50 protein-coding genes (2 of these 50 running past the window's edge) are annotated in these 57,671 nt (G+C 69.5%); 21 read left to right on the forward strand and 29 right to left on the reverse strand.

The annotated features are described in order from the left end of the window. Both rpoC and rpoB read right to left on the reverse strand, forming a co-directional pair. Positions 1-2,608, reverse strand: partial view of a DNA-directed RNA polymerase subunit beta' gene (gene rpoC / locus MIAR_RS10035; RefSeq protein ID WP_285634956.1) — the 5' portion only. 1,259 nt of this gene lie to the left of the window's left edge; only the first 2,608 of its 3,867 coding nucleotides appear in the window; the start codon lies at positions 2,606-2,608; its stop codon lies off the left edge, out of view. A 47-nt stretch (positions 2,609-2,655) separates the two neighbouring features. Beyond that, positions 2,656-6,156, reverse strand: a complete 3,501-nt coding sequence (rpoB, locus tag MIAR_RS10040; RefSeq protein ID WP_285634957.1) for a DNA-directed RNA polymerase subunit beta — start codon at positions 6,154-6,156, stop codon at positions 2,656-2,658. A 316-nt stretch (positions 6,157-6,472) separates the two neighbouring features. On the opposite strand from rpoB, the gene MIAR_RS10045 reads away from it, so the two are divergent. From MIAR_RS10045 to MIAR_RS10060, 4 genes are all read left to right on the forward strand, one after another. Further along, entirely contained in the window at positions 6,473-7,699 is a 1,227-nt protein-coding gene (locus tag MIAR_RS10045; protein WP_285634960.1) for an LCP family protein, read from the forward strand. 22 nt (positions 7,700-7,721) lie between these two features. Then, positions 7,722-8,591 carry a spermidine synthase gene (locus tag MIAR_RS10050; protein ID WP_285634963.1) on the forward strand — a complete coding sequence of 290 codons (870 nt, stop codon included), beginning with the start codon at positions 7,722-7,724 and terminating at the stop codon, positions 8,589-8,591. 95 nt (positions 8,592-8,686) lie between these two features. Then, positions 8,687-9,217, forward strand: coding sequence for a hypothetical protein (locus MIAR_RS10055; RefSeq protein WP_285634966.1), 531 nt, complete (start codon positions 8,687-8,689; stop codon positions 9,215-9,217). 87 nt (positions 9,218-9,304) lie between these two features. Next, positions 9,305-9,793: a SprT-like domain-containing protein gene (locus MIAR_RS10060; protein WP_285634968.1), complete on the forward strand. Its 489-nt coding sequence runs from the start codon at positions 9,305-9,307 to the stop codon at positions 9,791-9,793. Between the two features lie 259 nt (positions 9,794-10,052). Here MIAR_RS10060 and MIAR_RS10065 read toward each other — a convergent pair whose 3' ends face one another. The 5 genes from MIAR_RS10065 to MIAR_RS10085 all read right to left on the reverse strand — a co-directional run bounded on the left by MIAR_RS10065 (position 10,053) and on the right by MIAR_RS10085 (position 14,246). Beyond that, entirely contained in the window at positions 10,053-10,427 is a 375-nt protein-coding gene (locus MIAR_RS10065; RefSeq protein ID WP_285634971.1) for a DUF3054 domain-containing protein, read from the reverse strand. Positions 10,428-10,500: 73 nt separating this feature from the next. Further along, positions 10,501-11,163 carry a 2-phosphosulfolactate phosphatase gene (locus MIAR_RS10070; protein WP_285634975.1) on the reverse strand — a complete coding sequence of 221 codons (663 nt, stop codon included), beginning with the start codon at positions 11,161-11,163 and terminating at the stop codon, positions 10,501-10,503. A gap of 281 nt (positions 11,164-11,444) precedes the next feature. Beyond that, positions 11,445-12,920, reverse strand: coding sequence for an ABC transporter permease (locus MIAR_RS10075; RefSeq protein WP_285634979.1), 1,476 nt, complete (start codon positions 12,918-12,920; stop codon positions 11,445-11,447). Further along, entirely contained in the window at positions 12,917-13,678 is a 762-nt protein-coding gene (locus MIAR_RS10080) for an ABC transporter ATP-binding protein (protein WP_285634982.1), read from the reverse strand. Before MIAR_RS10080 ends, MIAR_RS10075 begins: the two co-directional genes overlap by 4 nt. A gap of 94 nt (positions 13,679-13,772) precedes the next feature. Further along, entirely contained in the window at positions 13,773-14,246 is a 474-nt protein-coding gene (locus MIAR_RS10085; protein ID WP_285634985.1) for a carboxymuconolactone decarboxylase family protein, read from the reverse strand. 70 nt (positions 14,247-14,316) lie between these two features. Here MIAR_RS10085 and MIAR_RS10090 point away from each other — a divergent pair, with 70 nt between their 5' ends. Next, positions 14,317-15,171, forward strand: a complete 855-nt coding sequence (locus MIAR_RS10090) for a LysR family transcriptional regulator (RefSeq protein ID WP_285634987.1) — start codon at positions 14,317-14,319, stop codon at positions 15,169-15,171. 12 nt (positions 15,172-15,183) lie between these two features. Here MIAR_RS10090 and MIAR_RS10095 read toward each other — a convergent pair whose 3' ends face one another. The 5 genes from MIAR_RS10095 to MIAR_RS10115 all read right to left on the reverse strand — a co-directional run bounded on the left by MIAR_RS10095 (position 15,184) and on the right by MIAR_RS10115 (position 20,195). Next, complete coding sequence (locus tag MIAR_RS10095) at positions 15,184-15,819, reverse strand: response regulator (RefSeq protein ID WP_285634990.1); 636 nt, start codon at positions 15,817-15,819, stop codon at positions 15,184-15,186. Between the two features lie 102 nt (positions 15,820-15,921). Continuing rightward, a complete protein-coding gene (locus MIAR_RS10100) occupies positions 15,922-17,112 on the reverse strand; it encodes a sensor histidine kinase (RefSeq protein WP_285634992.1) in 1,191 nt (396 codons plus the stop codon). Positions 17,113-17,271: 159 nt separating this feature from the next. Continuing rightward, entirely contained in the window at positions 17,272-18,063 is a 792-nt protein-coding gene (locus MIAR_RS10105; protein WP_285634995.1) for a class I SAM-dependent methyltransferase, read from the reverse strand. A gap of 67 nt (positions 18,064-18,130) precedes the next feature. Then, entirely contained in the window at positions 18,131-19,249 is a 1,119-nt protein-coding gene (locus MIAR_RS10110; protein ID WP_285634997.1) for an AMP-binding protein, read from the reverse strand. A 34-nt stretch (positions 19,250-19,283) separates the two neighbouring features. Continuing rightward, positions 19,284-20,195, reverse strand: coding sequence for a 1,4-dihydroxy-2-naphthoyl-CoA synthase (locus MIAR_RS10115; protein ID WP_285635000.1), 912 nt, complete (start codon positions 20,193-20,195; stop codon positions 19,284-19,286). Between the two features lie 57 nt (positions 20,196-20,252). Here MIAR_RS10115 and MIAR_RS10120 point away from each other — a divergent pair, with 57 nt between their 5' ends. After that, a complete protein-coding gene (locus tag MIAR_RS10120) occupies positions 20,253-20,954 on the forward strand; it encodes a peptidylprolyl isomerase (RefSeq protein ID WP_285635002.1) in 702 nt (233 codons plus the stop codon). Between the two features lie 69 nt (positions 20,955-21,023). Here the strand turns inward: MIAR_RS10120 and MIAR_RS10125 are convergent, their stop codons facing one another. Next, a complete protein-coding gene (locus MIAR_RS10125; RefSeq protein WP_285635003.1) occupies positions 21,024-21,980 on the reverse strand; it encodes a permease prefix domain 1-containing protein in 957 nt (318 codons plus the stop codon). A 1-nt stretch (position 21,981) separates the two neighbouring features. Next, positions 21,982-22,317 carry a PadR family transcriptional regulator gene (locus MIAR_RS10130; protein ID WP_285635006.1) on the reverse strand — a complete coding sequence of 112 codons (336 nt, stop codon included), beginning with the start codon at positions 22,315-22,317 and terminating at the stop codon, positions 21,982-21,984. Between the two features lie 84 nt (positions 22,318-22,401). Between MIAR_RS10130 and MIAR_RS10135 the strand changes: the two genes are divergently transcribed. After that, a complete protein-coding gene (locus MIAR_RS10135; protein WP_285635009.1) occupies positions 22,402-23,421 on the forward strand; it encodes a GNAT family N-acetyltransferase in 1,020 nt (339 codons plus the stop codon). Positions 23,422-23,442: 21 nt separating this feature from the next. Beyond that, positions 23,443-24,417, forward strand: coding sequence for an o-succinylbenzoate synthase (locus MIAR_RS10140; RefSeq protein WP_285635012.1), 975 nt, complete (start codon positions 23,443-23,445; stop codon positions 24,415-24,417). A gap of 4 nt (positions 24,418-24,421) precedes the next feature. Here MIAR_RS10140 and MIAR_RS10145 read toward each other — a convergent pair whose 3' ends face one another. Next, entirely contained in the window at positions 24,422-25,039 is a 618-nt protein-coding gene (locus MIAR_RS10145; RefSeq protein WP_285635015.1) for a TetR/AcrR family transcriptional regulator, read from the reverse strand. A gap of 139 nt (positions 25,040-25,178) precedes the next feature. Here MIAR_RS10145 and MIAR_RS10150 point away from each other — a divergent pair, with 139 nt between their 5' ends. From MIAR_RS10150 to MIAR_RS10160, 3 genes are all read left to right on the forward strand, one after another. Continuing rightward, complete coding sequence (locus MIAR_RS10150; protein WP_285635017.1) at positions 25,179-28,025, forward strand: MMPL family transporter; 2,847 nt, start codon at positions 25,179-25,181, stop codon at positions 28,023-28,025. Next, a complete protein-coding gene (locus tag MIAR_RS10155) occupies positions 28,022-29,998 on the forward strand; it encodes a YhgE/Pip domain-containing protein (protein ID WP_285635021.1) in 1,977 nt (658 codons plus the stop codon). The genes MIAR_RS10150 and MIAR_RS10155 overlap by 4 nt, the downstream gene beginning before the upstream one ends. 148 nt (positions 29,999-30,146) lie before the next feature. Continuing rightward, positions 30,147-30,758, forward strand: a complete 612-nt coding sequence (locus tag MIAR_RS10160) for a 2'-5' RNA ligase family protein (RefSeq protein WP_285635023.1) — start codon at positions 30,147-30,149, stop codon at positions 30,756-30,758. On the opposite strand, the gene MIAR_RS10165 is transcribed toward MIAR_RS10160, so the two are convergent. Together MIAR_RS10165 and MIAR_RS10170 are read right to left on the reverse strand one after the other, a co-directional pair. Next, positions 30,745-32,259 (reverse strand): leucyl aminopeptidase family protein, encoded by a 1,515-nt coding sequence (locus MIAR_RS10165; RefSeq protein WP_285635025.1) that lies wholly within the window; start codon positions 32,257-32,259, stop codon positions 30,745-30,747. The two genes, MIAR_RS10160 and MIAR_RS10165, sit on opposite strands and share 14 nt — an antisense overlap. Positions 32,260-32,309: 50 nt before the next feature. Then, positions 32,310-33,965 (reverse strand): AbgT family transporter, encoded by a 1,656-nt coding sequence (locus MIAR_RS10170; RefSeq protein WP_285635027.1) that lies wholly within the window; start codon positions 33,963-33,965, stop codon positions 32,310-32,312. 168 nt (positions 33,966-34,133) lie between these two features. Here MIAR_RS10170 and MIAR_RS10175 point away from each other — a divergent pair, with 168 nt between their 5' ends. Beyond that, complete coding sequence (locus MIAR_RS10175; protein ID WP_285635029.1) at positions 34,134-35,699, forward strand: SLC13 family permease; 1,566 nt, start codon at positions 34,134-34,136, stop codon at positions 35,697-35,699. 10 nt (positions 35,700-35,709) lie between these two features. Here the strand turns inward: MIAR_RS10175 and MIAR_RS10180 are convergent, their stop codons facing one another. The 6 genes from MIAR_RS10180 to MIAR_RS10205 are packed head-to-tail and all read right to left on the reverse strand — an operon-like array spanning position 35,710 to position 40,710. After that, positions 35,710-36,093 carry a phage holin family protein gene (locus MIAR_RS10180; RefSeq protein ID WP_285635031.1) on the reverse strand — a complete coding sequence of 128 codons (384 nt, stop codon included), beginning with the start codon at positions 36,091-36,093 and terminating at the stop codon, positions 35,710-35,712. Between the two features lie 38 nt (positions 36,094-36,131). Continuing rightward, on the reverse strand, positions 36,132-37,094 hold the full coding sequence (gene ccsB, locus MIAR_RS10185) for a c-type cytochrome biogenesis protein CcsB (protein WP_285635034.1): 963 nt from the start codon (positions 37,092-37,094) through the stop codon (positions 36,132-36,134). 1 nt (position 37,095) lies between these two features. Next, complete coding sequence (resB, locus tag MIAR_RS10190) at positions 37,096-38,853, reverse strand: cytochrome c biogenesis protein ResB (RefSeq protein WP_425561574.1); 1,758 nt, start codon at positions 38,851-38,853, stop codon at positions 37,096-37,098. After that, the gene (locus MIAR_RS10195) at positions 38,834-39,607 is read right to left on the reverse strand and encodes a cytochrome c biogenesis CcdA family protein (protein WP_285635035.1); all 774 of its coding nucleotides are present in this window, start codon (positions 39,605-39,607) and stop codon (positions 38,834-38,836) included. The genes resB and MIAR_RS10195 overlap by 20 nt, the downstream gene beginning before the upstream one ends. After that, complete coding sequence (locus tag MIAR_RS10200; RefSeq protein WP_285635038.1) at positions 39,604-40,224, reverse strand: TlpA family protein disulfide reductase; 621 nt, start codon at positions 40,222-40,224, stop codon at positions 39,604-39,606. Before MIAR_RS10200 ends, MIAR_RS10195 begins: the two co-directional genes overlap by 4 nt. A gap of 45 nt (positions 40,225-40,269) precedes the next feature. After that, positions 40,270-40,710, reverse strand: a complete 441-nt coding sequence (locus MIAR_RS10205) for a MerR family transcriptional regulator (protein WP_285635041.1) — start codon at positions 40,708-40,710, stop codon at positions 40,270-40,272. A 57-nt stretch (positions 40,711-40,767) separates the two neighbouring features. On the opposite strand from MIAR_RS10205, the gene MIAR_RS10210 reads away from it, so the two are divergent. Beyond that, complete coding sequence (locus tag MIAR_RS10210) at positions 40,768-41,658, forward strand: NAD(P)/FAD-dependent oxidoreductase (protein WP_285635044.1); 891 nt, start codon at positions 40,768-40,770, stop codon at positions 41,656-41,658. A gap of 4 nt (positions 41,659-41,662) precedes the next feature. Here the strand turns inward: MIAR_RS10210 and MIAR_RS10215 are convergent, their stop codons facing one another. Continuing rightward, positions 41,663-42,286, reverse strand: coding sequence for a histidine phosphatase family protein (locus tag MIAR_RS10215; protein ID WP_285635047.1), 624 nt, complete (start codon positions 42,284-42,286; stop codon positions 41,663-41,665). A gap of 101 nt (positions 42,287-42,387) precedes the next feature. On the opposite strand from MIAR_RS10215, the gene aspS reads away from it, so the two are divergent. Continuing rightward, positions 42,388-44,169, forward strand: a complete 1,782-nt coding sequence (aspS, locus tag MIAR_RS10220) for an aspartate--tRNA ligase (protein ID WP_285635050.1) — start codon at positions 42,388-42,390, stop codon at positions 44,167-44,169. A 111-nt stretch (positions 44,170-44,280) separates the two neighbouring features. On the opposite strand, the gene MIAR_RS10225 is transcribed toward aspS, so the two are convergent. Next, positions 44,281-45,102, reverse strand: coding sequence for a sulfite exporter TauE/SafE family protein (locus MIAR_RS10225; protein ID WP_285635053.1), 822 nt, complete (start codon positions 45,100-45,102; stop codon positions 44,281-44,283). Positions 45,103-45,196: 94 nt separating this feature from the next. Further along, positions 45,197-46,252 (reverse strand): thioester domain-containing protein, encoded by a 1,056-nt coding sequence (locus MIAR_RS10230; protein ID WP_285635055.1) that lies wholly within the window; start codon positions 46,250-46,252, stop codon positions 45,197-45,199. Positions 46,253-46,604: 352 nt separating this feature from the next. Between MIAR_RS10230 and MIAR_RS10235 the strand changes: the two genes are divergently transcribed. From MIAR_RS10235 to MIAR_RS10255, 5 genes are all read left to right on the forward strand, one after another. Then, complete coding sequence (locus MIAR_RS10235) at positions 46,605-47,144, forward strand: GNAT family N-acetyltransferase (RefSeq protein ID WP_285635057.1); 540 nt, start codon at positions 46,605-46,607, stop codon at positions 47,142-47,144. A gap of 94 nt (positions 47,145-47,238) precedes the next feature. After that, positions 47,239-48,381 (forward strand): ABC transporter substrate-binding protein, encoded by a 1,143-nt coding sequence (locus tag MIAR_RS10240; RefSeq protein WP_285635060.1) that lies wholly within the window; start codon positions 47,239-47,241, stop codon positions 48,379-48,381. Continuing rightward, entirely contained in the window at positions 48,378-49,310 is a 933-nt protein-coding gene (locus MIAR_RS10245; protein WP_425561575.1) for an ABC transporter permease, read from the forward strand. The genes MIAR_RS10240 and MIAR_RS10245 overlap by 4 nt, the downstream gene beginning before the upstream one ends. Then, the gene (locus MIAR_RS10250; protein ID WP_285635063.1) at positions 49,307-50,101 is read left to right on the forward strand and encodes an ABC transporter permease; all 795 of its coding nucleotides are present in this window, start codon (positions 49,307-49,309) and stop codon (positions 50,099-50,101) included. Before MIAR_RS10245 ends, MIAR_RS10250 begins: the two co-directional genes overlap by 4 nt. Beyond that, positions 50,098-51,183 (forward strand): ABC transporter ATP-binding protein, encoded by a 1,086-nt coding sequence (locus MIAR_RS10255; RefSeq protein WP_285635068.1) that lies wholly within the window; start codon positions 50,098-50,100, stop codon positions 51,181-51,183. Before MIAR_RS10250 ends, MIAR_RS10255 begins: the two co-directional genes overlap by 4 nt. 107 nt (positions 51,184-51,290) lie before the next feature. Here MIAR_RS10255 and MIAR_RS10260 read toward each other — a convergent pair whose 3' ends face one another. Further along, positions 51,291-53,741, reverse strand: coding sequence for a DUF2156 domain-containing protein (locus MIAR_RS10260; RefSeq protein WP_285635071.1), 2,451 nt, complete (start codon positions 53,739-53,741; stop codon positions 51,291-51,293). Further along, positions 53,738-55,045, reverse strand: a complete 1,308-nt coding sequence (locus MIAR_RS10265) for an alpha/beta hydrolase-fold protein (RefSeq protein WP_285635074.1) — start codon at positions 55,043-55,045, stop codon at positions 53,738-53,740. Before MIAR_RS10265 ends, MIAR_RS10260 begins: the two co-directional genes overlap by 4 nt. Positions 55,046-55,242: 197 nt before the next feature. Between MIAR_RS10265 and MIAR_RS10270 the strand changes: the two genes are divergently transcribed. Then, positions 55,243-55,425, forward strand: a complete 183-nt coding sequence (locus MIAR_RS10270) for a YegP family protein (RefSeq protein ID WP_285635076.1) — start codon at positions 55,243-55,245, stop codon at positions 55,423-55,425. Positions 55,426-55,660: 235 nt separating this feature from the next. Here the strand turns inward: MIAR_RS10270 and MIAR_RS10275 are convergent, their stop codons facing one another. Beyond that, positions 55,661-56,326: a helix-turn-helix transcriptional regulator gene (locus MIAR_RS10275; protein WP_285635079.1), complete on the reverse strand. Its 666-nt coding sequence runs from the start codon at positions 56,324-56,326 to the stop codon at positions 55,661-55,663. A gap of 285 nt (positions 56,327-56,611) precedes the next feature. Here MIAR_RS10275 and MIAR_RS10280 point away from each other — a divergent pair, with 285 nt between their 5' ends. Then, positions 56,612-57,671 carry the 5' portion of an RNA polymerase sigma factor gene (locus MIAR_RS10280; RefSeq protein WP_285635082.1) on the forward strand. It continues 812 nt past the right edge of the window, so the window shows 1,060 of its 1,872 coding nt (coding positions 1-1,060); it begins with the start codon at positions 56,612-56,614; its stop codon lies beyond the right edge, outside the window.

Raw genomic sequence — 57,671 nt, forward strand, 5'->3', positions numbered from 1 at the left:
GGATGATGACGTCCTGCGAGACGTCCACCAGACGACGGGTCAGGTAACCCGAGTCGGCGGTGCGCAGAGCGGTGTCAGCCAGACCCTTACGGGTACCGTGCGTCGCGATGAAGTACTCCGCCACCGACAGACCCTCGCGGTACGAGGAGATGATCGGACGCGGGATGAGCTCACCCTTCGGGTTGTTCACCAGACCGCGCATACCGGCGATGTTACGGATCTGCAGCCAGTTACCACGGGCGCCCGAGGTCACCATGCGGTTGATGGTGTTGTCCTCCGGGAAGTTCTCCATCATGGCGGCCTGGACCTCGTCGGTCGCCGACGTCCAGATCTGGATCAGCTCGCGACGACGCTCAGCATCCGTGATCAGACCACGGTCGTACTGACCCTGGACCTTCTCGGCCTGCTTCTCGTAGCCCGCGACGATCTCACCCTTGTTCGGCGGGGTGACGACGTCACTGAGCGCGACGGTCACACCGGAACGGGTCGCCCAGTGGAAACCGGCATCCTTGATGCGGTCCAGCGACGCGGCGGTCTCGACCTTGGGGTACTCCTCGGCGAGCTTGTTGACGATCTGCGACAGCTTGCCCTTGTCGGCGACGCCGCGCACGAACGGGTAGCCCTTCGGCAGAGCGTCGTTGAAGATCGCCTGGCCGAGCGAGGCGTCCACGAGGCCGTGGCGCTCGTAGCCCTCGGGGGCTTCGCCCTCGAGGAAGGTCAGACCCGGGATGCGGATGCGGACCTTCGCCTGCAGGTCGAGGGTGCCCTCGTCGTTGGCGAGGATCGCCTCGCCCACCGAGCCGAACGCACGACCCTCACCGGCAGCGCCCTCCTTGACCGTGGTCAGGTGGTGCAGACCGATGATCATGTCCTGCGAGGGCAGGGTGACCGGACGGCCGTCCGACGGCTTGAGGATGTTGTTCGAGGCGAGCATCAGCACGCGGGCCTCGGCCTGGGCCTCGACCGACAGCGGCAGGTGAACTGCCATCTGGTCACCGTCGAAGTCGGCGTTGAACGCCGCGCACACCAGCGGGTGCAGCTGGATGGCCTTGCCCTCGACGAGCTGCGGCTCGAAGGCCTGGATGCCCAGGCGGTGCAGGGTGGGGGCGCGGTTCAGCAGCACCGGACGCTCGCGGATGATCTCCTCGAGCACGTCCCACACCTCGGGACGGGTGCGCTCGACGGCACGCTTGGCGGCCTTGATGTTCTGCGAGTGACCGAGGTCGATCAGGCGCTTGATCACGAACGGCTTGAACAGCTCCAGCGCCATCTGCTTGGGCAGACCGCACTGGTGCAGCTTGAGCTGCGGACCGACGATGATGACCGAACGGCCCGAGTAGTCCACGCGCTTGCCGAGCAGGTTCTGGCGGAAGCGACCCTGCTTGCCCTTCAGCATGTCGCTGAGGGACTTCAGGGCACGGTTCCCGGTACCGGTGACGGGACGACCACGGCGGCCGTTGTCGAACAGCGCGTCGACGGCCTCCTGCAGCATCCGCTTCTCGTTGTTGACGATGATCTCGGGGGCGCCGAGGTCGATCAGACGACGAAGACGGTTGTTGCGGTTGATCACGCGACGGTACAGGTCGTTCAGGTCGGAGGTCGCGAAGCGGCCACCGTCCAGCTGCACCATCGGACGCAGCTCCGGCGGGATCACCGGGACGACGTCCAGCACCATGGCGGCCGGGCTCATGCCGGTCTCCAGGAAGGAGCTGACGACCTTCAGGCGCTTGATCGCACGGATCTTGCGCTGGCCCTTGCCCTCGGAGATCTGCAGACGCAGGTTCTCGGCCTCGCCCTGCAGGTCGAAGGTCTCCAGGCGGCGCTTGATCGACTCGGCACCCATGTGGGCCTCGAAGTACTGACCGAAGCGGTCCTGCAGCTCGTGGAACACGTCGTCCTCGGGGCGCAGGGCGCCCACCTCGAGCGTGCGGAAGTCCTCCCACACGCGCTCGAGCTTGGCGATGGCCTCGTCGGCACCCTTGCGGGTGAGGGCCATCTCCTTCTCGGCGGCGTCCTTGACCTTCTTCTTGGCGTCAGCCTTGGCACCCTCCGCCTCCAGGGCGGCGAGCTCCTCCTCCAGCTTGGCCATGCGCTCCGCGATCTTGGCATCGCGGCGGTCGCCCAGCGTCTTCAGCTCAAGGCGGATGTTGTTCTCCTGCGTGGCGAGGTCGCGGTGACGAGCATCCTCGTCGACCGAGATCACCATGTAGGCGGCGAAGTAGATGACCTTCTCGAGGTCCTTCGGCGCCATGTCGAGCAGGTAGCCCAGGCGCGAGGGCACGCCCTTGAAGTACCAGATGTGCGTCACGGGCGCGGCGAGCTCGATGTGGCCCATGCGCTCACGGCGGACGGAGGACTTGGTGACCTCCACGCCGCAGCGCTCGCACACGATGCCCTTGAAGCGGACGCGCTTGTACTTGCCGCAGGCGCACTCCCAGTCGCGGGAGGGTCCGAAGATCTGCTCGCCGAAGAGGCCGTCCTTCTCGGGCTTCAGCGTGCGGTAGTTGATCGTCTCGGGCTTCTTGACCTCGCCGTAGGACCATCCGCGGATGTCGTCAGCGGTCGCGAGGCCGATTCGAAGCTCATCGAAAGTTGTTGCGTCGAGCACTTGTTCTCCTGTGTAGAAAAAATCTGTCGCTTGTCGAAGGTCCGAGATCAGATCTCGTCGATCGATGCGGCTTCGAAACGGCTGGAGATGTTGATGCCGAGCTCCTCCGCCGCGCGGAAGGCCTCGTCATCGGTGTCGCGGAGGTTGACCGCGGTGCCGTCGGCCGAGAGCACCTCGACGTTCAGGCAGAGCGACTGCATCTCCTTCATGAGCACCTTGAAGGACTCGGGGATGCCGGGCTCCTGGATGTTCTCGCCCTTGACGATCGCCTCGTACACCTTGACGCGGCCGAGGATGTCGTCGGACTTGATCGTGAGGAGCTCCTGCAGCGCGTACGCGGCACCGTAGGCCTCGAGGGCCCACACCTCCATCTCACCGAAGCGCTGGCCACCGAACTGCGCCTTACCACCGAGCGGCTGCTGGGTGATCATCGAGTACGGGCCCGTCGAGCGCGCGTGGATCTTGTCGTCCACGAGGTGGTGCAGCTTCAGGATGTACATGTAACCGACCGAGACGGGCGCCGGGAACGGGTCGCCGGAGCGGCCGTCGAACAGCTGGGTCTTGCCGGAGCGGTCGATCAGGCGGACGCCGTCACGGGTCTCGAGAGTCGAGTCCAGGAGACCTGCGATCTCCTCCTCGCTGGCACCGTCGAACACCGGGGTCGCGACCTTGGTGTTCGGGGCGACGTCGCGGGCGTCGTCGGCGAGCTTGACGGCCCACTCGGGGTTGCCCTCGACCTTCCAGCCCGTCTTGGCGATCCATCCGAGGTGGGTCTCGAGCACCTGGCCGAAGTTCATTCGACCCGGGATGCCGAGCGGGTTCAGCACCACGTCGACCGGCGTTCCGTCGGAGAGGAACGGCATGTCCTCGACCGGCAGGATCTTCGCGATGACACCCTTGTTGCCGTGGCGGCCGGCGAGCTTGTCGCCCTCGGTGATCTTGCGCTTCTGAGCGATGTAGACCACGACGCGGCGGTTGACGCCCGAGCCCAGCTCGTCGTCGCCCTCCTCGGCGTTGAACTCCTTGACGGCGATGATCGTGCCCTGCTCACCGTGCGGCACCTTCAGGGAGGTGTCACGGACCTCGCGGCTCTTCTCGTTGAAGATCGCGCGGAGCAGGCGCTCCTCGGCCGACAGCTCGGTCTCGCCCTTCGGCGTGACCTTGCCGACCAGGATGTCGCCGGGGCGGACCTCGGCGCCGATGCGGATGATGCCGCGCTCGTCGAGGTCCTTCAGCAGCTCGGGGCTGACGTTGGGGAGGTCACGGGTGATCTCCTCCTTGCCCAGCTTGGTGTCGCGGGCATCGACCTCGTACTCCTCGATGTGGATCGACGAGAGGGTGTCCTCCTTCACCAGATCCTGGCTCAGGATGATGGCGTCCTCGAAGTTGTGGCCCTCCCACGGCATGAACGCGACGAGCAGGTTCTTGCCGAGCGCGAGCTCGCCGTTGTCGGTGGCGGGACCGTCGGCGATGACCTCGCCGACCTCGACGCGCTCACCGGCGTTGACGATCACGCGCTGGTTGTAGGACGTGCCCTGGTTCGAGCGGTCGAACTTGCGCAGGTGGTACTCCTGCGTGCCGCCCTCGTCGAGCATGACGACGACGCGGTCCGCGGAGACCTCGCTGACCACACCGGCCTTCAGCGCGGTGACGACGTCACCGGCGTCGATGGCGGTGTAGCCCTCCATACCGGTGCCGACGAGCGGCGAGTCGGAACGGAGCAGCGGCACGGCCTGACGCTGCATGTTGGCACCCATGAGGGCGCGCTGCGCGTCGTCGTGCTCGAGGAACGGCACCAGCGAGGTCGCGACCGACACCATCTGGCGCGGCGAGACGTCGATGTAGCCGATCTCCTCGGGCAGGAACAGGTCGACCTCACCCGATCCGCCGCGGGGGCGGGCCAGCACGTGGCTCTCGGTGAAGCGGCCGTCTTTCGTGAGGGGCGCGTTCGCCTGGGCGATGTTGAAGTCGGCCTCTTCGGCGGCGGTGAGGTAGTCGATCTGGTCGGTGACCCGGCCGTCCTCGACCTTGCGGTACGGGGTCTCGATGAAACCGAAGGAGTTGATGCGCGCGAACGTGGCGAGCGCACCGATCAGGCCGATGTTCGGGCCTTCAGGGGTCTCGATCGGGCACATGCGGCCGTAGTGCGAGGGGTGGACGTCACGGACCTCGACGCCGGCGCGGTCGCGGCTCAGACCACCGGGGCCGAGGGCCGAGAGGCGGCGCTTGTTGGTCAGACCCGCGAGCGGGTTGTTCTGGTCCATGAACTGCGACAGCTGCGAGGTGCCGAAGAACTCCTTGATCGCGGCCACGACGGGACGCACGTTGATCAGGGTCTGCGGGGTGATCGCCTCGATGTCCTGGGTGGTCATGCGCTCGCGGACGACGCGCTCCATGCGGGACAGACCGGTGCGGACCTGGTTCTGGATCAGCTCGCCCACCGCGCGGATGCGACGGTTGCCGAAGTTGTCGATGTCGTCGACCGCGATGCGGATCTCGGCCTTCTTGCCCGAGCGGATGCCCTCGAACGACTCGTCGCCGCGGTGCAGGCGCACCAGGTACTTGATCGTCGCGACGATGTCCTCGACGGTCAGCACCGAGTCGGTGAGGGAACCTGCCAGGCCCAGCTTCTGGTTGATCTTGTAACGACCCACCTTGGCCAGGTCGTAGCGCTTCGGGTTGAAGTAGAAGTTGTCCAGCAGCGCGCGGGCGGCCTCGGCGGCGACCTGCTCGCCCGGACGGAGCTTGCGGTAGATGTCGCGGAGCGCGTCCTCCTTGGTGAGGATGGTGTCCTTCGCGAGCGTCTCCTCGATGGAGGGGAACCCGGCGAACTCGGCGAGGATCTCCTCGCTGGTCATGCCGAGGGCCTTCAGGAAGACCGTGACCGACTGCTTGCGCTTGCGGTCGACGCGCACGCCAACCTGGTCGCGCTTGTCGATCTCGAACTCGAGCCAGGCGCCGCGGCTGGGGATGACGCGCGCGGTGACGATGTCCTTGTCCGAGGTCTTGTCGGGGGTCTTGTCGAAGTAGACACCCGGCGAGCGGACGAGCTGCGAGACGACGACGCGCTCGGAGCCGTTGATGATGAACGTGCCCTTGTCGGTCTGCAGGGGGAAGTCGCCCATGAAGACCGTCTGGGTCTTGATCTCACCCGTGAGGTGGTTCATGAACTCGGCCTCGACGTACAGCGGCGCGGCGTAGGTCTTGCCGCGCTCCTTGCACTCCTCGATCGAGTACTTCTCGGGCTCGAGGTAGGGGTTCGTGAACGAGAGCTGCATGGTCTCGCCGAGGTCCTCGATCGGCGAGATCTCCTCGAAGATCTCGCCCAGGCCGGACACCTCGGGGACGTCGCTGCGGCCGGCCTTCTTGGCCTCTGCGACCCGGGCCTTCCAGTCGTCGTTCCCGACGAGCCAGCCGAACGACTCCGTCTGCAGTGCGAGCAGATCGGGAACCGTCAGCGTGTCGGAGATCTTGGCGAACGAGAGGCGGGAGACTCCGCGGCCGTTCTTCTTGGTGGTGGATGTGGATGCGTTGCGAGCAGCAGCCAAGGGAGTAACCTCCGTGAGCCCGGGCAGGGGCTGGTCGATTCCTAGACGTCGGTGGAGTGCACGCTCGAGAACTCAACAATTGCCGACCACCATATGAGGGCATGGAGAAGCGAGCGCAACTACCTACTATAGGCACGAATCGGCGACATGGCAAGCTGAATCCTTGACCAATCCTGAAAGCTGCGGTATGGGTCGCTGAGCCGGGCCCACGCGCCCCCGAGGCTCCGGACGGCGCGAAGCGACGTTCGGAGTGGGGCGTGGGGATCGAAGCGCGCTCTCGGTCGGCGGTCGGGAGCCACAGGTAGGGTCGGATGCCATGAAGCGGACCCCGATGGCGCAGCACGCTCCGAATCGCACGCCGACGGCGTGGGCCACTCTGCTGCGTCTGCTGGGTATAGGACTGGCCGTCGTGACCGTCTCCGCCGTGGCCGTCGCCGGGTACGTCGTGGTCGATCTCACGCAGCGTGCGGGCGCGGATGCCGTGAAGCTGGAGGCGGCGCCGACAGTGCCGCCGCCGTCACTCGGCGAGTTCGAGGGTCCGTTCTCGATGCTGCTGATCGGCACGGACGAGTGCGGCGAGGTGTCGAAGCAGGTGCTCGGCGAGCGCTGCCGTCGTGAGGACGGCATCCTGAACGACATCAACCTCCTCGTGCATGTCTCGGCGGCGCCGCGGCACGTGACCGTGGTGTCGCTCCCCCGCGACCTGATGCTGAAGGTGCCGGACTGCAGGCGCGAGGACGGCAGCACGGCATCCGGAATGCGCAAGGCACCCATCAACACCGTCTACTCCCACGCCGGGCTGTCCTGCGTCGCGAAGACGGTGTCTGAGCTGAGCGGGATGGACATCGGCTTCGCCGCGAAGCTCAGCTTCGACGGCGTGATGAAGATCACGGATGCCATCGGCGGCGTCGAGGTGTGCATCGGACCGAAGGGCCTGCACGACAAGAAGTACACCGGGATCGACTGGCCGCCGGGACCGAGGACGATCAAGGGGTTGGAGGCCCTGCAGTTCATCCGGGTGCGGCACGGGATCGGCAACAACAGCGACCTGTCTCGCATCTCCAACCAGCAGCAGTACATGTCGCGGCTGGCGCGCACGATCCTCAGCAGCGAGACGCTCACCGACATCCCCAAGATGCTGCGTCTGGCCAGCACGATCGTGGACAACGTGCAGGCGAGCGACGAGCTGGCCGACCCTGTCCGCCTGGCGCAGCTCGCACTGACCATGAAGGGCGTGCGCTACGACGACTTCCTCTTCCTGCAGCTGCCCACGCTCGACGACCCGGATGCGCCGACTCGGCGCGTGGTGGAGAACACCGGCGCAGCGAAGCCGATGTGGGAGGCGATCAGGAACGGCGGGTCCATGCAGATCACCGGCGCCGCGAGCAACGGCGGCAGCGCGACGGTCGAGACACCTGCCACGCCTCCGCCCCCGACAGCCCCCTCCCCGACTCCGTCGTCGACTCCCCCGGACACCACCGTGCTCCCCTCCGAGATCACCGGCATCGACCTCAACCAGGAGACCTGCACCGGCAGCCACTGACGCGCTCGGTAGGCTCGTTCCCATGGGACGAGCACGCGGGAAGGATGCCGAGAACCCGCGTGCGCGGCTGGACCACGGCGGCACCGCCGAGATCGCGCCGAGCGAGTTCACCAGCGGCTTCGAGCTGATCGTCGACGGCACGCCGCAGTCTCACGTCGATCTCGAGGACCCCACGCATCTGCACTTCGAGTACATCGTGCGGATGGGCGCCGTGATCGATCAGCTCGGACCTTCGGCATCCGCTCCGCTGAGCGTGGTGCACCTGGGTGCGGGCGCGCTCACCATCCCTCGCTACATCGACGCGACCCGACCGGGTTCGCGGCAGCAGGTGATCGAGTGGGAGGCGCCCCTGGTCGCGCTGGTGCGCGAGCATCTGCCGCTGCCGCGCGGCGCGGCCGTCCGCATCCGCATCGGCGACGCCCGCGAGGGGCTGAAGCGGCTCCCTCCCGCACTGCACGGACAGTGCGATCTGGTGGTGTCGGATGTGTTCTCGGGCGCGCAGACCCCCGCGCATCTCACCAGCGTGGAGTTCTACCGCGAGATCGCCGAGCTTCTGGCGCCCGGCGGTGTGCTGCTCGTGAACGTCGCCGACGGACCCGGCCTCGCCTTCGCCCGGCGGCAGGTCGCCACCGCCGCGACGGTGTTCCCCGAGGTGGCGCTGCTCGCCGACACGCAGGTGCTCAAGGGCCGCCGGTTCGGGAACCTCGTGCTCGCGGCATCCGCTCTGCCCCTGCCCACCGACTGGCTGCCGCGGATGCTGGCGGCCGGCCCCCACCCCGCCAAGATCGCGCAGGGCGAGGAGGTCGCGGCGTTCGCCCGCGGCGCGTCGATCGCGACGGATGCGGATGCCGTGGCCTCTCCGCGTCCGGACTCGAGCCTCTTCCTGCGCTGACATCCTGTTCCGGTCCGCTCCTCGCAGGGCGTGCCTCGCCCCGTTCCCAGGTCGGCGATGCAGACTGGATGCTGCGCGGAGAGGAGCCAGCAGTCGTGAATTTGATCCAGGGTTACGACCCCGACACCCTTCGTGAGATCGTCAGCGAGCGCGAGTGCCTGATGCGGCTCGCCGAGATCGAGAACCAGCGCAGCCTGCCGGTGCTGCTCGAGCGCGTGTGGCTGCTCAAGGTGCTCGATCGCCTCGACGAGGCCCTCGAGACCGCCGAGGAGACCGTGCGCCAGGCGCGGATGGCCGGCACCCGCAAGGACCTGCTTCGGGCGCGCGTGCTGCACGCCACCGTGCTGCAGCATCGCGGTGCACATGCCGCAGCCGCGCTGGAGCTCGCCCACAGCGCGAGTGAGGCGGAGGGCCAGGGCTGGATCGGCATCGCGGCCTTCGCTCATCAGCACCACGGGAAGAACGCCTACGAGGCACGCGACTTCGAACAGGCCCGCGACAGCTTCAAGCGCTCCCTGTTCCTGCGTCGCGAGGCCGGCGCCGATGACGCCGAGCTGGAGCAGGCGCTGCGCGCCATCGAGGCCGCAGAGCGCCGCAGCGCCGAGGGCGCCGACGCACTGGTCTGAGGACAGGATCCTGAGCCCGGTCCGCCCCGGCTCGCTGAGCCCGTCGAAGCGGAGCCCGATGTCGGCCGACGGCTTTACTCTGATCTCATGGCCGATCTGAACCGCGTGCGAGTCTGGGCACAGGCGCTGATCGACATGCACCTCGACGACACGTGGAGCTTCGACTTCGACCACGCCAAGCGACGCGCGGGGCTGTGCGACTACCGGCGCAAGCGCATCACCGTGTCCCGCTACCTGGCCGCCCGGTTCGAGGATGACGAGATCCATCAGACGCTGCTGCACGAGGTCGCGCACGCCGTCGCCGGGCACACCGCCGCGCACGGGCCGGAGTGGAAGCGCGTCGCGCGGGACCTCGGCTATGTGGGCGGCACCACCCACCACGGCGAGACGGCCACCGAGCTCGCCCCCTGGGTGGGCACCTGCCCCGTCGGACACGTCACCTACCGGCATCGCCGCCCCGCTCGCGAGACGTCCTGCGCGCGATGCTCACGCAGCTTCGACAACCGCTACCTGTTCGCGTGGACCCGCCGCGAGATCACGGCCGCCGACCGCCGCGCCGCCCAGCTCCCCCGCTGACCGATCGATCCGGCAGCGTCCGCGCCCGAACTCTGCTCCGTTCGACGCGCGCCTCACGCGGAAATGTGCGCTTCGCGCGGAGAGAACCCCGGAATCCATCCGCGGGAACTGCACAAACCCGCAGGAAACGCACGCCCTCAGCATCCGTGCGCCTCGCGCGGAAAAGTCCACTTCGCGCGGAGAGCATCCGGGATTCCATCCGCTGCACGCGCACAGCCCGCGCGAGGCGCACGGCGGCGGAGCGGCGTGTGTGCGGGGGTCAGGCCTGCTCGCGCGGGCCGCGGTAGCGGCGCACGAGCAGCGCGATCAGGCGCCAGCCGAGCAGGAAGACACCCAGGACCACGGTCGCCACGATGATGAACGGCGCCTGGGCGGTGTCGCCTGTGGCGATGCGCAGCAGCATCCCGCCGGCGACCGTCACGATCCAGGCGACCACTCCCCAGCCCAGCGACCAGGGGCGGCGCGGGCGTGCCGGCACGAGCATCGCGAGCAAGTGCCCGACGACCAGGGCGACGAGGAACGGCCACGCGGTGATGAGGAACCCGATCGGGTCCTCACCGTGCGACGCGCGCCCGATGACGGCGAAGATCAGCACCAGCACGGCGTCGAGCACGAAGGCGGGAAGGTACCTCATGCAAGAACCCTATGCGCATCCGCCGGCGGCCCGGCGCGGCGCGCGGCGCACGCCGGCAAACACGGGAACGCCCTCAGACGAAGCGCTCGAAGGAGCCGTCGCGCAGCACGGGGACGGCGTCCACGGCATCCGGCTCAGCCGCCTCCTCCGTGGTCGCGGGGCGGATGCCCGCCTCGACCATCCGCGCGGTCGAGGCCACTCCGTCCACCAGCTCGCGTCCCGACCCACTGGCGCTGAGCAGGTGCCGCAGAGCCCGGCGCAGGGCGCGGAACGACTCGGCGGCAACAGCCGCATCGGGCGAGGAGTGATCGATGCCGAGGTCGGTCAGCGCGGCGATCACGGCCCCCGCACCGAGCTGGTCCTCGACGGCGAAGCGCAGGTCGCCGGTGGGGGTCCTCTCCCCCGCGGCGATCACGGTCACCGACGTGCGTGCAGCGCGGCGCTCCTGCAGAGTCATGACGGCACGGGCGGTCGCCGCGGCGTTTCGGATGCCGCCGACCAGCACGATCGCCCCTGTCTCAGCCGCCGCGGTCGCCACGTCGGCGCCGTTGGACGACCAGATCCGGGCATCCGCCAGCTCGACGGAACGCCCCTCGGCGACGAGGTTCGCCAGCGTCGACGAGAACCGCAGCACGTCGACGACCACGACGATGTCGGCCGGGGCCAGCCGGGCCAGCCCCTCCGCACCCCACTCGACGCGGACCTGGTAATGCGACTGATCGAACGGCGACGGCATCTCTCCAGCCTATTGCCCAGGATGCCGCCACCCGTCGCCCGTTCCCGCCCGCCGACCCAGCACCCGCCGACGCTTCGGCCCGGATCAGAAACGCATCCCCGGTCGCCTCCGGAGATGCGTTTCTGATCCACGCTGCGGGCGCGGATGCACTTCTGATCCACGCTGTGCCGGTGGGCGCCGGCCGACTGCTCGATGATGCCGAGCCACCACGCAGATCACAGTGATCCGCGAGGTGGCTCGGCGATTGCGTGGTGGCTCGGCACGGCCGGATCCCGCCCCACTCAGTCGGCGGCGAGTGCTTCGACGGGAGCGACCCGGGTCGCCAGGCGAGTGGGCGTCACCGCGGCGATCACGGTGAGCAGGGCGGTGGCGACGACGATCGCGGCGACGGGCATCCACGGCACAGCCGGGTACACGAACCCGGCGGGCTCGAAGCTCGGCAGCACGGGCACCGCGCCCAGCAGCGACTGCGCGGCGATCCAGCCGTACACGACGCCGAGGACGAGCCCGGTCAGAGTCGCCGCGACCGTGATGTGCACGGCCTCCAGCAGCACCATCCGCCGCACCTGTGCACCAGTCAGCCCGATCGCGCGCAGCAGGCCCAGCTCGCGGCGGCGCTGCACGACGCCGATCGTGAGCAGGTTCACCAGGCCCACGGCGGCGATCACGGCCGACACCGCCACGAGCACCATCATGATGTTCGCGAAGGCGTCCATCGGCGCGAAGAAGTCGGAGGGCACGTCGTCCGTCTGCCGCATCATGAGCGCCTTCGACGACTCCAGTGCGACGGCGAACATGGTCACGAGGGCGACGCCCATCACCACGCCGATCGCCATCCGGCTGGACCGCTCCGGATAGCGCAGGGCGTTCTCCGCGGCCAGGCGCGCGGTGGCGCCCCTGCCGAACAGGCGTCCGACCAGCCGCAGCACGGGCGGCATGAACAGGGCCGCGCCGGTCACGATGCCGGTGAACGAGAAGACGCCGCCGAAGAACGCGACCACCACGCCCAGCGGGGTGATCAGGCCGATCACGACGCCGGCAGCCAGCAGGGCCGCGCCGATCAGCAGCAGCACGAGCGCGCCGACGTGCTTGCCGCGACGGCCGGCGACCTCGTCATGCGTGCGCTCGACGGAACCGCCCAGTGCCTGCAGAGGGGTGACCGTCAGCACCCGGCGCGAGCCGATGTACGCGGCGAGCCAGGTCGTGAGCGCGACGCCGATCACCGGCAGCGCGATACCGGGCTGCACGAGCGTGACGCTCTCCGGAACGCTCGGCATCAGGCTCTGACCGATCAGCATCCCGACGCCGGACAGGGCCAGACCGACGACCAGCCCGATCGCGGCGCCGATCAGTCCCACGACGAGACCCTGACCGGTCACCTCGGCGCGCTGCGACCGGGCGGATGCCCCGATCAGCCGCATCAGCGCGATGCGGCGCGTGCGCCCGGCGATGATCGTGGAGAAGGTGTTCGCGGTGACAACGGCGGCGACGTACATCGCGACCCCGGTCAGCAGCACCGACAGGATGATCACGACGATCGCGAGGGTCTCGCTGTCGCCGATGAACGGGTCGGCCTGCAGCACGGCGCCGATGTAGGCGGTGACCTCGACGAGGAACACGCCGAAAGCGGCGGCGAGCGCCGCGACGAGCACGCTCGCACCCATGCCGCGCTCGCGCAGCCACGCCAGCCGCGGGCGGGTCGCCGCCGTCTCCGGCACGACCGTGCCGATGGCGGTGTCCGAGGCGACGGCGGTCATGCCGCCACCTCGGCCGCGAGCATGTACGCCGCGATCTGCTCGGCGCTCTGCTGCGGGTGATCGGCGGTGATGCGGCCGTCGCCGAGGAACAGCACACGGTCGGCGTGGCTCGCGGCGATCGCGTCATGCGTGACCATGGCGATGGACTGACCGTGCTCGCGGCTCGCGGACGCCAGCAGCTGCAGCACCTCGCGCCCGCTGCGGGAGTCGAGGTTTCCGGTCGGCTCGTCGGCGAAGACGAGGTCGGGCGCGGTGGCGAGCGCACGGGCGATCGCGACGCGCTGCTGCTGACCGCCGGACAGCTCGTGCGGGCGGTGGTTCAGGCGGGAGGCCAGGCCCAGGCGCTCCACCAGGCCGTCGATGCGGGTCTTCTCGATGACGGAGGGCCGGCGGCCGTCGAGCTCGAACGGCAGCAGGATGTTGCCGAGTGCATCGAGGGTGGGGACGAGGTTGAACGCCTGGAAGATGAAGCCCACGCGGCGACGGCGCAGGATGGTCAGCTCGAGGTCGTTCAGGCCCGTGATCTCGGTGTCACCGATCCACGCACGCCCCTCGGTCGGTGCGTCCAGACCCGCCATGATGTGCATGAGCGTGGACTTGCCGGATCCGGACGGACCCATGATGGCCGTGAACTGGCCGCGGCGGATGCCCACGCTGATGTCGTCGAGGGCGCGCACTCCGGCGGCCCCTGCGCCGTAGGACTTGGTGAGGTGCTGGACGCGTGCGGCGAGGCCGAGGTCCGAAGTCGTGATCTCCATGTCATCGACGCTATTCGCGGCCTCCACGGCGCCGCATCGCCCGCGGGGAGCATCCCTCGTACATCTGGAGGATGATCCCCGCGGCCGGCGAGTCTCAGACCCAGGCGTGCGTCGAGACGCCGACGAGGTTCCAGGCGTTGATCGTCACGATCAGCGAGACGAGTGCGCCCAGCTCCTCCGGCGAGAAGACCAGCGCCGCAGCGGCCCAGTCGGCGTCGGGCACATGGGTCTCGGATGCCCGGGTGATGCTCTCGGTCAGCGTGAACGCCGCGCGCTCGCGTGCGGTGAAGAGCGACGACTCGCGCCACACCGCCACCGCGGCGATCCTGGCGAGGGTGTCGCCGGCCTTCTGCGCGTCGCCGGTGTGCAGGTCGACGCAGTAGCTGCATCCGTTCAGCTGCGAGGCACGCAGACGCACCAGTTCGCGGAGTCGGGTGTCGAAGCCGACGGCGTCCAGTTCTCGCACCATCGCGTTGTCGAGATGCGCGAGGGCCTTCGAGAAGTGCGGGGCGACGGTGTCGATGTCGAGGCGGACGAGAACGGGTACGGGCTGATCTGTCGTGGTCATGCATCCAGCCTCACGCGAGACAGATCATCTGTCCAACAGCTGATTCAGATCGCTATCATCTGTTCTGAATATGGAGATCCATCAATTGCGCTACGCCGTCGCCGTCGCCGAGATCGGCTCGTTCACCGCGGCCGCCGAGGCGGTCAATGTCAGCCAGTCGGGTGTGAGCACGCAGGTGCAGAAGCTCGAGCGGGAGCTCGGTGTCGCGCTGTTCGATCGCAGCGGCCGCCGCGTGGTTCTCACCGCCGACGGCGAGCGGATGCTGCCGGCGATCCGCGCGTCGCTCCGCGCCCTCGGCGAGATCCGCACGACCGCCGCGGACCTGCGCGGACTGCTCCTGGGATCGCTGCGCGTCGGAACCGTGTCGGGGCTGACCTGGCCGCGGCTGTTCGACGCGCTCGGGGAGCTGCACAGGGCGCATCCCGGGCTGGAGGTCCGACTGCACGAGGACACGTCGGAAGACCTCGTCTCCGCGCTGCGCCACGGTGAGCTGGACATCGCCGTGGTCGCCTGGGCGCAGCATCCGCCGGCTGGGCTCGAGACCGCCACCCTCTTCGACGACCCGCTCGTCGCCGTGGTCGCGCCGGACCACCCGTGGGCGTCGCGGCGCAGCATCCGCCCCGCTGAGCTGGACATGGTCGACGTCATCTCCCTGCCGCGCGGCACCGGAGACCGCGCCGCCCTCGCACAGCTGCGCCCCGGCTTGGAGCCGCGGTGGGAGGTGTCGACCCCGTGGTTCATCGAGCGGCTCGCCGCACGCGGCCTGGGCGTGGGGGTCGTCAGCGACGCCACTCGGAGACGCTGGGACGAGGTCCGGGCCATCCCCGTGGACGCGCCCGATGTGCGCTCACGGCTCGGCATCGCGTGGCGCCCCTCGCCCTCACGCGCCGCAGAAGCCCTTCGCGCACTGCTCGTCGCGCCCTGAGAGACGCCGCGCTCAGGCCAGGCCGTGCTCGAAGGCGAAGACGACCAGTTGCACGCGATCGCGCAGAGCGAGCTTGGTGAGGATGCGGCTGATGTGCGTCTTCACGGTCGCCTCGCTGAGGAACTCGCGCGTCGCGATCTCGGAGTTCGACAGCCCCCGCGCCGCGAGAGCGAAGATCTCCCGCTCGCGATCGGTGAGGTCGGCGTAGCTCGGCGGCACCGGCTTCGTCTCGGAGGTGAAGTGCGCGAACAGCTCGCGGGTGGCGGATGCCGCGATCACGCTCGATCCGGACTCCACCGTGCGGATGGCGGCCAGCAGGAACTCGGGGTCGGCGTCCTTGAGCAGGAACCCGCTGGCGCCCTGCTGGATGGCGCGGGCGGCGGCCTCGTCGAGGTCGAACGTGGTGAGCATGACGATGCGAGGAGCGTTCGGCTGCTTCAGCAGCTCGGCCGTGGCCGTGAGGCCGTCCATCACAGGCATCCGGATGTCCATCAGCACGACGTCGGGCCGGGTGCGCGCGACGACGTCGAGCGCCTCGCGGCCGTCGCCGGCCTCCCCCACGACGTCCATGTCGGGCTGCGAGCCGACGAGCATCCGCACCCCCGCGCGGAACAGCGCCTGGTCGTCGACGAGCACGACCTTGATCATGATGACCCCTCCTGGCCGGGGAACGAACCCCGGCATCCATCTTGGCGGGTCGCGGTGACCGCGACGTCCAGGATTACCGCGCGGTCGCGGTGCCGCCGACGCCTACGCACCGATCGGGAGCGTCGCTCGGACGACGAAGAACCCGCCCTCGCGCTGCGCGTTCAGCGTTCCGCCGACCAGCTGCGCGCGCTCGCGCATCCCGACCAGCCCGTGTCCACCGGTCGGCCCGGAGGGCGCGGTCGCGACACGGTTGCGCACCTCCACGTCCACACGGTCGGCCCACCACGACAGCCGCACGTCCACATCGCCCTCGCCGTGCCGAAGGGCGTTCGTGAGCGCCTCCTGCAGGATGCGGTAGACCGCGAGCTGGATGCTTCCCGGCGGCTCCCCCGGCGGCATCGGATCCACCGTGACGCGGGGCTCGATGCCCGCCTGACGCACCTGCGCGAACAGGGTCTCCAGATCGGCGAGGGTCGGCTGCGGGCCGTCGCCCTGCCGGTGCCGCAGCTGGGTGAGCAGCATCCGCACGTCCGACAGCGCGGCGCGAGCGGTCTGCGCGATCGTGACCATCGCCTCCTGCGCCAGCTCGGGTTTCGCGACCGCCGCGTACCGGGCACCGTCGGCCTGGGCGATCACGACAGCCAGGGAGTGCGCGACGATGTCGTGCATGTCTCGCGCGATGCGCACCCGCTCCGCCTCCTCGGCGGCGGATGCCTCGGCCTGCAGCTGCGCCAGGCGCGTCTGCCGGCCGCTGGCGACCGAGCGCCACAGCAGGCCGGAGCCCCACGCGATCACGAGCGCGAAGCCGATGCTCGTCGCCGCGAGCACGGCGATCATCGACACACGTGCGGCGGCGTTCAGCAGCCCATCGGACGTGATGACCGACGACAGCTGCAGCAGCGCGATGTAGAGCCCGGCGACCACTCCGCCGCCGACGGCCGACGCCCCACCCCACCACAGCAGGCGACGAGTGCCCCAGGCACCGGTGGCGAAGAGCACGGGGAAGACCGCGATGTCGAACGCGACCGGTGGGAGACCCGCGGCCATCTGGATGACGGCCGCGGCCCAGGCGATGGCGAGCGCGAGCGGCGGTGAGAGCCGCGAGATGGCCGCCGCACCCCACATCGCGACGGCGACGATCACCAGCACGCTCGCCGACAGCCACTCGGGCTGCACCCACGGGCTGAGCGGGCCGGCGCTGAACAGGAACGAGAGCGGCAGGGTGATCAGCAGCCCCAGCGCGCTGCCGACGACGTCGACGATGAGCCAGGTGCGGGAGACGGGGCGGATCACACTCTCACGCTACGGGACACGTGCGCGGCGGGCATCCGCCTGGAGATGTATCCGCGGGCAGTGCGCCACAACTCCGGAGATCCGAGGGGCGGGGGCGGGATTTCGGCCTACCGATACGTCCAGCAGCAGGTTTCTCCGGAGTCGTGTCCGCCTGGCGTCTCAGACCCGGCAGAGGATCTCGCCGTGCGGAACCAGGTACCAGCCGTCCCCGTCTGCGGCCCACGCACGCCAGGCGTCGCTGATGCGCCGCAGATCGGCATCCGTCGCCATCCCGGATGCGGTGAGCTGGCGGGCGAGGGCGGACTCCAGGATGCGGTCCGCCCACATCCCTCCCCACCACTCGCGCTCCGTGGGGGTGGCGTAGCACCAGGTGGATGCCGTGGCCGTGATGTCGGTGAACCCGGCGGCGCGCGCCCAGGCGAGCAGGCGACGTCCGGCATCGGGCTCGCCGCCGTTGGCCCGCGCGGCCTCGCGGTACAGCCGCAGCCACTCGTCGAGCTCGGGCAGCAGCGGAAACCAGATGAAGCCGGCGTAGTCGGCGTCACGCACCGCGACCGTGCCACCGGGCCTGGTGACCCGTCGCATCTCGCGCAGCGCCTGCACCGGATCGCCGACGTGCTGCAGCACCTGGTGCGCATGGACGATGTCGAAGCTGCCGTCGGCGAAGCTCAGCGCATGCACGTCCTCGACCGAGAAGTCGATGTTCGTCGCGCCGCGTTCGGCCGCGAGCGTCTGGGACAGGCTGAGCGCGTCGGCGTTGATCTCGGTGGCGGTGACACGACCCACGCGGCTCGCGAAGTCGACGGTGATGGTGCCGGGGCCCGCCCCGACGTCGAGCAGGTGCGCGTCTGCGCTCAGGAGCGGCTCGAGGTAGGCCGCGGAGTTCGCGACGGTGCGGGTGTTGTGCGAGCGCAGCACCGAGTCGTGGTGCCCGTGGGTGTAGACGGCCATGCCGGTCAGCCTAGGCGCCGCACGGGAACGCGTCGCACCGCGTTTCACCGAGGCAGCGCGCGAACGCTCAGTCCCGGGGCGGGACATCGTGGATCATCCGCCGCAGCAGCTCGCGATCGGGCTTGCCGGATGCCAGGAGCGGGATCTCCCCGCTCTGCAGCGAAACCGGGCGGGCATGCCGGCCGATCTTCTCGGCGACGCGCGCACGCGCCTCATCCAGCATCCGTCCTCCGTCGCCGGCGCCCCCGTCGGCGAAGATGATCGACGACTCCCCCCAGCGCTCATCAGGCATCCCGAGCACGACCGCCTGCTCCAGCCCCGGCACGCTGCGCACGACCTGCTCCACCCGGTCGAGGGAGATGTTGATGCCGCCGGAGACGATCACGTTGTCGAGGCGACCGTGCACCTCGACCTCGCCGTCGAGGATGACGCCGCGGTCACCCGTGCGGTACCAGCGGGTGCCGTGCTCGTCGGCTTCGAACACGCGCGCCGTGAGGGCGGGATCGCCCAGGTAGCCGTCGGCGAGCATGGGCCCGCTGAGCCGCAGCTCGTCGTCGATCAGCCGCACGGAGACGCCACCCAGTGGGATGCCGTCGTAGACGCAGCCGCCGCTGGTCTCGCTCGATCCGTACGTGTGCACGTACGGGATCCGCAGCTCGGCGGCGCGCATCCGGATGACGTCGGACAGCGCCTGCCCGCCGACCAGGATCGCCTCGTGGGCGCGCAGGGCGGCGAGCACTCGCGGATCGTCGGCCGCGTCGACCAGCGTCGCCAGCTGAGCGGGGACGATGGAGATGTACCGGCTCCCCCGGTCGGCCGTCTCGATCAGGGCATCCGGGGTCAGCTTGCCGTCGAGGAGGATCGGATCGGTGCCCGCGAGAAGGGAGCGCGCCAGCACCTGCAGACCCGCGACGTATCCGGCCGGGAGTGCGAGCGTCCATCGTCCGGAGCCGATCCGCTCGGCTGTCGCCGTGCCGCTCGCCTGCAGCGCGGCTGCGCTGAGGATCACGCGCTTGGGGATGCCGCTGGAACCCGAGGTGGCGATCACGGCGGCGGTCCCGTCCGGAACCTCGTCAGCGGATGCCGGGGTGAAGCCGAGCGCGAGCGGCCGGACGCCGTCGAGTGCCGCCGGCAGCGCTTCGAGCACCGCGCGCGCGTCGCCGCCGTCGATCGGATGCAGCCTCATCGCGACTTCGCCTCCCCGGACGTGGCCGACATCGTCAGAAGTGGTACGGGAAGGGCGACCAGTCCGGGTCGCGCTTCTGCAGGAACGCGTCACGGCCCTCGACGGCCTCATCGGTGCCGTAGGCCAGGCGGGTGGCCTCGCCGGCGAACACCTGCTGACCGACCATGCCGTCATCCACGGCGTTGAAGGCGAACTTCAGCATCCGGATCGCCGTGGGCGACTTGGTCAGGATCGTCCGCGCCATCGCGAGCGCCTCGCGCTCGAGGTCGGCGTGCGGCACGACCCGGTTGACGGCCCCCATCTCGTAGGCGCGCTGCGCGGAGTACTCCTCGGCGAGGAAGAACACCTCGCGGGCGATCTTCTGGCCGGTCTGGCGCGCCATGTACGCGGAGCCGTAGCCGGCATCGAAGCTGCCGACGTCGGCATCCGTCTGCTTGAACCGGCCGTGCTCGGCGGAGGCGATGGTCAGGTCGCACACGACGTGCAGCGAGTGGCCGCCGCCGGCAGCCCAGCCGGGGACGACGGCGATGACGACCTTGGGCATGAAGCGGATCAGCCTCTGCACCTCGAGGATGTGCAGCCGACCGGCGCGCGCCGGATCCTGCACGGCGGTGTCGGACTCGCTGTACTTGTAGCCGTCGCGGCCGCGAATGCGCTGGTCTCCGCCCGAGCAGAACGCCCACCCTCCGTCCTTCGGGCTCGGCCCGTTCCCGGTGAGCAGCACGGCGCCGATGCGCGGGTCCTGCCGGGCGATGTCGAGCGCGCGGTACAGCTCGTCCACCGTGTGCGGGCGGAAGGCGTTGCGCACCTCAGGCCGGTCGAAGGCGATGCGGGCGACCCCGCCGTCGCGCGAGACGTGCGCGGTGATGTCGGTGTAGTCCGCGGCGCCCGGTGCGAGCACCCATTCCGCCGGGTCGAAGATGTCGGAGACGAAGTCGTCGGTCACGGCATCCAGCCTATTCCGGCACGAAGGATGCCGAACCTCGTCGCGTACGATCTTCGGGTGCGCACTCCCGTGAAGAACCCGTCCCGTGTCCGCCTCGCACTGCTGGCGCTGAGCGCCGCGGCGGCGTTCGCCCTCGCCGGGTGCGCCTCGGCTCCTGGCGCCGCACCGCAGTCCTCCGGACAGCCGAGTGCGTCCCAGACGCAGGCATCCGGCGCCTGCACCTATGCGCCGGACGGCTCGGCGGCCAAGGACGTCACGCCTCCCCCGGCCGATCCGACGGCCACCGGCGAAGCGCCCGTGACAGTCAAGACCAGCGCCGGCGACCTGGCGATCACCCTGGACGGGAAGTCCGCACCCTGCACGGTGAACAGCTTCCTGTCTCTGGCCGCGCAGGGCTTCTACGACGGCACGAAGTGCCACCGACTCACCACCCAGGGCATCTTCGTGCTGCAGTGCGGAGACCCGACGGGCACCGGCGCCGGCGGCCCCGGATACGCCTTCCCCGACGAGCTGAAGGGCACCGAGACGTACCCGGCCGGCACCCTGGCCATGGCGAACGCCGGCCCGAACACGAACGGCTCGCAGTTCTTCATCGTCTACGCCGACACGCCGCTGCCGGCCAAGTACACGGTGTTCGGCCATCTCGACGAGGCGAGCACCAAGATCGTGGCCGACATCGCCTCCGCAGGCACCGAGGACGGCGGCCCCGACGGAGCGCCGAAGAAGCCGGTCACGATCGCCTCCATCGCCCAGGGCTGATGTCGGTCTGACAGACGCGGGTCGCGTCCCGGAGAGCTTCCGGGACGCGACCTCTGGGAATGCCGCGCGTCAGGCGGTGATCGCCGTGCGCCGGGCCTTCATCCACCCGTCGATGATGTCCCACACGGCGATGCCCGCGACGGCGACACCGGCGAGCACGGCCAGCACGGCCAGGGCGCCCGAGTCCACGCCGTTGCGGGTGAACACCGCGTGCACGAACTCGGGGGCGAACAGCATCCCGCGCCCCAGCAGCGTGAGGAACAGACTCGCCGTGCACAGGGCGACGGCGGTGTTGAACACCGCGAGCCCGGTCGACCAGCTGCCGCGCGCGTAGACCGCGATCGCGATCGCCGCCTCCGCGAGCATCAGCACCAGCACCGCACCCATCCACCACGGCCACAGCGCATGGTCGATCACGCTGATCGCCTCGCCGTCGACGACGGTGACGCCGCGGAAGTGATCCCACAGGAGCGCCGCCGCGAAGATCGCGAGCATCACGAGCGAGCCGATCAGATCACCTCGACCCGCACCCCGCCCCGGTTCCTGCGGCAGCTGATCCACGTCCCATTTCGAGGTCGATTCGGAGCCGGTGCGCTCGAGGATGACGAACACGAGCGTCGTCCAGAACGACACGTGCACGATCGCTGAGAGCGCCGTCGCGATGCCCTCCCCGATCATCGGTCCGATGCCCTCACCGGCCACGGCCTTGCCGATCGCCACCCCGACGAAGGCGCAGGCCGGCACGGTCGCGAGCAGCAGCGTGAGCACGCGCCACCAGAACAGGTAGTACTTCGGTCCGATCAGGTGCAGCGGCCGGTCCGCATAGCCCGCGGCGAGCGCGGCCGGATCGCCCAGGTCGGTCAGCACGGCGCGCTCGGCCTGCTCCAGGGGCTCGCCCTGTTCGGCGCGGGCGTCGACGGCATCGGCGATCGAGGTCTGCAGCTCGTCCCGCACCTCGGCCTGCAGCTGCTGAGGCAGCCTGCGGACGGTCGCGGTGATGTAGCGGTCGGTCAGCGTGGCGGTCATGTCAGTTCTCCTCTTCACGGAGCGCGGCGGTCGCGCTCGCGATGGCGGCGACCTCCTGGGTCAGGGTGTCGGCGAGGCGGATGCCGGATGCCGAGGTGCGGTAGAACTTGCGGGGCCTGGCCTCGTCGGTGTTCCACTCGCTGTCGAGGTACCCCTGCTTCTCGAGCCTGCGCAGCAGCGGATACAGGGTGTTGGCGTCGGTGGGGAACCCGGCGGATGCCAGCTGCTCGAGCAGCCCGTATCCGTAACCGGGGGTCCGCAGCAGCTGCAGGCTGGCCAGCACGACCGTGCCGCGTCGCAGCTCCTGCAGATGTCCGTCGAACTCACTGTCGTTCATGTCTGGAACTATATTGTGTGTCGCACACTATTGTCAATCACCCATCGTTATATCCGGGACGTGACGGCCTCGTAGGCTGGGAGCATGGCAGCCGCTCTCGAGATCCGCCGGGTCGATCCGTTCCACACCGCCGACGTCGACTCCTGGTGGGAGGCGTACGCGAGTGCACGACGCGAGGAGATGGGCGAGAACGCTCTGCTCTGGTCGCTCGAGGAGAGCCGCACCGAGTTGCAGCAGGACTCCGCCACGACCGACCGCCGCGCCTATCTGGCCGTGCTCGACGGCGCCGTCGTCGGCTCGGGCTCGCTCGCGCTGGGACTCAAGGACAACCTTCACTCCGGGATGATCAACGTCACCGTGCCGCCGCAGTTCCGTCGCCGCGGCATCGGCTCGGCACTGCTCGCGCATATCGAGGCCGAGGCCGTGGCCGCCGATCGCCGGGTGCTCCGCGGCGAGACGGCGTGGCCGGCGTCCGCTCCCGCCGACGGCACCGGCCGGCCCGGGCGCGAGTTCGCCCGTCGGCACGGGTACGAGATCGCCCTCGGCGACTTCCAGAACCGGCTCGCACTGCCGGTCGCGGATGCGGTGATCGACCAGCTCCTGGACGGGGCACCGGCCGACGGCTACATGATCCGCAGCTGGACCGGCCCGGTGCCGGAGGACCTGGTCGCAGAGTGGGCCGCCCTGGACGCGCTGCTCGACGTCGAGGCCCCGATGGGCGATCTCGACCTGGAGGCGCCGTCGTCGGAGGTCGAGGACTTCCGCGCCCACGAGCGGATGATGGCGCAGCAGCACCGCACCTCGTTCGGCACCGTCGCACTGGCACCCGACGGCCGCATCGCGGCCTACACGCAGCTGGTCCACTCGGCCGACGACGGCAACGCCTACCAGTGGGGCACGCTGGTGCGTCGCGAGGACCGCGGTCACCGGCTCGGGCTGCGCATCAAGCTGGAGAACCTGCGGCGGATGCAGCGCCATGGCGCCCGCATCCCGTGCATCCACACGTTCAACGCCGAGTCGAATGAGCACATGCTGGCCGTCAACAAGATCCTGGGATTCGAGCCGACGGGGCGGATGGCGGAGCTGCAGAAGCGCCTGAGCTGAGGCACCGGGCATGATGGACGCATGACGCCGCCGCTCGCCGACATCCTCGCCACCGCCCGTGTGATCGCCGTGCCGATGAACACCCGGTTCCGCGGTGTCGACGTGCGCGAGGCGCTGCTGTTCGAGGGACCGCAGGGCTGGGCGGAATTCTCGCCGTTCGTCGAGTACGAGGATGCCGAGGCGGCGACCTGGCTGCGGGCGGCCATCGACTTCGCGTGGGAGGCGCAGCCCGCTCCCCTGCGCGACCGCATCCCGGTGAACGCCACGGTCCCTGCAGTGGACGCCGCGCGCGTCGCCGACGTGCTCGCCCGGTTCGACGGATGCCGCACCGCCAAGGTCAAGGTCGCCGAGCGCGGCCAGGAGCTGGCCGACGACGTCGCGCGGGTGCGCGCGGTGCGCGAGCTGATGGGCCCCGAGGGTCGCATCCGCATCGACGCCAACGGGGGCTGGAACGTCGACGAGGCGGAGCATGCGATCCACGCACTCGGCGACTGCGACCTGGAATACGCCGAGCAGCCCTGCGCCACCGTCGACGAGCTCGCCGAGCTGCGCTACCGGGTCAAACACATGGGCATCCCGATCGCCGCCGACGAGAGCGTGCGCAAGGCCGCCGACCCGCTCGCCGTCGCCCAGGCGAAGGCGGCCGACCTGATCGTCATCAAGGCGCAGCCACTCGGGGGCATCAGCCGCGCGCTGTCGATCGTCGCCGAAGCGGGGCTTCCCGCGGTGGTCTCCAGCGCACTCGACACCGCCGTCGGTCTCGCACAGGGCGCTGCTCTCGCGGCATCCCTCCCCGAGCTGGACTACGACTGCGGGCTCGGCACAGCCTCGCTCTTCGCCGATGATGTGGCCGATGCGCGCCCGGTCGCAGGCTCCATCTCGGCCGCGCGGGTCACCCCGGATGCTGCCGCGCTGGCACGCCTGGAGGCGACGTCCGACCGGCGCGCATGGTGGCTGGCCCGACTGGAGCGATGCCACGCCCTCCTGAACGCCTGAGCGTTCACGCCCGCATGAGCTCCACCATCCGGCCGAGAGCCTCGCTGCCGACACGGCGCAGTCGGTCGGAGTCGTCTCCGCCCATCGCGCCGCGCACGGTCATCCCCTCCCACACGACCATGAGCAGGCGCGCAGCCTCCTCGGCATCGATGCGCAGGCCGAACTTGCCGGTGTCGACGATCTCCTGGATGATCGCAGCGATGCTGCGCACCATCTCGCGCTCCTGCGCCAGATAGGCGGTCCCGAAGTCCGGATCCCGCAGCGCACGGATGCGGATCTCGCTCATCAGCATCACGCCCACCCGATCATCCGCGCCGGAGTCCATGATCTGCTGCACGAGATCGACGGGATCGCAGTCACCGAGGGCGTCCGCACCGACCAGCACACTGACCCGCTCACGCACCGCACCCAGCCGCACCTCGCCGACGGATGCCGCAAGGGTCAGGAACAGCTCGTCCTTGGACTCGAAGTTGGAGTAGAACGCACCGCGCGTGAAGCCGGCGCGCTCGCAGACCGCCTCGACCGTGGCGCCCTCGAGCCCGATCTCGGCGAACACCTGGGCGGCGGCCTCCAGCAGACGGGCTCGCGTGTTCTCGCGGCTCCGTGTGACGGGTGTCGACATCACTCCTCCTGGGGACCAACTCTTTCACGAGACGGCCGCCGGATGTTCACATCCCGCGCACAGCATCCGGCCTCGCTCCTGACTTACGATACATCTACGTATTGAATACACCCGTGTATCGAACTCGTGCGGAGGTCGCGTGTCCACTCTCCTGTCGTCGCTGGGTCGCTGGTCGTACCGGCACCCCTGGCGCGTGCTCGTCAGCTGGCTCCTCGTGCTCGGCATCGCCGGCGGCGGTGCCCTCGTGCTCGGTTCGGGAACCGACAACACCTTCTCGATCCCCGGCACGGAATCGCAGGCGGGCCTGCAGCAGCTCGAGCGCACCTTCCCGCAGGTCAGCGGCACGAACGCGCAGTTCATCGTCGTGGCCGCGCCCGGCGACGACATCCGCGATGCGCCGTACAAGGACGACATCGAGCACACGATCTCGAAGCTGAAGGACGTCGACGACCGGGTGCTCGCCGTCTCATCCCCGTACGACGAGACGGTCACCGGCATGATCAACGCCGAGCACTCCGCCGCGATCGTGCGCATCCAGTTGGAGGGGCAGTCCAGCAACATCCCGGCGGGCGTCAGGACCGCCCTGCAGGACACCGTGAACGCGCTCGGACCCGAGCTGCCGAAGGGGTCGCAGGTCGCACTCGGCGGCGACCTGTTCGCCATGGCCATCCCCACCATCACCCTCACCGAGGCGGTCGGACTGGTGATCGCACTGCTCGTGCTGATCGTCACGTTCCGCTCGTTCGTGGTCGCAGGGCTCCCGCTGCTGACCGCGATCCTCGGCGTGGGCATCTCGATGGCCGGCATCTTCGCAGCGACCGCGTTCGCCACCGTCTCCTCCACCACTCCCCTGCTCGCACTCATGCTCGGGCTCGCGGTCGGCATCGACTACGCGCTGTTCATCGTCGCGCGGCACCAGGACCAGGTGCGCGCGGGCGTCGATCCCGAGGAGTCCGCCGCGCGCTCGGTCGGCACCGCAGGGTCCGCCGTCGTCTTCGCGGGTGTCACGGTGCTGATCGCCCTGATCGGCCTCGGCTTCGCCGGCATCCCGTTCCTGACCACGATGGGCATCGCCGCGGCCGTCGCCGTCGCCGTCGCCGTCGCGATCGCGGTCACCCTGACTCCGGCCTTCCTCGGCTTCCTGAAGGGCCGCGTGGCGGGGCGGGTCCGCGCCGAGCGCCCGGCGAACAAGGCGAAGAAGGATGCTGCGCCGAGGACTCGTCGTCCGGGCTCGCAGCGCTGGGTCACGGGCGTCACGCGCCGCCCGATCCTCGTCACGGTCGCGGTGGTGCTGGGCCTGGGGGTCGTGGCGGTCCCCGCGCTGAGCCTGAACCTCGCGCTGCCGAACGCCGGCGTGCTGCCGAAGGGCTCCGAGGCCCGCGTCAGTTACGACCTCACCGCAGACGAGTTCGGCGCCGGCTTCAACGGCCCGCTGATCCTCACCGGCACGATCGTCACGTCGACCGACCCGCTGAACCTGATGAAGGACCTCGGCGATGCCGTCGCGAAGATCCCCGGTGTGAAGGAGGTGGCCCTCGCCACCCCGAACGAGACCGCCGACACCGGCATCGTGCAGATCATCCCGACCACCGCGCCCGACGACCCGAAGACCGCCGACCTGGTGCGCGAGCTGCGCTCCCACCACGACGAGTGGCAGAAGGAGTTCGGCATCGACCTGAAGGTCACCGGCTTCACGGCCGTCGCGATCGACATCTCCGATCAGCTCGGCGCGGCCCTGCTGCCGTTCGGGGTGTTCGTGATCGGGCTGTCACTGATCCTGCTGACGATCGTGTTCCGCTCGATCTGGGTGCCGGTCACGGCCGCGGTCGGCTACCTGCTCTCGATCGTCGCCGCATTCGGCGTGGTCGCGGCGGTGTTCGAGTGGGGCTGGTTCGCGGACGCCCTGCACGTGGCCCGCACCGGGCCGATCATCAGCTTCATGCCGATCGTGCTGATGGGTGTGCTGTTCGGACTGGCGATGGACTACCAGGTGTTCCTCGTCTCGCGGATGCGCGAGGACTACGTGCACGACCCGTCCACGGATCGCCGCGAGGCGGCGCGCAATGCCGTGCGCAGCGGCTTCTCGAGCAGCGCGCGAGTGGTCACCGCGGCTGCGCTGATCATGTTCGCCGTGTTCGTCGCGTTCGTGCCCGAGGGGGACTCCTCGCTCAAGCCGATCGCCCTGGGGCTCGCCGCCGGCATCGCGATCGATGCCTTCCTGGTGCGCATGACGCTGATCCCCGCCGTGATGGCGATCCTCGGCGAGCGCGCCTGGCGCATCCCGCGCTGGCTGGAGCGCATCCTGCCGCACGTCGACATCGAAGGCGAGGCCGTCGAGCGCGAGCGGTCGCTCGCCGCATGGCCGGGCGACGACAGCATCGTCGCCGCCGACGACCTGACGCTCTCCTCCGCGGACATCTCCGGCGCCCGCCTGCGGCTCGAGCCCGGTGGCGCGCTGATCGTCACGGGCGCCCCGCATCGCACGCTGCGCGCACTGTCGCTCATGGTCGCCGGACGCCTCAAGCCGGATGCCGGCAGGCTGCGCGTCGACGACCACCTGCTGCCGGGCCGTGCCGCCTGGGTGCGCTCGCGCGTCGGCGTCGTCATGCTCGGCGAGGCGGATGCCGCGGCACAGGTCTCCGAGGCGCTGCGCGGGCGGACGCGCCTGGTCGTACTCGACGGCGTCGACCGGCTCACCGCCCCGGAGCGCGACCAGCTCGCCGCCCGCCTGCGGGATGCGGGCCCCGACGTCGCCGTGCTCGCGACCGCCGTGGACCCGGCCGCCGCGCAGGCGCTGCTGACGGATGCCGGCCGCACCGCGGCATCCGTCGCCGACCTGCGCGCCCCCTCCTCCTCTGTTCCCGCCGAGACCCCCACTTCCCGTCCAGACCCCCAGCTGCAGGCAACCGCAGGTAGGGGTGTCGACGGCAGCACGGGGTCTCGGCAGACCGATTCCTCCTCCGACACGACCGAGGTGACCGCATGACCCTCCCCATCGAACGCGCGCGCTCGCGCCGCCCGATCACCTGGCTGACCCTGATCGGCGTGCTGCTGCTGCCGGCCCTGATCGGCGGCATCCTCGTCACCGCGCTGCAGAACCCGACCGAACGGCTCGAGTCCATGACGGCAGCGGTCGTCAACCTCGACAAGCCGGTCACCATCGACGGCCAGTACACCCCGCTCGGGCGTCAGCTGGCCTCGGGTCTGGTGAAGGGCTCGGACGACGTGGACTCGAACCTCACCTGGGTGATCTCCAACGAGGAGGACGCAGCGAAGGGGCTCGGCGACGGCACCTATCAGGCGGTCGTGACGATCCCGAAGTCCTTCTCTGCGGATGCGACCTCGGCGGGCACCGCCCTGAAGAAGGGGAAGGATGACCCGCAGCAGGCGAAGATCACCGTCACCACGCCTCCCGACGGCCGCGTGGCCGACGACCTGATCACCAACCAGATCGCATCCGTGGCGACCTCGACCATGGGCACGATGCTCAGCGAGGCCACGGTGGGCAACGTGCTGGTCGGCTTCACGACGATCGGCGACCAGATCGGGACGGCCGCCGACGGCGCGGCCAAGCTCGCCGACGGCGCACGATCCGCAGCGGACGGCGCGGCTGCACTGCCCGACGGGGCGACCAAGCTCGCCGACGGTGCGAACGGTCTCGCCGGTGGCGCGGACAAGCTCGCGGGCGGACTGGGCACGATCTCGTCCAAGGCGCGCGAGGCCGGAGCCGGCGCGTCCCAGCTCGGACAGGGCCTGACCGCGGGAGCCGCCCAGCTGGAGCGCAACGGCATCGTGCCCGATGAGCTGTTCTACGGCGCGAACGGCGCCGCACAGGCGACCACCGGCGTGGCGGACGGCGTTGCCGGTGTGAAGTCGGGTGTCGACGACCTGGTCACCGCGTGCGGGCTGCGGGTGCCGGGCGCGGATCCGCTCCTCGACAAGGTGTGCGCAGGTCTGACCGAGCTGCAGGCGGGCATGCCCGAGCTGACCGAGGGAGCCACTCAGGCCAAGGCTGCCGCCGCCGGGACCGCGGCGGGCCTCCAGGCTCTCGACAAGGCCGCTCCCACCGAGATCGCCAAGCAGATGCGCACGGCCGGCACCGCAGCCTCCCAGCTGGGCGGCGGGCTCGGCCAGCTCGCCGATGGCGTCTCGCAGTCGGCATCCGGCGCCCGTGCCCTGGCGTCCGGCGCGACCCAGCTCGGCGACGGGGCGACAGCCCTGGCCGAGGGAGCGGGCAAGCTCGCCGACGGCGTGAGTGCCCTGGCCGGCGGATCGAGCGACCTCGCCGACGGCCTGAAGACCGCGTCGACCTCGCTGCCGTCCTTCGACGAGCAGCAGTCCACCAAGCTGGCCTCCGTGATCGCCGACCCGGTGAAGGCCTCGGCGTCCGGCGACATGTTCGGCCCGACCGCGATCCCGCTGCTGTCGGCGGTCGTGCTGTGGTTCGGCGCACTGGCCTCATTCATCGCGCTGCGCGCCGTTCCGGGCAATGCGCTGACCTCGCGGCGCTCGTCGTTCGGCATGGTGCTGCGCGGGTTCTGGCCCGCTGCGGCGCTCGGCGCGGGCCAGGGCGTGCTGGTGGCGCTGATCGTGCAGATCGTCGCCGGCTACGACGCGGCGACCTGGTGGGGCTTCGCCGGTTTCGCCGTGTTCGCCGGCATCGCGTTCGCCGCGGTCAACCAGGCGCTCGTCGCCGTGCTCGGCGGCATCGGCCGCTGGATCAGCGCTCTGGTCGGCGTCCTGGCGGTGGCCACCGGCCTCATCTCCACGATCCCGGCCTGGCTGGCGGGTCTCGGTGCCGCGATGCCGACGGCCCCCGCACTCGGCGGCCTGATCGTCCCCAACGGCGCCGCGTTCGCCGGTCTCGTGGTGTGGGCGGTGCTGTCACTGGGCGCCGCGACCCTCGCCGTGGCGACGCGTCGCACGACCTCCGCGAAGCAGGTGCTCGCCACGGCCTAGCATCCGCTCCTCCGCTCCCCCGCTTCCGGAGCAGGAGGATTGCCGAGGACAGGACGATGTCACGCGAGATCCTCCTGTCCTCGGCGTATGTCCTGTTCTCGAGGACATGAGACGGCGCGCCGGAACCACTGCCGGGTAGCGTCGTCGCATGGCGCGCGACTTCATGACCGACCCCGGGCAGCTGCGAGACCTGGAGGGACAGCAGTACGTCGTGCTGCGGCCGACCGGCGCCGTCATGCACGAGTGGGATCGGAGCCGCGATGCCGCGCACAGGCGCCTGGGCGGGACCGTGCGCTACCCGGGTGCCGCGCACGTCACGCTGCGGGGATTCTACGAGCCGGAACGCGTCGACGAGGTGCGGTCCGTCATCGGCGATTGGGCCGCGCAGCAGCATCCGATCGAGATCGTCACCGAAGCCGTCGACTCCTTCCCCGCGCCCTGGCAGATCGTCATCGCGAGGCTCGCGCGCACCCCGTCACTCGTGCACGCCTATGCGTCGCTGACCGATGCGCTCGACCGCACCGATCTGCGCCGCATCGGCGAGCTGCCACTGGACGACTGGACGTTCCATCTGTCGACGGTCTACGCGAAGGCGCTGGATGCCGAGGACTGGGCGCGGCTCGCATCCGACACGCGTCACGACTACCCGACGCCGCCGGTGGAGACGGTCGCCGAGGTCGAGCTGGTGACCTATCGGGACGCCACCGAGCACCGCGAGGTGATCGCTCTCGGCAATAGAATTCCGGTCACGGACGGGTGAACCTCCGAGCCACATCGAGCAGCAGTCGCGCCCCGAAACCGGTGGCACCCTTGGTGCGCCAGGAGTCGTCAGAATCCGTCTGCATGGTCCCGGCGATATCGAGATGGGCCCAAGGCGTGCCGCCGGTGAAGTGGTCCAGGAACAGCGCCGCCGTGATCGTCCCGCCGTAGGGTCCGCCGAGATTCGAGATGTCGGCGATGTCGCTGTCCAGCTGCGTGCGATACCTGCGCTCCAGAGGCAGCTGCCAGATCGCCTCATCCGTCGTCGCCGATGACTCCTTCAGCAGCCCGATCATCCGTTCATCATTGCCGAGCAGGGCTGCCACCTTGGCTCCGAGGGAGATCAGGGCCGCACCCGTGAGCGTGGCGATGTCGATGATCGCGTCGACATCCTCCTCGTTCGCCAGCGCGAACGCATCGCTCATCGCCAGGCGCCCCTCGGCATCCGTATTCTTCACCTCGATCGTGGTGCCACCACGGGCAGTGAGCACGTCGCCGAGCTTGTACGCCGAGCCGGAGGGCATGTTGTCGGTGCACATCAGCCAGCCGAGCACCTCGGCGGTCGCACCTGCGTCGCGCAGCGCAGTGAACGCGCCGAGTACGGCGGCGGCTCCGCCCATGTCCATCTTCATCAGCAGATGCATGGGATCGCTGGGCTTGAGGCTGATGCCACCCGAGTCGTACATGATGCCTTTGCCGATCAGGCCGAGTCGACCGGTCGGGTCGTCAGACGGCCGGTACCGCAGCACGATCATGCGCGGCTCCTCAGCGGAGCCTTGATTCACGCCGAGGAGGCCTCCGCAGCCCATCGCGATCAGCGCATCCCGGTCGTGGGTCTCCACGTCGAAGCCGAAGCGCCGACCGAGAGACATGGCAATCTCGCCCATGTCGGTCGCAGTCAGGTGGCCAGGCGGAGTGTTGGCCAGGTCGCGGGCCACGACTGCGGCACGTGCGGTGACCAGCGCCGCACGCACGGCGGCGTCGTCGTCGGCAGGATCGGATGTCTCTGTCCCGAGATCCACGGTCAGCGCCTCGAGCGGCACGTGCTTCGGGTCGGAGAGCAGCGGAACATACCTGTACCGCGCGAGTAGCGCACCCTCAACGAGAGCGCTGATCGCATCCACGCGGTTCACGACACCGGCATCCACGCGCAGGGCGATGCGTGAGCGTGATGCCGCGGCACGCACCACCGCAGCGCCGGCCTCACGCAGGGTGGCGACCGAGACCTCCGACGCCTCCCCCAGGCCGACCGCGATCAAGTCTGGACCGTCCGCGCGGGGCAGAACGAGCGTGGTCCCGGCGGCACCCTCGAACCCGGCATTCTTCAGCGCCTCCCGATCGAAACCGAGTTCGGCGGGCACCTCGCCGGTGACCGGCACGCCGATGCCGATCGCCTGCGCATCCCAGGCTTCCCCGACATGAACGTGCGCGGCGTCCAGCGCATCCAGGCCTGGCACGGTCGCGAAGTCAGCGGGAATCAGCTTGTTCGGGCTGCGGGTCATGAGCGTTCTCCTTCTCGATCTCCGGATACGACGTTCTGTGCTGAGCCGGGTCAGCCGATCTGCACCGGCGAGGCGGGCCCCCACGGAATGCCGATCAGGAACCACACCACATACAGCGCGACCCACGACAGCAGCATCCACATCGCGTACGGGATCATCAGCGCGATGATGGTGCCGATGCCGGCATCCTTCTTGTACCGCTGTGCGACGGTCACCATGAAGGGCAGATACACCATCAACGGGGTGAGCACGTTCACCGGGGAATCCCCCACGCGGTAGGCGGCGAGCAGCGTCTGCGGCGCGACGTCCAGTGCGGCGAAGATCGGGATGAACACCGGGGCGAAGATCACCCACTTGGGCACCAGCCCCGGCAGGATGAAGTCCAATATCAGTATCACCACGATGAACGCCAGCAGCAGCACGATCGCCGGGACGTTGGCCTGCTCCAGCAGTTCGGCTGCAGAGACCGCGGCAACAGTGGGCAGGTTGGTCCAATTGAACAGTGCGATGAACTGGGCGATCATCAGGAACATCACCAGCAGCCCGCCCAGGCTCCCGAAGGTCTTGCCGACGGCCCGCACGGTCTCGGTGCCACCGCGCAGAGTGCGGGCGCCCGCACCGTAGGCGATGCCGCAGACCAGGAACGCCAGCGAGATGAGGAACACCAGGCTCGCCATGAACGGCGTCGTGCCGATGATCGCGCCGGTCTCAGGGTCGCGCAGCGGCGCTCCTGGAGGTGCCGTCAGGAGCACGATCAGCGCCACGAAGCCCAGAAGGGCCCAGCCGGTGAACTTCAACCCGCGGGCTTCGGCATCGTGGTCGACGCCGTCCGCATCGTCGGCGATCGTCATCTCGGAGCGGTCGTAGGGCCCGAGCCGCTTCTCGGTGATGAACATCGTAACCAGCAGGGCCACCACTGCCAGCAAGATTGACGAGACGATGCCGAAGTAGAAATTCTGCGTCACCTCGATCGGCTTCATCCCCGCCGAGGTGAGCACCTCATTGGTGATCTCGGTGAGCATGCTGTCACTCGGAGTGATCAGCAGGTTGGCGCCGAACGCCGCTCCGACACCCGCGAACGCACCGGCCAGCCCCGCCAGCGGGTGACGTCCCACCGTCAGGAAGGCGGCGGCGGCGAGCGGCACCAGGATCAGATAGCCAGCATCGGTCGCCACGGATGACAGCACGCCGACGAAGATGAGGATGAACGCGAGCCATCGGCGCGGGGCGACCTTGACAACCCGACGGATCAGCGCCCCCATGAGCCCGGCGTGCTCGGCGACCCCGACACCCGCCATGGCGATGAGCACCACGGCGACGACGCCGAAGCCGGCGAAGTTGTCGACGAAGGCCGTGAAGAAGAACCGGATGCCCTCGATCGAGAGCAGGTTGCGGATCACGAACTCCTTGGTCTGAATGATGTAGTCCGGGACCTCCGCAGGTAGCCCCGTGGTGGTGTCGTACACCGTCCAGTTACCACCGAGGTGCTGGTTCACGGCGTCGAACTGGTCCTTCGGCACCGGAACGACCACGTCATCAGTGACGGAGACACCGATCCAGGACAGGATCGCGGAGAGCACCGCGATGATCCCGATCAGGTAGACGAACATGATCGTCGGGTCCGGCACCTTGTTGCCGACCTTCTCGATCCAGTTCAGGAAGCCCCTCTGCGGCGCCGGCGGCGCGACCTCGGATGCGGAACTCACGGCGAACTCGCCCCCTTCATCGGTGCGCCGTCTCCCCATCATGCGCAGACGTGGAATTGGCTCAATGATGGCCTTGCTCCTCCACGGAATCAATGCTGTCCGCAGAATCGTCCCCGTGATATCGGAACCCATGGTCCCGCGGACGCGTCCCCGCTACGCTCGGCCATCATGGACCCCATCGCCATCGTGTTCGTCATCCTGGCCGTCGCGGTCGTGGCGTTCGTGACGAACCGGATCCCGCTCGCTGTGGTGGCCGTGGGCGTCTCGGTCGCCCTGTACCTGACAGGTGTGCTGGATTTGGGCGATGCCCTCTCGGGCTTCGGCGACCCCACCGTGCTCTTCATCGCGGCTCTGTTCATCGTGAGTGAGGCCCTGGAATCGTCCGGCGTCGTGGCGTGGGCGGGCCAGCAGGTGATCGCGCGGGCGGGTACTCGCCGGGTTCCGGTGGTGATCGTGCTCTCGCTGCTGACGGCGGGGGTGACCGCGCTGATCAGCGTGAACGGGTCGGTGGCCGCGTTCCTGCCCCTGGTCGTCGTCGTCGCAGCGCGGGCGGGCATCCCCTCCTCCCAATTGCTGCTTCCGCTGGCGTACTCCGCACACGCGGGATCGATGCTTGCGCTCACGGGCACACCGGTGAACATCATCGTGTCCGAGGCAGCGGAGGATGCGGGCGCGCGCCCCTTCGGCTTCCTCGAGTTCGCGCTGGTCGGGATCCCCCTGGTCGTCGGAACTATCGCGCTGATCGTGCTGCTGGGTCCCCGGATGCTGCCCCGGCGGACGACACCGTCGGCCCCTGTGGACCTGCAGCGTCTGGCCGATCTGCTCCGGGCGGAGTATGCGCTCGCACCGGAGGATGTACGTCTGAACGCCGCAAGAGGCGTGACGGAGGTGGTCGTCCCCCCGCGCTCCACACTGATCGGGATGCACGTCTTCCCCGGCATGTGCACGCCCAGCGGTGACCTGGTTCTCCTCGCCGCGCGTCGAGGCGAGGATGTACTCGAGGGATCCGGCACCACGCTGCGAGCCGGTGACACATTGCTGCTGAACGGCACCTGGGACGACCTGAGCAAACACACTGCGGACGAGCGAGAGGTGCTGATCGTCGACCACCCCGACTCGCTGCGCCGCAGCGTGCCGCTGGGCCATGGAGCAAAGCGCACGCTGGTCGTCACGGGGCTGATGGTGCTACTGCTCGTCACCGGCGTGATCCCGGCGGCCGTGACGGGGCTGCTCGCGGCCGGCGCGCTGATCCTGCTGCGGGTGGTGAGCATGTCACGTGCGTTCCGGGCGATCTCGTGGACGACGGTCGTGCTCGTGGCGGGGATGATCCCGATGTCGACGGCGTTCCGCACCACGGGAGCGGCTGACCTGATCGCCGGGGCGCTGCGAGATCTCGTCGGGACGGCCGGCCCCACTGCGGCGCTGGCGGCGATCGTCCTGATCACTCTGATCCTCGGTCAGCTGATCAGCAACACGGCGACGGTACTGATCGTCGTCCCGGTCGCGGTGGCTCTCGCCACGGCGATGGATTCCTCACCTCTCCCGTTCCTGATGGGGCTGACGGTCGCCGGGGCAGCGGCCCTGCTCACCCCGGTCGCGACGCCCGCGAACCTGATGGTGATGGAGCCGGGACAGTATCGCTTCACCGACTACACCCGATTTGGTCTGCCGTTCATGGCGCTGTTCTTCGTGGTCGGTGTGTTCTACGTGCCGCTGATCTGGCCCTTCGGCTGACCGTGTCCGATCAGCCCCGCTTCGTGACGGTCTTCTTGAGGAAGATCAGCGGAAGCAGCCAGGTACCCAGAGCCGTGATGATCCAGACGATCAGTGTCGAGAGTATCCACGTGGCGACCCCGGAGATATGGAGGCCGCCGGGAAACAGCGAGGCGATCAGCAGTGCGACGAAAGTGGACACCAGGCCGATCCCGCCCAGGATCGCGCTGGCGTGCTTGCGCGCGACGTTGAAGATGAACGGGCTGAGCACCGCCTGCGCTATCGCGAACACGATGACCGCGGTGAGGAAGCCACCCAGGGAGAGGCCGAAGTCGGGCAGCACCCAGAAGCACACCAGCAGCGCGACGGCGGAGGTTCCCAGCGAGATCGCCGCGCGGATCAGGAAGCGGATCATGCCGTCAGGCTAGTGCCGCGCGGCGATCCGGACCAGGCTCAACTGAGGCCGGAGTACGCGTGCAGGCCCTTGAAGTACACGTTCACGATCGTGAAGTTGAAGATCACGGCGGCGAAGCCGGTGATCGACAGCCAGGCCGACGGGGTGCCGCGCCAGCCGCGCGTCGCACGGGCGTGGATGTATCCGGCGTAGAGCACCCAGATGATGAACGTCCAGGTCTCCTTCACGTCGAAGCCCCAGAACCTGCTCCAGGCGAAGTACGCCCAGATCGATCCTGCGATCAGCGTGAAGGTCCAGAAGATGAAGCCCACGACGGCGAAACGGTACGCCAGGTTCTCCAGGCGCACCGTGTCGGGCAGGGTGCGCAGGAAGCCGGGGCCCGCATTCGCGATGCCCTCCGCGACGCGGCGCTCACGCCGGGACTGCAGCAGCTGCATGACCGAGAGCGCGAAGGCCAGAGCGAAGATTCCGACCGAGAGCGACGCCACGAAGACGTGGATGACCAGCCACACCGACTTCAGCGGGTCGGCCAGCGGCTTCACCTCGACATAGAAGTACGCGGATGCCGCGCCCAGCAGCACCAGCACGATGCCCGAGATGAACGTGCCCAGGTAGCGCAGGTCGATGCGGGTGAGCATCACCAGGTACACGAGCACGACCAGCAGCGTGCCCGTCATCGCGAACTCGTACAGGTTCGCCCACGGCACATGGCCGTTGGCGAAGCCGCGGGTGAGGGTGGCCGCGAGGTGGAACAGCCAGCCCAGCACCATCAGCGAGGTGCCGATGCGCGCCATCACGAAGCGCTTCCCGACCGGGGCGTCCGCGTCGCCGTCGACCGGCGCCTGCGACACCGTGCCGTCGGACATGACCAGCATCCGCTCCTCGGCCTTCACCGTGGAGGAGCGCCGTGCCAGGTCGAACGCATAGGCGATGAACGCCAGGGCGTAGATGGCGATGGCCGTCCACAGCGTCAGACGCGAGATGGAATCGAGATCGGGCATGTCATGCTCCCTTCACGGGGTGCCGCGAGGCGGCCGCATCGAGCAGCCGCTCGTGCCCGCGGACGAGATCGTCCACGGCCGCGGCCAGGGTCGGATCCTCGCCGCGCGCGAGGCCAGCGTACTCCAGGTGGGTGGAATCGTCGGATGCTGTCGCCTTGACCCACATGCGACGGCGCGGGACGAACAGCGCGAGGCCGAGCCCGGCCAGCGCGAGCAGGGCGAAGACGAGCACCCAGACGACCGAGTCGTCGTGGTGGATCTGCAGCGAGACGTAGCGCTTGACGGACTTGCTGAAGTCCTTGGCACCCGCGGGCGCCTCGTTCTCGAAGGTGACCGTGCCGAGGCCGTCGGGCAGGTCCGCGGTCTCACCCGGCTGCAGCTGGATGGACTTCACGTCCGTGCCGCGGCCGTTGAGCTTGGTCATGTCGTTGGTGTCGAGCTGATAGACCGAGACCGGGTTGCCGCCGTCGATGCCCAGGTCACCCTGGTAGACGTCGAGCGTGAGCAACGGGATGTTCAGATCGCCCCGCAGGGAGGTGAACGCACCGCTGGGGAGCTTGACTGCGGTCGGGTAGAAGAACCCGACCAGCCCGAGCTGCTTCGGCATCCCGTCCGGGATCTTCAGCACGCCCAGCGAGGTCATGTTGTTGTCCTGCGGCAGGAACTCGACAGGTCCGCTGAAGACCTCGATGCCCTGCGCGTTGCGCACCGTGATGCTGGGCGCGTAGCCGTTGCCGAGCAGGTAGATGTTGTCGCCGCCGACGCTCAGCGGGTGGTTGACCTCGACCGCCGCCTTGCGCTTGGACCCGTCGGGCTCGGTCACCGAGAGGTTGGCCTTGAAGTTGCCGGCCTGACCGGCACCGGGGGCTCCGACTGCCTCGTACGTGACGTCGAAGGAGTCCAGCGTGAGGGCGTAGGGCACGAAGGCGTCGTCGGGAACGAAGCGCCCGCGGTTGATCGAGTTGTAGTCGATCAGGGCGTTCACGTAGGACCTGCCCTCGACGACGACGCGCTGACCGGTGTAGGCGAACCCGCCGCCCACGCCGACGGTGATGAGGACGCCGACCAGGGCGATGTGGAAGATGAGGTTGCCTGTCTCGCGCCAGTAGCCGCGCTCGGCCGACACCGACCAGACCCGCCCGCGGTCGTACCGCGCGACGCGGTAGCCGAGTGCCTTGAGCTGCTTCTCTGCCACGTCGATGGACGCCGCGGCATCGGCATCCTGGGTCGCCGTGCCCGTCGCGGCGCGCGTGACGGACCGGTGGTCCTCCAGCCGCGCGAGCCGAGCCGGAGTGCGCGGCGGAAGCGCGCGCAGCGCCTTCGCGTGGTGCTTGATCCGCGGGATGATGCAGCCGATCAGCGAGATGAACAGCAGGATGTAGACGGCCGAGAACCACGGCGACGAGTAGACGTCGAACATGCTGAGCTTGTCCAGGATCGGGAACAGATCCGGGTTGTCGGTCTTGTACTTCAGCACGCCGTTCGGGTCGGCGGACCGCTGCGGGAACACCGAGCCGGGGACGGCGCCGATGGCGAGGAACAGCAGCAGGATCAGCGCGACGCGCATCGAGGTCAGCTGACGCCAGCCCCACCGCAGCCACCCGACGAACCCGAGCTTCGGCTGAGTGATGCCGTCGTCTGCGGCATCCGCCGAGTCGATGTGGTCGGCCGGGCGCAGCGGATCGGACACCGAGGACGAGCCGTCCTGGCCGCCCTTCGTCTTCCGATTCGGAGTGCCCTCAGAGGGGGAGGATGACACTGCTCATCACCGCCCCGATGTTCGACATGATCTGGGTCCACAGGCCGGTGACCATGAGCAGGCCCAGCACGATCAGGAGCCCGCCGCCGATGATGTTGACGGTGCGGATGTGGCGGCGCATGAAGGCGGTCGCCGAGGTCGCCCAGCCGAAGCCCAGGGCGACCAGCAGGAACGGGATGCCCAGGCCCAGCGAGTACGCGACGCCGAGCAGGGCGGCGCGCCACGGGTCACCGGCGTTGAACGACAGCGCCACGATCGCACCGAGTGTCGGCCCCGTGCACGGAGCCCAGCTCAGGCCCAGCGCGATACCCAGCAGCGGCGCCCCCACGAGCCCCGTGGTGGACTGCACGTGCAGTCGCATCTCGCGCTGCGCGAAGCCGAAGAAGCCCAGGAACACGAACCCCATGACGATGATCAGGGCGCCGAAGATCCGCGTGATCAGGTCCGACCACTGCAGCACGAACGCGCCGAAGGTCCCGCTGAGAGCCGTGATCGCGACGAACACGATCGTGAAGCCGAGGATGAACAGCAGCACGCCCAGCAGGAGCCGGCGTCGGCCGGATGCCCGGGACGCCGAGCCCGTCGACGCGCCGCCCTGAGCCGTCGACGCCCCGGCCGCTCCCCCGATGAACCCGAGGTAACCGGGCACGAGCGGCAGGATGCACGGGGAGAGGAAGGACACGAGGCCGGCGAGCAGCGCCAGGGGGATCGCCAGCCAGAGGGCGCCGGCGCCGATCACGGCATCCGGATTCACGCCTTCTCCTTGAGGGCGTCGGCGATCAGGGTCGACAGGATCGACGTGCCGTCGATGGGGCCGATGATGCGGGCGGCCACGCGGCCCTTGCGGTCGAGCACGAGCGTGGTCGGAGGCGCCTGGATGGGCGCGACCTTGGCGAACGCGAGCTTGGCCTGACCGCTGTCGGCGTCCAGCAGGCTCGGATAGGTGACGCCGTACTTCTCGGCGAACGCCTTGGCGGTGGCGGCCTGGTCGTAGATGTTCACGCCCATGAACACGACGCCGTCACCCCTGTGCTTCTGCCACACAGCCTCGAGGTCCTTGGCCTCCACGCGGCACGGGCCGCAGGTGGCGTACCAGAAGTTCACGACGATCACCTCACCGAGGCTGTCGGAGCTGGAGAACTTCTCGCCCGACTCGGTGGTGCCGCCGAAGACGACGGGCTCACCGCGCTTGTCGGCGGGGATCTCGACGACGCGGAGGTCGTCGGCCGTGTACGCCTTCTCCTTGCCGTTCAGGAACGCGTCGGTCGCGGGGTCGGGAGCGCAGGCGCTCAGGCCCACGGCGAGCGCGCCGGCGAGGGCCCCAGCGCCGATGCGCAGAACATCGCGGCGGGATCGAGCAGGCGAGGACACGCTGGGAATCGTACGCGCGTTTCCTATGGGTGCTCTGGAACGGTGCTATACGCCCGCGGGCGCATTCGCGCCGATCGCGGGATCGAAGCCGACCAGCACATCGGCGAGCTCCGCACGGAAGCGCGGACACGTCGAGATGTCGTGCGCCGAGCATCGCAGCGCGTGCTCCGTCATCGCCTTCGAGTGCCGCATCTCGGCCATGCGGCGGTCGAGATCGTCCAGATGGGCCTGCAGCACCTCGTGCCGTCCGGACATGTCGCGTTCGAGCAGATGCGCGATCTGGTCCAGGCTCATTCCCGCCGCCTTGCTGCGCAGCACGACGGCCACGCGCACCACGTCATCGGGCCCATAACGGCGCCGACCTGCGCCGTCCCGGCCCGGCGAGAGCAGACCGACCGATTCCCAGTGCCGCAGCACATTCGTGGGCAGGTCGAACCGCTCGGCGACCTCGCCGACGGACCACGGACGATCGGGACTTGACTTCATGTTGACATGAAGTCACAGACTGGCGGGGAAAGCAACCCGACCCCCAGGAGGATCACCATGCGCGACGTCATCATCATCGGTGCGGGCCCCGCCGGCCTGCAGGCCGCCCTGACCCTCGGACGCATGCACCGCACCGCACTGCTCGTCGATTCGGGCGACTACCGCAACGGCACCGTGCGCCACATGCACAACGTCATCGCCAATGACGGCACGCCGCCGGCCGACTTCCGCCGGGTGGCACGGGAGCAGCTCGACGGGTATGCCACCGTCGAGGCGCTCGAGGCCACCGTCGATCGGGTGGACGCGGTCGACGGCGGGTTCCTCGTGACCTTCTCGGATGGACGGGCCGAGAGCGCCTCCCGGCTGCTGCTCGCCACAGGCATGGTCGACGAGCTGCCGGACATCGAGGGCCTGGCTCCCCTGTGGGGACTGCGCGCCTTCAGCTGCCCGTTCTGCGACGGCCATGAGTTCGCGGGCCGCAGGATCGGGCTGGTCGGAGAGAGCGCGCGCTTCGAGCATCTGGTCCGCCTGCTGCGTCCGATCGTCGCGGACATCGTGGTGTTCGACGGCGACGCACTGGAGGACGAGCAGCGCCGGTCGCTCCGGGAGGCTGGGACGATCATCCACCCGGGGCGCGCCTCAGCGGTCGCCGAGCACGGTGACGGCGTGCGCGTGACCGCGGGCGACACGGTCGACGTGGCGGGGCTCTTCGTGGCCACGGGGCCTGCGCGTCAGCGCGCGCCGTTCGCCGCGCAGCTGGGTCTCACGGTGCTGCCCAGCGGAGCGATCGAGATCGATGACTTCGGCAGGACGTCCCGTCCCGGCGTCTGGGCGGCCGGTGACATCGCGCACCGGGCGAGCCTCCCCGGCGCCATGGCGTCCGTGCTCGCGGCGGCCGCCGCGGGTCAGCTCGCCGCGGCATCCGTCGTGCAGGAGCTGGCCGGCTGAGCGCTCACACCGCGCCGAGGTCGATCCCGGATGCCGCCGGCTCGGCGTAGTCGATCTCCCGCCACACGTCGCCGACGCGCTCGAAGCTCGTGACGCTCGACAGCGCGCAGCGGCGTGTGCGGGGGTCGTGGCGCAGCGGGAGACCGGCGACCGCGAGGTGCGTGATCCAGATCGGCGCCTGATGGGAGACGAAGACGACGTCCCCGTCATCCGCGGCATCCCACCGCTCGTCCATCGCCGCCAGCATCCGATCCGCGACCGAACGGTACGGCTCCCCCCAGCTCGGCACGGAGGGCCGGCGCAGGTGCCACCAGTTGCGCGGGTCGCGCAGCGCGCGCGACATCCGCCTGCCCTCGAACACGTTGGTCGGCTCGATGATCCGATCGTCGAGCGTCGGCGTCAGGTCGAACAGCTCGGTGAAGGGCGCCGCCGACTCCTGCGTGCGCTCCAGCGGCGAGCAGCGCAGCTCGGCGACCGGGCGTCCGAGCTGCTGCACGTGCTCGGCGGCGGCACGCGCCATCGCGCGGCCGGCGTCGCTGAGGTGGTAGTCCGGCAGCCGGCCGTACAGCACCCGCGCAGGGTTGTGCACTTCGCCGTGGCGGACGAGGTGGAGTCGGGATGCCGTCACGCACCCACCGTATCGCGGGACGCCTCGCGCCCGTCTGCCCGCATGAGGAGCCCCACGTAGACTGGTGCGGTCCCTCTTTCCCCGATCAGAAGGAATCCTCCGTGCTTCGCACACACACGGCAGGCTCGCTGCGAGCCGAGCACATCGGTCAGACCGTCACCCTCACGGGCTGGGTCGATCGTCGCCGCGATCACGGAGGCGTCGCGTTCATCGATCTCCGGGATGCCTCGGGCATCGCGCAGGTCGTCATCCGTGACGAGGAGGTCGCACACCCGCTCCGCAGCGAGTTCGTGTTGCAGGTGACCGGCGAGGTCTCCCGCCGTCCTGCCGGCAACGAGAACCCGAACCTCCCCACCGGCGAGATCGAGCTCATCGCGACCGACGTGGTGGTGCTGAACGAGTCGGCGCCGCTGCCCTTTCAGGTCTCCAGCGGACTGGCCGAGACCGACCCGATCGGCGAGGAGGTGCGTCTGAAGCACCGCTACCTCGACCTGCGCCGCCCGGCACCCGCCGCCGCCATGCGCCTGCGCTCGGACGTCTACAAGGCGATCCGCGACGAGCTCCACAAGCGTGAGTTCGTCGAGGTCGAGACCCCCACGCTGACGCGGTCGACCCCCGAGGGCGCCCGCGACTTCCTGGTGCCGGCCCGCCTGCACCCGGGCAGCTGGTACGCGCTGCCGCAGTCGCCGCAGCTGTTCAAACAGCTGCTCATGGTGGGCGGCATCGAGAAGTACTACCAGATCGCGCGCTGCTACCGCGACGAGGACTTCCGCGCCGACCGCCAGCCGGAGTTCACGCAGCTCGACATCGAGATGAGCTTCGTCGACCAGGAGGACGTCATCGAGATGATGGAGTCCCTCATCGTCGCGATGTGGAAGACCATCGACGTCGACGTGCAGACGCCGCTCCCCCGGATGACCTACGCCGACGCCATGGCGAAGTACGGCTCCGACAAGCCCGACCTGCGGTTCGGCCTGGAGCTCGTCGAGGCCACCGACTACTTCAAGGACACCCCGTTCCGGGTGTTCCAGTCCGAGTACGTCGGCGCGGTGCTCATGCCCGGCGGCGCCTCGCAGCCCCGCAAGACGCTGGATGCATGGCAGGACTGGGCCAAGCAGCGCGGCGCTCGCGGCCTGGCGTACGTGCTCTTCAACGAGGACGGCACCCTGGGCGGCCCCGTCGCCAAGAACCTCTCCGAGGCCGAGCAGGCCGGGCTCGCCGAGCTCGTGGGTGCGAAGCCCGGTGACTGCGCCTTCTTCGCCGCGGGCGAGACCAAGGCGAGCCGTGCCCTGCTCGGCGCGGCACGTGTGGAGATCGGCCGCCGCCTGGAGCTGCTCGACCCGAACGAGTTCGCGTTCACGTGGGTCGTCGACGCCCCCATGTTCGAGCCGGCCGGTGACGCCATCGCCTCCGGCGACGTGGCCGTCGGCTCCGGCGCCTGGACCGCCGTGCACCACGCCTTCACGGGCCCGAAGCCGGAGTTCGAGGACACGTTCGACACCGACCCGGCATCCGCCCTGGCCTACGCGTACGACATCGTCTGCAACGGCTCCGAGCTGGGCGGCGGCTCGATCCGCATCCACCGCGAGGACATCCAGAAGCGCGTCTTCAAGGTGATGGGCATCAGCGAGGAGCAGGCCGACGAGAAGTTCGGCTTCCTGCTGGACGCCTTCAAGTTCGGCGCTCCCCCGCACGGCGGGATCGCGCTGGGCATGGACCGCGTCATGCAGCACCTGACCAAGACCGAATCGATCCGCGAGGTGATCGCGTTCCCGAAGTCCGGCAACGGCTTCGACCCGCTCACCGAGGCCCCCGGCACGATCTCCCCGGAGCAGCGTGCCGAGGCCGGCGTCGACTTCGTCCCGGAGGACGAGGAGGCGTAGTCCTCAGCATCCTCCATCGCCGCCCCTGCTCAGCGACCTCGCCCCTGTTGATTCACGTGAATCAGCAGGGGCGAGGTAGCCCAGCAGGGGCGGCGAGGTGTGGGACGGGTGTCAGGATGCGAGGGCAGGGGCGATGTTCTCGTTCCAGACGTCGACGCCCAGCTTGCCGATGAGCAGCACGACGACGATCAGGAACACGACCCGGATGAAGGTGGAGCCTCGCGCGATCGCCATCCGCGAGCCGAGGTAGCTTCCGCCCACGTTCGCCACTGCGAGGATCGCGCCGAACAGCCACAGCACGGCACCGTGCGGGATGAACAGCAGCAGCGCACCCAGGTTGGTGGCGAAGTTCACGATCTTCGCCTTGGCACTGGACTGCAGGAAGTCGTAGCCCATCAGCGCCACGAGCGTGATCACCAGGAACGTGCCGGTGCCCGGGCCGATCAGCCCGTCGTAGAACCCGATCAGGAGTCCCGTGGCGCCGGCAGCGACGTGATGCCGATGCCCTTGGAACCGCAGCTTCGTGGCCGCGCCCATCTCGGGCCGGAACGCCGTGAAGATCGCCACGGCCAGCAGGGCGACGACGATGATCGGCTTGAAGGCGGAAGCCGGGAGCACGATCGCCACGGCTGCTCCGCCGAACGATCCGGCGAGCGCGATGAGGGCCATCGGCACCGCCGTGCGCAGGTCGGGTTTCGCCCGGCGGTAGTAGGTGGCGGCGCTGATCGTGGTGCCGGCGAGGCTGGCGAGCTTGTTGGTCGCCAGCGCCTGCACCGGCAGGATGCCCGGGATCAGCAGCAGCGCCGGCAGCTGCAGGAGTCCGCCCCCGCCGACCACCGCGTCGATCCACCCCGCACCGAAGGCCGCGATGATGACGAGCACCAGCATGCCCCAGGTGAGCTGTTCGAGTCCGAGGAGTGCTCCGATGTCCATCAGGAATCAGGATGCCAGATGCCGCAGGTGTTCGACGCGCGTGACGGCGCTGTGGGGTGAGACCGGCTCGGCCTCACCCCGCGGTGCTCGATCCTCAGGCGCAGTCGCAGACCATCGCGAGCGACTGCAGGTGGCTCGCGCCGGTGGGCGTCGCGCAGTCGGCGCTCGCGGAAGACAGCACCTTGAGGCAGCTGCTGGGCGCGGCGGCGGTGTCGTTCCAGGCACCGTTCGCCAGGTAGGTGAAGACCGCCTTGTACTTCAGGAAGTTCGCTGTCTGGTTGGACGGCGATCCATCGGCGAACGCCCAGTTGGCGTCGACGAACGTGAGGTCGGTGTAGGACCAGATGGCGTACTGCGCAGCCTCGATGGCCCATGCCTCGGTGAGGCCCGTCTGGCCGGTGGCCGCTTCGAGCTGCGCCAGCGACACGCTCGGGTAGCTGTGACGCATGATCCACTCCACCTTCGCCTGGACCTGCGCGGCGGTGAGAGCGGTGGGTCCGGTGCCGAGGAGGTAGTTGGTCGTCGTGACGCCGTTCCTGAAGTTGTTGCTTCCGAGGAACGAACCTACGGCCCCCACGTATCCGACCTTGCCGTTCGGCCCCTTGACGTTGTGCTCGATGCAGTACGCGAAGCAGGTGGCGGTCCCGAGGTTGCCGGTGTCCGAGGGGTTCGTGTAGACCGCGTGCAGCGGAGCGCCGCTGGTGCCGGGCCCCGTCACGATCCAGGTGCCCTGCACGAAGACCGGGATGGTGGTGCTCACCAGCGTCGTTCCGGACCCGGCCGACGCGACGACCACGTAGGTCCCGGGCTTGGCCGGACCGACCACTCCGGTGATCGTCGCCGTGCCGCTGGCATCCGTGATGAAGGTCTTCGGGTTGCTCGCCCCGCCTGCCCACGAGAGCCCGCTCGGCAGCGTCACCGATACGAGTGCTCCTGCCGTGGCGGATCCGTTGGTCGTCACGGAGACCGTGAAGTCCCCGACCGGGGAGCACACGCCCGACGGGATCGGCGATGTTCCGGTGATGCCCTCTCCGGACGCGGACGCCATCGGCACCGCCATCGCCGCTGCGATGACCGGCACCGACCAGGCGGCGCCCTTGACGATGGTGCGCCGCGGCACGCCGCCCCTCGCCCCAACTCCAGTGTTCAACTGTTCCATCTTCGAAATCTCCCCAGTGGTCGAGCAGGGCGCATTCGCCGCCCTCCCCAGATGAGTGTCGTCACCACGCGCGAAGTGACGCGACAGCATGAAAGTCCCCAGCAGCTGACAAAGCTACGCACGGCCGCGACTTCGCCCCAAGAGACCCGCCCCTGTCGTAGGTCACGCGTTCTGCCGCATGATTCCGCGGATTCGACGGCGAACCCACGGCGACGACGCCACCTCTCCCGCGACTGGCCCTGACCCCTGTCGCAGGTCAGATTCGCTCACCCGCATAACCATCGGCGCCTTCGACGATCGCGCCGGACTCCGAGGCCGGAGAGCCTGATGTCAGACTGATCGCATGCTCGACGCCCTCACCCTGCCGCATCCGCTGTCCTTCCGCACCGGCGACGCGGTGCTGCGCCGCGCGACCGAGGGGGATGCCGACGCGATCATCGCCCTGCTCGCCGACGATCCGGTCAGCGCAGCGCGCGGCGATCAGGCCAAGCCCGAAGATCGCGGGCTCTACATCTCCGGCTTGAGGGCGATCCTGGCCAGCCCCGAGAACGACCTGCTGGTCGCCGAGGTCGATGGGGCCATCGTCGCCACGTTCCAGCTCACCCTCATCCCCGGTATGGCTCGGCGGGGCTCGCTGCGCCTGCTGGTGGAGGCGGTGCGCGTGCGCAGCGATCTCCGCTCCGCAGGGCTCGGCTCGGCACTGATGCGCTGGGTGACGGATTCCGCGGCGCCGGCGCTCGATGCGGCCCTCGTGCAGCTGACCTCGGATGCCGCCCGAGTCGACGCGCATCGCTTCTATGAGCGTCTCGGATTCGTCGGCTCGCACCGGGGCTTCAAATACGCAGTCGCGTCACCGTCGACACCGGGTGCCACCTCCCGATAACCTCCCGTTAACCGGCGTCCCCCTGCGGGGTAACCGGGGACGCGTAGCGTCCAGCCGTCCCGAACCGGCTTCGCCGGAACTCCGAGAGGAAAACATGGCAATCATCACCCGCCGCACGCGCCTGGGCGCCGGCATCGCATTGGCCGCCACCGCGGCGCTGCTGCTCACCTCCTGCTCCGGCGGCAGCACGCCGGGCGGCTCCGACGGCGGCGACGCCCCCAAGTCCGCGACCGCGACGTCGGTGAAGGACTTCGGCTCCTTCGCAGACCTCGAGGCCGCGGCCAAGAAGGAGGGTCAGCTGAACGTCATCGCGCTCCCGCACGACTGGGCGAACTACGGCGCGATCCTGGACGCCTTCAAGAAGAAGTACCCCGAGATCACGATCAACGAGCAGTCGCCCGACGTCTCCAGCAAGGAGGAGATCGACGCGGCGAAGACCAACAAGGGCCTCGACACCGCACCTGATGTCTTCGACCTGGGCCTCGCGGTCGCGCTGTCCAGCACCGACGTCTTCGCGCCCTACAAGGTGCAGACCTGGGATGACATCCCCGCCGAGCTGAAGGAGTCCACGGGGCTCTTCGTCGGAGACTACGGCGGGTACATGTCGATCGGGTACGACTCCTCGAAGTTCCCCGAGCCCAAGAGCCTCGACGACCTGAAGGGCGCCAAGTTCAAGGGGTCCGTCGCCATCAACGGGGACCCGACCCAGGCCGGTGCCGCGTTCGCCGCGATCGGCCTGGCCACGGTGCAGTCCGACGGCACGCTGGACGACTTCCAGCCCGGCATCGACTACTTCGCCGAGCTGCAGAAGGCGGGCAACTTCCTCAAGGTCGACCCGACGCCCGCGACCGTCGCGAGCGGCGAGACCCCGGTCGTGTTCGACTGGGACTACCTGAACACCGCCTACTCCAAGGACGTCAAGAGCTGGAAGGTGACGGTGCTTCCCGGCACCGGCTACGCGGGCTACTACAACCAGGCCATCAACAAGGACGCCACGCACCCGGCGGCCGCGCGCCTGTGGCAGGAGTTCCTGTACAGCGACGAGGGGCAGAACCTGTACCTCGCCGGTGGCGCGCGTCCCGCACGCATGGAGGCCATGACCAAGGCCGGCACCATCGACGAGAAGCTCGCTTCCGCACTGCCGAAGGCGCCGGAGAAGACCGTCGTCCCGACCGAGAAGCAGAGCACCGACGCGGGCACGCTGCTCGGCGAGAAGTGGGCGGCGGCGATCCAGTGACGACCGCCGTCACCCCGGGGGCGGATGCCACGGCATCCGCCCCCGTCCCCGTCGGGACCACGCGCGCCGCGGGGTCCCGACGCTCCGCGTCGTGGGCATGGCTGGGCATGACCCCGTTCGCCGCCTACGTGCTGCTGTTCCTCGCACTGCCGACCGTGCTCGCGCTCGCCTCGGGGCTGTTCACCAAGACGGGCGCCTTCACCTGGAACAATCTCTCCGCGCTCGGCGATCCAGCCGTGCTCGGCACCTTCGCGAGCTCCACCTGGGTGTCACTGCTCACCGCGGTGGTCGGCGCCGTGGTGGGAGCGCTGGTCTGCTACGCCCTGCTGGGTATGAACCCCGAGGGCGCGGTGCGTCAGTCGGTGGATGCCGCGGCCGGCGTGCTCGCCCAGTTCGGCGGCGTCATGCTCGCCTTCGCGTTCATCGCGACCATCGGCGTGCAGGGCATGGTGACGGTCTTCCTCAAAGACTCCCTCGGGGTGAACATCTTCGCGGACGGCACCTGGATCTACGAGGTGCCCGGCCTGCTGCTGCCCTACATCTACTTCCAGGTCCCGCTCATGGTGATCACGTTCATGCCCGCCCTCGCCGCGCTGAAGCCGCAATGGGCCGAGGCCAACGCCACTCTGGGCGGCACACGGGGCAGTTTCTGGCTGCACATCGGCTTCCCGGTGCTCGCCCCCTCCTTCCTGGCCAGCCTGCTGCTGCTGTTCGCGAACGCGTTCTCGTCGTACGCCACCGCCGCGGCCCTGATCAGCCAGGGCTCGCAGATCGTGCCGCTGCAGATCCGTGCTGCCCTCACCAGCGAGACCGTGCTCGGCCGCGACAACCTGGCCGGCGCCCTCGCGCTCGGCATGATCGTCGTCGTCGGAGTCGTGATGGCCCTGTACTCCCTCATCCAGCGCCGGGCTGCGAGGTGGCAGGCATGAACGCGCTCGCCCCCTCCCGCCTCACCCGCTGGATCATCGGCATCCTGGTCGGCGCCTTCTTCGCCATCCCGCTGATCGCGACGTTCCTCTACACGCTGCGCGACCCCAAGGGCGGGATGTCGCTGGTCAACTGGCACAAGCTCGTCGACCCCGCGTTCGCGAGCACCCTGCAGCCGATCTGGACGGGCCTGGGCAACTCTCTCGTGCTGGCCGTCGTCACGGTCGTCATCGTGCTGGTGCTGCTGGCCCCGACCATGATCCTGGTCCACCTCCGCTTCCCGAAGCTGCGGCCGGTGTTCGAGTTCCTCGCTCTGCTGCCCATCTCGATCCCCGCGATCGTGCTGGTCGTCGGGCTGTCGCCGATCTACCTGCAGATCGCCCGGATGCTGGGCACCGGCACGTGGACGCTGGCATTCGCATACGGCATCACGGTGCTGCCCTTCGCCTACCGCGCGATCCAGGCGTCCATCGACGCGGCCGACCTGCGCACGCTCTCCGAGGCGGCCCGCACGCTCGGCGCCGGCTGGCCGACCGTCGTGATCAAGGTGCTCGCCCCCAACCTGCGTCAGGGTCTGCTGGCGGCGTCCCTGATCTCGGTGGCCGTGGTGCTGGGCGAGTTCACCATCGCCTCGCTGCTGAACCGTCAGGTCTTCCAGACTGCGATGGTCGTCGTCCGCAACCAGGACCCCTACCTGCCTGCGATCTTCACGCTGCTGGCGCTGCTGCTCGTCTTCGTCCTGCTGCTCATCATCGGCCGCGCCGCGCGCGGCCACCGAAAGGCCCGCTCATGACCGCTCCGCTCCCCCGCACCCAGGACAACGCGCTGCTCGCCGACGCCGGCGAGGGCACCGCCGTGCAGCTGCAGGGCATCGTCAAGAGCTACAGCGGCAACACGGTGCTGCACGGCGTGGACCTCGACATCGCCCCCGGCGAGTTCGTCTCGCTCCTGGGCCCATCCGGCTGCGGCAAGACCACGCTGCTGCGGGTGCTTGCAGGCCTCGAGGACTCGGACTCGGGTGCCGTGCTGCTGGGTGGCAAGGACGTCTCGCGGGTTCCCACTAACAAGCGCGACATCGGCATGGTTTTCCAGTCCTACTCGCTCTTCCCGCACCTGCGCGTTGTCGAGAACACGGCCTTCGGCCTGCGTCGTCGCGGGGTCGGCAAGGCGGATGCCGCGAAGCGCGCCCTCGACGCGCTGGCACTGGTGGGGCTCGAGGAGCACGCCGGCAAGTTCCCGCACCAGCTCTCCGGCGGCCAGCAGCAGCGCGTGGCGCTCGCCCGCGCCTTGGTCACCGAGCCGAAGGTGCTGCTGCTCGACGAGCCGCTCTCGGCACTGGACGCCAAGGTGCGGGTGCAGCTGCGCGACGAGATCCGCCGCATCCAGCTGCGCCTCGGCATCACCACGGTGTTCGTCACGCACGACCAGGAGGAGGCACTGGCGGTCTCCGACCGGATCGCGGTGATGAGTGCGGGCCGGATCGAGCAGATCGGCTCGCCCGAGGAGCTCTACGGCGCGCCGGCAACGGCATCCGTCGCGGCCTTCGTGGGGCTCTCCAGCGTGGTCGGCGGCGTCGCCGACGGTGCGAGCGTCGAGGTCTGGGGGCAGACGCTCCCGCTGCAGACCCCGGCAACCGGCCCGGTCGACGTGTACCTGCGGCCGGAGAACGTGGTGTTCGCCGAAGGGGCGGACGCCTCAGTGCGCGGCACCGTCGAGGAGTCGACGTTCCTGGGCAGCATGCGCCGCACGGTGGTGCGCACCGAGGCCGGCGAGCGGGTGACCGTGCAGCACTCTCCCGGCATCCGTCCCGCGTTCGGCGACGCCGTGGGCATCGCGCTGCTGGGCGAGCCGGTCGCCGCGCGCCCACGCGGCTGACGGACACCGCCGGGCCACCATCCAGCAGGCGAGCCACCACGCGGATCACAGTGAATCGCGTGGTGGCTCGGCGTTCGCGTGGTGGTTCGGCGATCGGGTGCTGACGCCTATGCGCGCAGCGTGCGGGCGAGGGCCAGGTACTCCGCCGTGGTGACGTGCGGCAGATACGCTCTGCCGAGCGCCATCCCGATCGCGGGCAGCTGAGCGGGGTCCGGATAGGCCATGTGCAGCGCGTGGCGATCGGGGTGGAACTTGGCCTTGAAGCTGAGCAGGGACCGGAAGCCGTACGCGGGCTCCAGCACGCCGCCCAGCCAGGTCAGCAGCCCGAGCATGTCCTGAGACTCCCCCGCTGCGGCATCCGGATCCGCCGTCTGCGCGAGCGGCGCACCGGATAGGCTCATGAATGCCAGCCCGTCCGCCTTCATCCGCAGCGCGGCGGAGGCCAGCAGGAACTCCATGACGCCGGGCATGGAGCCGTCCGCGCGGCGCATGAAGTCCAGGGTCCAGCCGACGAGCTCGCCCCTGTCGTGCACCGGCAGCCAGCTGGTCACGGCCTGCAGTTCCCCTTGCGGGCCGACCGCGATCATGAGCGCGGTCTCGGGATCCTTCAGCTCCTCGATGCCGCCGAGGGTGAAGCCCATCTCGGGCAGCGCCTTCTCGGCGATCCACTGCTCGCTCAGGGCGTCCAGCTGCGCCGACATCCCCGGTGTCAGATCGACCCAGCGGGTCCATTCCGCATGCAGGCCGTCACGGTCCGCACGCCGGTACGGCTGGCGCACCTTCGCCCAGGCCTTGCCGTCGAGTGAGAAGCGGTCCAGGGGAACGACGGTCTCCTCCGCGACGGGCATGTGCCGCCAGCCCAGCGCCTGCGCGGTCAGCAGGGTGGAGTCGTGCACGCTGTACAGCACGGGCGACCAGCCCTGCCTGTCGCAGAAGTCCGCGAAGCCGCGGACCACGGCATCCGGATCCGCCCCGACCGGGTCGCCGACGGTGATGGCGAAGCCCGACACCAGTCGGTATGCGATCCCGCCGCGTCCGTCCGGGGTGATCCAGTGTCGGTTGCCGTCCCAGGTGCCGAGGAACCCCAGGGTGCCGCTGTGCACGCGCAGCAGCGCCCGGTAGCTCTCGTCGTCGACGTTGCCCGCACCGGCGACCGGTGCGCGCAGCAGGCGCAGCATCGCCGCCGTGAACACGCCCCAGAACAACGGGCCGATCACCTGCCTCGCGATGTTGCCGACCCCGCCGATCCGCTCCGCGATGCGCGCGTGGGTGAAGCCGGCCGGCAGGAACCGGCGCAGTGCGTCGAGGGCGGCGACGCCCAGGTCGACATCGGACGAGACGAGCAGCACGACATCGGCGACGCCGAGCACGCCCGCGGCCAGCAGCGCGACCACGGCGAGCCTGGTGCCCGCCCCGTGCTCCGCTCGCACGGCGAAGCGTCGGCGAGTGATGACCAGCAGCGCGCAGACGGCCAGGGGGACGAGGATCGCGACGACGGCGAAGCCGGGGAACGCGCGGTCGATCGCGGTGAGCTCGGCCGGATGCCGCAGATCGTCGCTGCCGATGCTCACCGCGGTCAGCGCCGCGAGCACGAGGTTCACGGCCACGGCGAGCAGCAGCCCGGCGCGGCGCCCGGCGCGCAGTCCGACGGCGGCCACCACCGTCAGCACCAGAGGGACGAGACTCATCAGCAGCGGGCCGAAGCCCCCGACCAGTCCCACGGTGCAGCGGTTGGTGAGATCGTCACCGCAGCGCGCCAGCAGGGCATCCACTCCCGCCCCGCGCAGCCCCTGCACGAGCGGGGACAGCGGACCGATCCCACGCCCGGTGAGCAGCACGACGAGCGGGCCGATCCCGGTGACCGCGACGATCGCCGCGACCAGGGTGCGCACCTCGCCGTAGGAGCTTCCATGCCACGGCCTGCGCGTCCGCCCGCGCGCGAGCACAGCGCCGAGCACGAGTCCGATGGTCGCCGCGCACAGCCGGTACACGCTGTCGACGTCACCGCTGTACAGCGTGAACATGATCAGCGCCGAGAAGCCGAGCAGGCGGATGCGGCGTCGCCACAGCACCGGAGCGAGCGCGCTCGCGACCATGGTCGCGCCGACGACGCCGACCGCGGGGTCGAGCACCGGCCCCGAGATGCGAGCCCAGGCGGCGCCCTCCGTCATCGAGAGCGTCTGGACGCCGACGCCCGCGAGCATCCCGAGCACGCCGGTCACGATGAACGCGACCGCGCTGCGCAGCGACCCGAGAAGGCGCTCCGCATATCCCAGGCCGATGATCGCGAGCGCCAGTGTCAGCACCAGTTCGATCACCGAGTCCGGCACGAGCAGGGCGGTCAGAGGGGTCCACCAGCGTCCTTCACCCAGTCCCGCCGGGCTGACCGAGATACGGAGCGGATGAGCACCGCGAAGCGTGCCGAACGCCAGCCCGGCCAGCACGATCAGCACCGAGAATCCCGCCGTCACGGGGTGCGTGCGCAGCGCCTCGAAAGCCCTGCCTCTCAGGTGCGTGGTGCTCCGCGCATCACCCGCAGCGCTGCTCCGCCCGCTCACGGTGCGAGCCCCCAGACCGGCGCCAGCACCCGCAGCGTCTCATCCAGGCCGACCGACAGGGCCGGACCCACATGTCCTGCTCCGGGAATCGCGAAGAACGTCGTCGTGAAACCGGCGGCCCGCGCCAGGTCCGCGGCATGCCGCGCCGGCGGCCCGTAGACGTGGTCGACCGCGCCGGCCGTGAACACCGCCATCCGCCCCCGGTACGCGCCCGGATGCGCCGCCAGCACGTTCTCGGGCTTGTTGGCGTCGAACGCGGCCCTGCTGCCGCCGAAGACCCTGCTCAGCACCGGGGCGGGTCGCTCCCAACCGGGCCACTCCTCGCCGGACTGGCTGGCGAGCGAGCCCCAGATCTCCGGGTGCTGCGCGCCGTACAGGAACGAGCATGCACCGCCGTTGGAGTACCCGCTGATCGTCCAGTCGGCAGGCGCCGCAGGGACTCGGAGGTGCGTGCGGATCCACTCCGGGATGTCGACGTTGAAATACGTGTTCACACCGCCGAAGGCCTTCGAGTCTGCGCATCCCGGGTTCTGCCGGGACGAGCCGAGCTGATCGGCGACGATCACGATCGGGCCGAGACCGTCGTGCTTCGCGGCGAACGCGTCGACCGCGGTCTGGATCGCCGTCGGAGTGGGACTGCCCGGCAGGCCCATCATCTGCACCATGACCGGAAGAACGGGAGGATCCGCGACCAGCGCCGCCGGGGGAAGGTAGATCGCGGCGTCGCGCGGCACGAAGCCGGCGGTCGACGGGATGCGCGAGGCACCGGAGAGCTGCCGCACCTCGCCGTGTGCGGGCATGCCCGCCGGAGAGTGCCAGGTGGCGTACAGCGGCGCGTCCGCGGCAGCAGCAGCGGTGTGAACGGGCTTCGGGAGCTCGCCCACCGGCGGGAGCGTGGAGATCTCGAGCAGGTCGCCCAGGTTCCGGTCCAGCCCGAATGCGGCGTTGATGCCGATCGTGCCCGAGAGCAGAGAGGCGATGATGGTCACGACCGCGACGATCTTGCGCGGCGCCCTGGAGTCCCAGAGGCTGACGATGCCGAGGCCGATGGCCGCGAAGCATCCGGCGGCCCACCACTTGACCGGGTCGGGCAGCGGAGTGCCGAAGGCGTCGATCGCGTCGAGCATCCAGCTGAGCGCGAGCCCGAGAACGCCTCCGATGACCACGGCCAGCAGCGCCCGCAGTGCCCGTGCTCCCGTGTAGCGGCGCACCAGCAGCACGACGATGAGCGCCGCAGTGATCCCCCACAGCACCCACGGGGCGGGGCCGGAGATGATGTCCAGACCGAGCAGCCAGGCGAGCATCCGCCTCCCCCGTTCCGCACAGTCGTATGCCGTGCTCGCCCATGCTAGATCCGGGCGGCTTCGCGTCGCCCTTGAGACGCCTATGCGGGAGCCGTGGATCGGATCGCACGGCGGATTCCCTCTTCCCGGGCGCATCCGGGTCGGGCTAGCTTTGTGCCGGGGCGATGACGCCCTTACCCGTAGGGAGAGGAAATCTCATGGCAGGCAAGTTCGAGCTCTACCAGGACAAGGGCGGCGACTGGCGGTTCCGCCTGAAGGCCGGCAACGGCGAGGTCATCGCGACCGGGCAGGGCTACGCGTCGAAGTCCGGCGCCGTCAACGGCATCGACTCGGTGCGCCGCAACGCCGCAGACGCCGAGGTCGTCGAAGTCGAGAACTGAGCGCAGGAACCAAAGAGGCCGCCGACCCGCGGGATCGGCGGCCTCCTCCATGGTGCATTCGTCCACTCAACGGCCGACTGCGATCATCCCCATGCCGCAGTCGAGTCACTCCCCAGCACTCGCGAGTCGCACGCACGGGACGTCCCCAGACGTTGCGAAGCTAGTGGGCCACCGGCGACCCGGCGAAGCGATGACCTCGAACGGGGGTCGGCCCGTCGCAGTCGGTTCCCGCCGTTCAGCCGATGAAACCGTCCTCATAGGCGAGTCTCGCCAGGTCGAGCTTCGTGCTCGCCGACCGTCCCAGGGACGCGTACTTCTGCTTGACCCGAGCCAGATACTTGCGCGCCGTATCGGGACGGACCCCGATCTGCTCTGCGACCGCCGCGATCGGGCTGCCGTCGACGTACAGCGCCAGCACCTTCGCCTCCTGAGGGGAGAGCTCAGGAGCGTCCGCGGAGCGGGAGACCGCCGCCTTCGCGACGGCACTCACAGCCGGCTCGCCGACCAGCGCCGCTGCGACGCACTCAAGGAACGTCTGCTCGGTGTCGAGCTTGGACACGATGCCGTCCACCCCGGCATCCGCCACCCGCTGAGCCGAACGGCGCGGCGACAGACCCGAGAGCAGCAGCACCCGCATCCCCGCCTCGCGAAGCGCCGTGACGGCGGCGACGTCACGGTCGCCCGGTCGCAGGGGAAGCAGATCCACGACGAGCAGATGGGGCCAGTTCGACCGATCCTGCCCGCGCATCCAGGTCATCAGCGCCGCCATCGAGTCGCTCGAGTGCACGACCTCGAGTCCGCCCTGCCTTTCCAGCACCTCCGCGGTGCGCGTCCGCTGCATGACGTACGGCTCGACCACGGCCGCGCGCCGCAGCTTCCGAGAATGCGCTCTCGCATGCATTCCAGATCCCCTTCTCCCCTGCTCCGGGATCGACGTCCTGCACGGCATTCATCGATCTCCCGAGGATGAGTGTCGGGATCGGCGGATAAGTGACGCGCACCCGCGGAGATTCATCGCGGGGCAGGTCGTTGACCCCCGTCGGAGGTCACCTGGCCGCGAGGGCGTCACTTCGCCTCGAACGGCCGCTTGGGGCTCGTATATCCTGCTCATTGCGGCAGGCGATCTCCCCCGACGCCCCGTCATTCTCACCGACGGTGCTGCCGTCCGTGCATGGAAAGAGCCATCGTGGATGCTTCTTCTCGCGACGACGCGCGCTCGACCGCGCCCCTGGGCCAGGCCGAGCCGTCCGACGGTCAGCTGCTCGATCGGCTGCGCGAGGGAGACGCCACCGCGTACGAGGAGCTCTGGCTGCGGCACGTCGGCGCAGCCAGGCGCGCCGCCACGCGGATCGCACCGACCGATCAGGAGGACCTGGTCTCGGAGGCGTTCCTCGCGATCTATCGGCAGGTCCGCGTCGACGGGAAAGGCCCGCAGACATCGTTCCGGGCGTACCTCTTCACGGTCATGCGCAACATCGCCGCGCGGTGGTACAGGGAGGGACGTCCGTTCATCTCCGATCCCGAAGCCGACACCACCGTCGACGAGCCCGGGTACGAGCTGATCGACCGCGAGCACGACGCCGCGCAGCTGCTGGATGCGTTCCGCGCACTGCCCGCCCGCTGGCAGCGCGTGCTCTGGCTTTCGGAGGTCGAGGAAGTCGGCCGCCCTGCGATCGCCGCCGAGTTCGGCATCGGCGCGAACGCCGTCTCCGCGCTGCAGCGCCGCGCACGAGGCGGGCTCAGGGAGCAGTGGCTGGCCCAGCATCTTCCGAAGAGCCTCCGCGACGACGAACGGCATGTGGCTGCGGCGCTGCCTGCACGTGTCGTGACCGGCAAGAGCCGCGACCCACTGGTCGACCGGCACCTCGCCGCGTGCGAGCAGTGCCGCCGCGCGGAGACCGACCTGCGACACGCCTACGGCAACGGCCGCGGCGCGGCCGCGTCGATCAGCGGACTCGCTGCACTGGGCGTCATCCTTCCGAGTGCGACCGCCGTCTGGGCTGCACCGGCCAGTGTCAGCGTGGCAGCCGGAGTCGGCCTTGCGCTGCTCGGTTCGGCTGCCGCCGCCGTCGGCGCGCTCATGATCGGGTTGGGAACGGGTTTCATCACCCTCCCCTTCTCGTTCCCCGGCAGTGCGCAGGCCATCGAGACCACCCCGTCCGCGCCGGCGGGCATGGCGCCGGTCCCGGCTCCCGCCCTTCCTTCGGCAGCCCCCTCGCCCGTCGCTCTGCAGCCGACGGTGCCGG

Origin of the sequence: Microbacterium arabinogalactanolyticum, from assembly GCF_030268005.1 — a bacterium.
Classification (GTDB): domain Bacteria; phylum Actinomycetota; class Actinomycetes; order Actinomycetales; family Microbacteriaceae; genus Microbacterium; species Microbacterium arabinogalactanolyticum.

Bases quoted from the DNA above. Each gene is read 5' to 3' on its own strand.
- MIAR_RS10175 (WP_285635029.1), top strand. From the start codon at position 34,134: ATGGACCCCATCGCCATCGTGTTCGTCATCCTGGCCGTCGCGGTCGTG.
- MIAR_RS10135 (WP_285635009.1), top strand. From the start codon at position 22,402: ATGGCAGCCGCTCTCGAGATCCGCCGGGTCGATCCGTTCCACACCGCC.
- MIAR_RS10205 (WP_285635041.1), bottom strand. From the start codon at position 40,710: ATGAAGTCAAGTCCCGATCGTCCGTGGTCCGTCGGCGAGGTCGCCGAG.
- MIAR_RS10075 (WP_285634979.1), bottom strand. From the start codon at position 12,920: ATGACCGCCGTCGCCTCGGACACCGCCATCGGCACGGTCGTGCCGGAG.
- MIAR_RS10045 (WP_285634960.1), top strand. From the start codon at position 6,473: ATGAAGCGGACCCCGATGGCGCAGCACGCTCCGAATCGCACGCCGACG.
- MIAR_RS10165 (WP_285635025.1), bottom strand. From the start codon at position 32,259: ATGACCCGCAGCCCGAACAAGCTGATTCCCGCTGACTTCGCGACCGTG.
- MIAR_RS10085 (WP_285634985.1), bottom strand. From the start codon at position 14,246: ATGACCACGACAGATCAGCCCGTACCCGTTCTCGTCCGCCTCGACATC.
- MIAR_RS10130 (WP_285635006.1), bottom strand. From the start codon at position 22,317: ATGAACGACAGTGAGTTCGACGGACATCTGCAGGAGCTGCGACGCGGC.
- MIAR_RS10265 (WP_285635074.1), bottom strand. From the start codon at position 55,045: ATGCTCGCCTGGCTGCTCGGTCTGGACATCATCTCCGGCCCCGCCCCG.
- MIAR_RS10125 (WP_285635003.1), bottom strand. From the start codon at position 21,980: ATGACCGCCACGCTGACCGACCGCTACATCACCGCGACCGTCCGCAGG.
- MIAR_RS10235 (WP_285635057.1), top strand. From the start codon at position 46,605: ATGCTCGACGCCCTCACCCTGCCGCATCCGCTGTCCTTCCGCACCGGC.
- MIAR_RS10270 (WP_285635076.1), top strand. From the start codon at position 55,243: ATGGCAGGCAAGTTCGAGCTCTACCAGGACAAGGGCGGCGACTGGCGG.
- MIAR_RS10155 (WP_285635021.1), top strand. From the start codon at position 28,022: ATGACCCTCCCCATCGAACGCGCGCGCTCGCGCCGCCCGATCACCTGG.
- MIAR_RS10180 (WP_285635031.1), bottom strand. From the start codon at position 36,093: ATGATCCGCTTCCTGATCCGCGCGGCGATCTCGCTGGGAACCTCCGCC.
- ccsB (WP_285635034.1), bottom strand. From the start codon at position 37,094: ATGCCCGATCTCGATTCCATCTCGCGTCTGACGCTGTGGACGGCCATC.
- MIAR_RS10240 (WP_285635060.1), top strand. From the start codon at position 47,239: ATGGCAATCATCACCCGCCGCACGCGCCTGGGCGCCGGCATCGCATTG.
- MIAR_RS10160 (WP_285635023.1), top strand. From the start codon at position 30,147: ATGGCGCGCGACTTCATGACCGACCCCGGGCAGCTGCGAGACCTGGAG.
- MIAR_RS10105 (WP_285634995.1), bottom strand. From the start codon at position 18,063: ATGGCCGTCTACACCCACGGGCACCACGACTCGGTGCTGCGCTCGCAC.
- MIAR_RS10250 (WP_285635063.1), top strand. From the start codon at position 49,307: ATGAACGCGCTCGCCCCCTCCCGCCTCACCCGCTGGATCATCGGCATC.
- MIAR_RS10080 (WP_285634982.1), bottom strand. From the start codon at position 13,678: ATGGAGATCACGACTTCGGACCTCGGCCTCGCCGCACGCGTCCAGCAC.
- MIAR_RS10090 (WP_285634987.1), top strand. From the start codon at position 14,317: ATGGAGATCCATCAATTGCGCTACGCCGTCGCCGTCGCCGAGATCGGC.
- MIAR_RS10145 (WP_285635015.1), bottom strand. From the start codon at position 25,039: ATGTCGACACCCGTCACACGGAGCCGCGAGAACACGCGAGCCCGTCTG.
- MIAR_RS10110 (WP_285634997.1), bottom strand. From the start codon at position 19,249: ATGAGGCTGCATCCGATCGACGGCGGCGACGCGCGCGCGGTGCTCGAA.
- MIAR_RS10050 (WP_285634963.1), top strand. From the start codon at position 7,722: ATGGGACGAGCACGCGGGAAGGATGCCGAGAACCCGCGTGCGCGGCTG.
- MIAR_RS10065 (WP_285634971.1), bottom strand. From the start codon at position 10,427: ATGAGGTACCTTCCCGCCTTCGTGCTCGACGCCGTGCTGGTGCTGATC.
- MIAR_RS10095 (WP_285634990.1), bottom strand. From the start codon at position 15,819: ATGATCAAGGTCGTGCTCGTCGACGACCAGGCGCTGTTCCGCGCGGGG.
- MIAR_RS10255 (WP_285635068.1), top strand. From the start codon at position 50,098: ATGACCGCTCCGCTCCCCCGCACCCAGGACAACGCGCTGCTCGCCGAC.
- MIAR_RS10275 (WP_285635079.1), bottom strand. From the start codon at position 56,326: ATGCATGCGAGAGCGCATTCTCGGAAGCTGCGGCGCGCGGCCGTGGTC.
- MIAR_RS10210 (WP_285635044.1), top strand. From the start codon at position 40,768: ATGCGCGACGTCATCATCATCGGTGCGGGCCCCGCCGGCCTGCAGGCC.
- MIAR_RS10070 (WP_285634975.1), bottom strand. From the start codon at position 11,163: ATGCCGTCGCCGTTCGATCAGTCGCATTACCAGGTCCGCGTCGAGTGG.
- MIAR_RS10140 (WP_285635012.1), top strand. From the start codon at position 23,443: ATGACGCCGCCGCTCGCCGACATCCTCGCCACCGCCCGTGTGATCGCC.
- MIAR_RS10225 (WP_285635053.1), bottom strand. From the start codon at position 45,102: ATGGACATCGGAGCACTCCTCGGACTCGAACAGCTCACCTGGGGCATG.
- MIAR_RS10060 (WP_285634968.1), top strand. From the start codon at position 9,305: ATGGCCGATCTGAACCGCGTGCGAGTCTGGGCACAGGCGCTGATCGAC.